This window comes from Wolbachia endosymbiont of Brugia pahangi (assembly GCF_012030695.1).
In the GTDB taxonomy this organism is placed as follows: domain Bacteria; phylum Pseudomonadota; class Alphaproteobacteria; order Rickettsiales; family Anaplasmataceae; genus Wolbachia.
Genome location: NZ_CP050521.1, coordinates 1 through 57671 on the forward strand (window position 1 = coordinate 1; position 57671 = coordinate 57671).

Genomic DNA, 57671 nt, shown 5'->3' on the forward strand with positions numbered 1-57671 from the left:
ATAAGGAGTAGTAAGGCAGTAGTATCAAAAACTATAAAGGAGGGAAAGCAGGGCAGGAAAATACCTATCTGGCTAATGCGGCAGGCTGGCAGGTCTCTTCCTGAATACCGCAGGGCAGTAAAGGACACAAGCAGTTTTATGGAAATATGCTACAACACAGACCTAGTGGTAGAGTTAACATTACAGCCAGTGGCAAGATTTAGCATGGACGCAGCAATAATTTTTTCAGATATTTTGATAGTGGCTGATGTTCTAGGTTGTGATGTAGACTTCGTACGCGGTGTAGGCCCGACGATAAAACCTGTAAAGAATTTCAAAGAATTGAGAAATCCACAGAAAATTGAAACTAAGACCTTACCAATCCTAAATGCTATAAGAAAGGTTAGAGACAAATTGCCAGAAGAAAAGTCTCTTATAGGATTTGCTGGAGGGCCGTGGACGGTAGCTTCATACATAATAGAAGGCAGAAGCAGCAAAACCTTTTCTAAGGTGTTAAACCTACATCCCTCGAGTTTAGAGCAGATAATTGAACAGATAACGGAAGTGACAATTTCCTATCTGGTTAAGCAAATAGAATTTGGAGCAGATGTTATTCAGTTATTTGACAGTAATGCTGGTGTACTCTCAGGAGAACTATTTGAGGAGTGTGTTATCAAGCCAACAAAGAAAATTGTTTCAGCAATAAAAGGCAAGTTTCCTGATTTTCCGATAATAGGTTTCCCGAAATCTGCTGGAAGCCTTTACAAAGATTATTGTGAAAAAACTGGTGTGTCCGCGGTGAGTATAGACTATAACGTTCCAATAGAATGGGCAAAAGAAAACCTAAAAATTCCCTTACAAGGAAATCTTAATCCTAGCCTTTTGGCCTACAATAAAATGGAAGCAATTAAAGAAACGAAGCGCATAATAGATTGCTTTAGAGATTTACCTTTCATATTTAATCTTGGGCATGGAGTGCTTCCTAATACTCCGATTGAGAATATTGCTGCGCTAGTCGACTTAGTGAAGAGTCAGTAACAAAATTCCTAGCTTTTTTGTTGTACGAGGCTTATTATTTGAGTTTAGCTCTAGTAAAATTATGTCAGACCTTGCAAAAAGAATGCTCCTGATAAAGCCATCACCTACAATTGCTGTAACCGATAAGGCAAATAGGTTAAAAGATGAAGGAAAAAAAATCTGTATTTTAGCCGCGGGAGAACCAGATTTTGATACTCCTGACCACATAAAAAAAGTGGCCATTCAAGCGATAGATGAAGGTAAAACCAAGTATACTGCTGTGGATGGAACACGTGAACTTAAAGAGGCAATAATCAGCAAATTAAAAAGGGATAATAATCTTGAGTATGCACTTAGTCAGGTTTGTGTTGGTGCTGGTGCTAAACAGGTATTATTTAACTTGTTTATGGCAACAGTTAACCCTGGAGATGAAGCTATAATTCCTGCTCCTTATTGGGTCTCGTACGTTGATATGGTAAGCCTTTTTGGTGGCTTGCCAGTTGTGATAGAGTGTGGACAAGGCTTAAAACTGACACCGGAATTGTTGAAGAACAAGGTGACCAAAAAAACTAAGTGGTTGATTCTCAACTCACCAAATAATCCAGCAGGGGTTGTATATACGTACGGTGAGTTGGAAGGCATAGCACAAGTATTGCTTGAATATCCACATGTGAATATTATTACAGATGACATTTACGAACATATAATATATGACGAGAAGTTCTTCACCATAGCTCAGGTTGAACCGAAACTTTACAATAGGGTTTTTGTGGTCAATGGAGTGTCAAAGGCTTATGCGATGACAGGCTGGAGAATAGGTTACATTGCAGGTAGAAGTGATGTAGTGAAAGCTATTTCCACATTGCAGTCTCAGAGCACTTCTAACCCAAATTCGATAGCGCAAGCAGCAGCAGTTGAGGCATTGAATGGTGATCATAGCTTTTTGAAGGAAAGAATGGGAATCTTTAAAAGTCGTAGGGATTTTGTAATAGAGAAGCTAAATTCTGCTCCAGGGTTATTAGCGTCCATTCCGCAAGGTGCGTTCTATTTGTTTGTCTCGTGTAAAGACTTGTTGGGCAAAAGCACAAAGAGCGGTAAAGTAATAAATAACGATCTTGATTTTGCTGAATACTTGCTGGAAGATCATCTGGTTGCTGTGATACCGGGAATTGCGTTTGGCCTGAAGAATTTTATTAGAATTTCTTATGCAACCTCTCAGGAACAACTGGAAATTGGGTGTAACAGCATTATTAAAGCGTGTAAAATGCTAAGTTAACTTTTTTACACTTTCATGTGTAATATCCTTACATATCAGTGAAGTGGAGTTAGTGTATAGCTTGAACGTATTTGTTGTTGGCTAGTCTATTTGAAATAGTATGGACTACAGCACTAAAATACAGCAGTAGTTCTACTCGCATTTTACCTGTAATAATAATTTTGGTTTGTACTCCTGTAAGTCTTTACTAGTTATCGGTAGCAATGAAATTCATTCCCTTGACACGTCTTATGCGGGTTGAACTGGCACGGGTTCTATAGGCGCAGCAATAATGGGAATGGCTTTTTTTATGATCCAGTAAATTTTTGGCATTCATTTTCCATTATTTTAGTGGTGATAGGCATTATAGGCTTGAAAGTGTTTACCAAATAAATAATTGAATACCAGATGTAAAAATATATATGCTAAAAATTAAGGTAAAGTAAACAGTTCATAAATGCATACTTTGATAATGTCGAAGATGTTTACCTGAGTTATCTCGGATTCTTTTATTTGTGAAAAAGGCTTTACTGACTAGGCAAGTACCTTTCCAATGTTTAATTCTTCACTTTCCTCGTTTTGTTGAATTAAGTTGATATTATTTATTTTATCTACATAAAGTTTGCCGTATCTATTACCTACATGTGCGGCAAGTATTTGTTCGATATATTTTGTTATATAATTTTACAGCGTGTTACCTACTATGCTTATACTCATAACTTATTTTAACGTTACATTGGATATTTTTCACGCAGAAAGGTTAATATTGAGCTAACTGAAGCGTTTCTGAAGCCAAACTTTACTAAAAATTGTGTTATTTTAGATATAATTTTCATTGTAGAATAAAAACATAAATAAAATGGATCTTGTAACAAAAGTAAAGCCTAAGATTAAAGATAAATAAGGGCAAAATCATAAATGTTTTTATCATCTGTGATGTAATTTTTTAATATATCTTATCCGTGAACTAGTAGCGGAAATGGTAGAAAAATCGTAAATGAGATAAAAAATCTCTATTTAAAATACCTTTTTCCGTTTAAGCAGCTAACACCAAAAATTTAGTTGATGTATAATTACTTATTTGCTATGAATTTAGCTCTGTTAAATTTCGATAAATTAAACTAAGTGTTTATAAAAATATTGTTCTTTGTAAATAAAGTACCTATAATCCTAAGTTTGAGGTGAAGTTGATGCTACAGAGAAATTTTTTAATATGGTTATTAGCATCGCTATTCTACGCATACCAGTATATATTACGCGTAATCCCAAACATAATCGCACCTGAATTAATAACAAAGTTTAACATAAGCATTGCAGATATTGGTCAATTTGGTGGGCTATACTATATAGGCTACACATTTGCTCACATACCTGTTGGTTTTGCCCTTGATAGGTTCGGACCAAAATTTGTTTTGCCTATATGTGTTGTTTTAACGTTTGTTGGAACATTACCGCTCATATACTTTGATGAGTGGTATTACTTAACATTTAGTAGAATAATTGTTGGAGTTGGATCATCTGCTTCAGCAATTGGAATCTTCAAAATTGCAAGCACATATTTTTCGCAGAAAAAATCGGCAAAAATGGCCAGTTTATCTATAATAGTAGGATTGCTGGGAGCTATTTATGGCGGACTACCCCTGAATTTTTTGTTCAATAAGTTTGGTTGGGATTATGTTATATACGTTTTCTCAACGTTTGGTTGTTTACTTGCTCTGCTTCTATTCTTCATAACACCAAACAATAGTACAGAGAAGAATGTAAGTGGCAATGTATTTCAAGATTTAAAAACTGTGCTTTTCAACAAGCATATCATTCTAATCAGCTTTTTTAGTGGCTTAATGGTTGGTCCTTTAGAGGGTTTTGCTGATGGTTGGGCAAAGGCATTCTTATGTGAAGTATATCAAATGACCGGAGATCTAGCGTCCTTGCTTTCTTCTCTCATGTTTATAGGCATGGGAGCTGGGTCGTTCTTTTTAGCTTACTTCCTGGAGAGGCATCCAAATAGGCACTACGAAGCAATTATTGCATGTTCTCTTGCAATGATTGCTAGTTTTCTCTTGCTTTTTGCACAAGCTGGCGGTCTATATGTTGTACTGCCTACACTTCTTATTATTGGCTTTGCATCTGGATACCAAGTGATTGCCATTTATAAAGCAATAAGTTATGTGGACAATAGCTTGGTAGGCCTGACTACAGCTGTGTCAAACATGATAATTATGGTTTTTGGCTATTTTTTTCACACTGGAATCGCAAAAATAGTAGATTTATGTTGGGATAGAACGGTAATACAAGGAAATCCTGTATATGGTTCTGAGCTGCTGATAAAAGCAATATCAATTATTCCTATATGTCTACTTTTGGCTGTTTTTTGGTTCGTTTGGTTAAAGAAAAGGTCTTGAAATTGCTTATGGTATTTTGGTATTATTAGATTGAAGTGGAGTTTTACCTATGACAAATGTTTCAGAGAGAATCTATGACTCTAAGAATAGTTTAAAGTTTCTTGATGACGAGATTTATCAATCTATAGAGAGAGAGATGCAGCGTCAAAGATCGCAATTGCAACTGATTGCATCAGAGAATTTTGCAAGTAAAGCGGTAATGGAAGCACAAGGTTCTTTTCTGACTAATAAGTATGCAGAAGGTTATATAGGCAAAAGGTATTACTGTGGTTGTGAGTATGTGGATGAAGTTGAGAATTTGGCTATAGAAAGACTCTGTAAGCTGTTTGATGTTAGATTTGCAAATGTTCAACCTCACTCTGGCTCTCAAGCGAATCAAGCAGTATTTGCTTCACTACTCACTCCAGGAGATACAATACTTGGGTTATCAATAAGTTGTGGAGGACATTTAACTCATGGTGCGGCGCCGAATCTTTCTGGTAAGTGGTTTAAATCGATTCAATATGCAGTTGACAAAGGTACCTGTCTGCTTGATATGGACGAAGTGGAAAGACTAGCACTCGAACATAAGCCAAAATTGATCATAGCTGGTGCTTCTGCTTACCCAAGAAGAATGGATTTCAAGCGCTTTCGCGAGATTGCAGATAAAGTTAGTGCATATTTACTTGCAGATATTGCTCACTATGCTGGACTTATTGCAGCGGGTGAGTATCCGTCCCCTGCTAAATATGCGCATATTATAACTTCCACGACTCACAAAACTCTGCGTGGTCCTCGCGGTGGAGTGGTAATAACAAATGATGAAGCACTACATAAAAAAGTTCAATCTGCAGTTTTCCCAGGGTTACAAGGTGGGCCGCTTATGCATGTGATAGCTGCAAAAGCTGTTGCATTTAAAGAGGCATTGGCGCCAGAGTTTAAAGCCTATATCAAAAGAGTTGTGGAGAATGCGAAAGTGCTAGCTCAAGCGTTGCAAAAGCATGGGCTGAGCGTTATAACCAGTGGCACTGACTCCCATATAGTGCTAGTTGACTTAAGACCGCAAAAATTGACTGGAAAAGGCGCTGTGGATAGCCTTGAAAGGGCTGGTATTACCTGCAATAAGAACTCTGTACCATTTGACATGGAAAAACCGACTATTACTTCAGGACTACGTTTTGGCACTGCTGCTGAGACGACACGTGGACTTAAGGCAGAGAACTTTAAAGAAATAGCTGACCTAATAAATGAAGTGATTCAAGGATTAATTAACGGAAACAACTCAGATGTTGAGAGAATAGTGAAAAATAAAGTTAAAAAGATTTGTGATGATTTTCCTATTTATTAGTAGTTGCTATAAGCCATGAGAGCTGCAAAAAACCACTTAATAAACCTCGCTAGCCCACTCTATTAATCATGATGCTGAAGGTATTCAGTTATCTTCAATCTGTGCAGATTAAAATGACAAAGTATTACATAGTTGGCGTCTTGTGTTTTATTTTTTGCACTATATGTACCTTATGTCTTCATAGCATTTTTAAGTTTTTACCTATATAAGCTGAAACTCGCTTGTAAAGCGTTTAAGACAGTATAATATGCCAATTTGCAGGATTAGAGGGTAACACTATCTACCACTGAATATCTTTTGCTTTTTTTATTTAGTAAATTTTTTAATATTTATAGCTACCGTCATTTTGCTGCTTGTTAGCAGCTGAGAGATACCGCAGTTCTCACGGTATATGAAATAGGGGCTGCCGATACCTCAGTGTGTGACATTGGCTTCTCATACTGGAAAACCATGGGATGGTAGAAAATATTAAATTTATTTACTATATATGAAAAGTTATTATATTTGTATACTTGCAAGTAAACACAATAGAGCTCTATATATTAGGTGTCATGTCAAATTTAGTTAAACAGGTTTGGGAACATAAGAACAAGGTCACTCCTAGCTTTACATTGAAACATAATGTGCAAAAGTTAGTTTACTTTGAGGAATTTCAAGACGTTAAATTGTCTTTAATAGAGAAAAACTACTAAAAGCTAGAAAAGAGAATGGAAAATTGGTTCTCTTGTGAAGAGAAATCCATATTAAGCTGATTTATATGAGGAAATCATAAAATAAAATTAAAATCCCAGTACCACGCACTGGAATGGTAGGAAAATAAGGTGTCATTCTAGCACATGACCAGGAAAAAATACATAAATCCCAGTGGCATTGGAATGGCAAAGGTTAGTGCCATAAAAGTAGCTGGACTGTATAAGCATTACGATTTGGACCTACCAAAAGGGTAAATCCCAGTGCGTGACACTGGAATTTATAACTAACGAAGGTTTGCTTCTATTATCCTGGAATCTATATCAAACGCGAGGGCAAAATCGACTAGATTCCAGCGTCACACGCTGAAATGACAAAAAAGTACAGGAATAACATGGTGAACGTTATCCAAGTATCTTAAATCCAATCCCAAGAAAGTGGAGCATCATCACTTGTTGGAATCTCAAAAGACGGTTGTGATATTATTTCTCTCACAAAGCCTTGAAATGCTGGGTCTTTAGCGTCAACCTGGATTGTAATATCAGTTTTAAAATCTGTGTCACCTTTCAAATTATCTATCACTGTACCTCGTAACCCTGAGTTACTTGTTACAGCAGCGCGCAAACCTGGGTTCTGTGCAACTTCATCAGTTAAATCTTTTTTGTTATTAGCAAGTAGTTTAGTAACTACTTCTTCAGCTGTTGGTTTCGTTCCTTTTTCACCTGAGAAAACCTTTGCTGTTTGATTGCTATACTCTGTACTAGTGGTATCAAGAAATCTACCAAGTTTTTCCACTAGGATTGATTTTTGGCCGTCTTTTGCATCAAATACTTTTCCTGCTACAGCTGGTGTTCCAAGGTCAGCGGTTTTAACAAACGTCTTAGCTAATTCAGTTTCAACTATCTTTACCTCTTTATTGCTAATGGGTTCTTTTGCATTAAGTATTGCTTCTACTAAAGCTTTTCCTTTGTCTGTTTGAGTTACAATGTTTGAACCATCAGTTTTGACAAGTGAGGCTTTTTCGGCTAAGAAATCCTTAGCTGTTATTTTGGGATTACTGTCGCCGTACACTGCACCAGGTTCACCAAGAAGTCCACCAAGTTTTTCCACTAGGATTGATTTTTGGCCGTCTTTTGCAGGAAGTATTTTCTCTGCAAAAGCTTTTTGATTTACTGCATCTGTCAAATTGGAAGCGTCTTTTTTAACAAACTTGTCTTCTAGTTCAGTTTCAACAATGTTTTTATTCAAATTAACGAGATCTGTTGCTTTAAGTATAGTATCTACAACAGGCTTTTTTGATACTTCTTCTGCAAGGATTGATTCACCATCTACAGCTTTTTGTGTAGCAAGTAATGTACTTATAATATTACCAAGGCCTTTTATTTGGATTGCGTTACTATCTTTTTTCTGATATATAAATTTTACCTTTCCTTCCAGCAGATCGCTTAACTTGATATCATCAATATTAGTTAGAGTAGAAATACCTGAAGCATCTAGGGTATATTTGTTACCTCCACTATCTTCATAAACTATAATTTTAGCTTCATTTAGATTTAATGTCATTTCTGTGATTTTTACTGACCCCTTATAAAGATATAAATTATCTGCCATATCACTCTACGTTGATTATTAAACTTGTAAGATGCATGAAAAAAGTATAATTTCCTTAAATGTCAGATTTTATATAAGATCTTCTTGAAGTTTGTTATTTTAGAATTTTCCTCATTGTCATGCTTGACACTAGAATCCAGTTTTCTTTACAATCCCCTTTGTGAAAGAACAAAAATGCTTATTTGTCACCATAGCAGGTTTACCAAATGCAGGGAAGTCCACACTAATTAACAGCATCACTGGTAAGAAAATTGCAATAGTTACTCCCAAAGTGCAAACAACGAGAACGCAAACAAGGGGTATTGCAATATATAATGAGGCACAAATTATCTTTACTGACTCTCCAGGGATATTTTCGGCGGAAACAAAACTTGAGAAAGCTCTGGTCAAATCTGCGTGGTCGGCAATCAAGGGCGATGATGTCATTTTGTTGCTTATTGATGCGAGCAGTTATTTAAAAAACATAGAAAGAATCAAAACCATATTCACACGGCTGCGGCACACGAAAACGAAGTGCATTTTTGTTATCAATAAAATTGATCTGGTAAAAAAACCTGAGCTAAAGATGACGTATAAACATCTGGATTTGCTTTATAAGTTAAAAAAAATTTTTACAATATCAGCATTAAAGAGTGATGGACTTTCTGATCTGATGGATTACTTATCTGAAGTTGCACCGGTAAGTCCTTGGTTTTATGGAGAAGATCAGGTAACCGATTCCTCGACGAATTTTTTGTCAGCGGAAATCACAAGAGAAAAATTGTTCTTGAATTTGCGTGAAGAATTGCCATATTCTACAGCTGTTATAACTGAACAATTTGAAGAGAAAAAAGATGAAAGTTTGGTCATAAAGCAGGTAATATTTGTGCTGAAAGATAGTCATAAAAAAATAGTGCTAGGGAAGGGTGGGAGTAATATTAAAAAAATTGGCATCGAAGCGCGCATTGAATTAGAAAAGTTATTTGAGCGTAAAGTTCATCTGTTTTTGTTTGTGAAAGTGCGACCTTGGACTGATCGCCCAGAGGAGTATATAGACGATGTTTAATTCTTTGTTGGTATTTGATATTGAGACTATACCAGATGTAAACTCCTGCAGGAATTTGCTCAATATTAGTGATGATAGTAGCTTAAAAGAGAAGAGAAGCGCATTAACAAAATATCATCTTGAAATAACAAACGGACAAAACCCTTTTCTGCGTCAGCCCTTCCACCAAGTTATAGTTATCAGTTTTTTACTTTGTAGTGTAACCTATCAAAGTAATTATGAGGTATTTACCCTTCAGGAAATTAGATCTGAAGGCACACTAGATTCCAGTGAAAAGGAACTGGTAAAAGGATTTTTTAACTACGTATCGGAGAAAAAACCAAGGCTAATTTCTTTTAATGGACGCACTTTTGACATACCGGTGCTAAAATATCGTGCTATGGTCCATGACGTTCAAGCGGAATATTTTCATAAAGCTGGTGATAAGTGGAATAGCTACAATCAAAGATATAGTAGTAATTGGCATTGTGATTTGCTTGAATCTCTCTCTGATTTTGGAGCCTTTGCTAGAGTAAAAATGGATGAAGTTTGTGCAGTGTTTAATCTTCCTGGTAAAATTGGAGTTGACGGGTCACAAGTTGTAGATTTGTATGATAGTGGTAGAATACAGGAAATTCGAGATTATTGTGAAACAGACGTAGTTAACACTTATTTGATTTACTTGAGATTTATGCATCATCAAGGGAGAATCACTACTAGAAGCTACAACAAAAATATAGAAGAGCTGCTTTTGGAATGTGAAAAAAAAGCGCACCTAAGAAAATTTAAAGAGGAGTGGGAAATAACTTGTGGTGGAAGGTTTTGTGTTGAGTTTAAATGAGCGCAAGCATACGAAGCAGTTATTAGATTGCTCCTTAATAATAGCTGTCAACCTATTGTAATAGATAAAGAGTTTTCATGTTGCTTGACTTTTACTTACTCAATCTGAGTTGAGTTATTCTAATGGTTTCATCCTGAAAAACTTTATTATAAAATTCACTAGCCAGTAAGGTCAAAAAACCTTGGGTTACCAAAAGTTGCAACGTGCGGCTATCTTAGTAACAGCCCCTTCCATACTGTAGCCTGTAAGATTAATTTTAAAATCTTTAATTTTTGATCCTTGCTTTTCAGCATGAGATTTTAAAGCGCCATAAAGATTATGGCTATGAACTATAAATGAGTTGTAAAGACCGCGGTGAATTCTTCCATCTTCATGTAGAAGTTCTGGAGTAATAAAAGATCATCATTACAAACTGAAGATTTATAACTTTTTTCGCTTAATTGATCATCGTTATTACCGTAAATTATTTTACAGAAATTACTCATTTCAATAATTTCTCTTTAATTGAACCCTGCAATTTCTACAATACTTTCATCTATTTGGTAAGAAGAAGATAAAGAATATATTTTATTTGAATCACGAAGACTTATAAACTCATCAATAATCTCAAACTCATCATCATCTTCTATTATAGATTCTGTGATCCGATCGTTATTTTTTGAATTTGTACTGCCTGCAGTACTAAATCAATTGTGAGAGAAACTAAAATCCATACATTTAGAACTAAACAATATTACTTAACTATACTATAAATTGATATTGCTGTTAGTAACTATTATTACTATTCTAGTAAATAATAAAATATTTTATTGTCTAATCATAGAAAAATTTTACTTCCATGGAATGAATATTGGGGTTATAACATGGGTGACAAATGAAAAACCTCTATGCTAAATTTTAGTTAACGTACATATTGGAGATATTAAAAAAAGTTGTTTTTGAGGTATTGCATTTTGTTTTTGTTTTAGCTATAAGGTTGCTTTAAGTTGAGTTTTCAACGTTTTTGTACTATTTACGTTTAAGATAATGATTTTGAAATTTTTTGGGGGCACTTCATGAAAAAATTTACTTACACTAGAACTGCTCTAGCTTCTTTATTAACTTTATGTTCTTTCAGCGGTTTTGCTGCTGACTCTTTTAATGAAGGTATGAAGGGAGTAAAAAAGCAAGAGAACATAAAGTCAATCATAACTTCTGAAAAAATGGAAGTTATGAAGACATCAAACAAAAGGCTAAAAGAGAAAATGGACAGGATATGTAATGCTGATCCAAGAAAAAAAGCTGAAGAGCTTAAGAAGAAAGAGGAGCTCAAGTTAGCAGCTGAGAAAAAGAAAGAGGAACTAGCTGAGAAGAAAAGAAAGGAGATGAAGCTAGCAAGTGAAAAGAAAGCGAAACCTTTAAATGCTAAGAACTCTAATGTAGAGAGTTCAAAGACTAGGGGTACAGAAACTCAGAAAGCTAGAGATGTAAAGAAGAATTTTAAGAAAGATGTAAAAATTGTTGGTCAAAATGCAGAAAAAAAAGGTGAAGCAAGCCCTGTTATCTTGGTCGGTGGCGTTGATGTTATTGACACTAACCAAGGAACAAGTGGTTTGAAAATAACTTTTGGTGGTGTTGTTGATGCTCAAGGTTATGGTAAAGCTGGACCAAGTGGTGAAGATTATAAACATTATAATGTTATGTCGGGCAAATCTACAGGTTACTATGAGGATATTTCGGACAAGGTAAAAGGAGCAAATCCAATATTTCCTAGCGGGATAGGAAATATTGGTGATTATAGCGAAGACATAGATATGATTGCAGATGCAATATTACATTTAAGAGCAGAAGATAAAAATGAAGATAAAGGTCTTCTTTATGGTGCTGATGTGCAATTCCAAGTTCCAGTGACAGAAGGCAAAGGGGCTTCACAGGGTGTTCGTGCTACAAGGGGTAGAAGTGCACATGTGTTTTTGAGTTCGAGATATGGTGACTTGAAACTTGGTTATCAGTTTGGTCCTGAGGCCCTGATGAGGCTTGATGCAACAAGGATTGCAACTATTGACGGAGCTGCAGATAGTGACTGGTTCAGAAAAGTGAACTTGGAAGGAAGTGCTGCAAGCTTTCCATTTTATGTAACACCACGTCTTTACACTGAAAGTTTCTCAAGTGAAAGTGAAAAACTTTCTTTCCGTATGGCAGGGAAATATCATAAAAACGTTATGACTACATTACCATTTAGATTTGCTTACTACTCACCAAATTATATGGGGGCAAGATTTGGTGTTAGCTACTCACCTCGCTATGACAGTAATTTGTTTGTTATAAAGGATGGTGATAACATAAAACATGTTGGTCCAGACTATGAGCACATAGTAAGTGCTGGTGCATCATATGAATATGACTTTAGCGAACGTAAGGTAAAAGTTAAAGTTGCTGCAGTTGGTGAATATGGTCAAGCAAAAGAACCAGACGGTACTAAGTATGCTTATAAGGAATATGTGGAGTATAATGATCTGATGGGTGTTAATTTAGGTATAAGTGCTGACTGTAATATTAATGAAGATCAAGGTGTAAAATTTGCTGCCTCCTTTGCATATTTGGGCAAATCTGGTCAACCAAAGGGTATTGAAAAATTGGTTGGTAATGTCTATCAAAAAATTGATGGTAAAGGTGTTACTGATGATGACAAGAGAGTGAAAGAACTCGAAGATCAATTTAAAGGAGATGATAAAAATACTATGTATTGGACTGCAGGAGCTGGTTATCAACATGAGAATTTCTACATAAGCTTGACATACTTTGGTAGTAAGATGAGTGATGGAGATAAGCTTCACGATGTTGCATTTGGTATTCAGTATGATCTCTCTCCTGCTTCCAGTAAGGGCAAGTTTGTTCCTTATGCATCTCTCCATTATTTTAAAACTGATGAGAAGCAAGGTGGTGGGTATAAGATTACAAAAAAAGATAGTTCAGGCATAGCACCTTCTAACCAAGGGGTTCTCTTCCTTACTGGTATGAAATTTTCTTTCTAATTGAATAATACACACCACAGCTGTGGTGTGTATTTTCAGTGTCATCTATTTAGGCTTTCAGGGTTATTTATGTTGAAAAATTTTTCAATATATGTACAATAGGTTAAAATGAAAGTAACGATATCATGGATATAACAGTGGATCTTGATAGAGGGTTTGAGGAAATAGTACAATCTTGTTCCATGCTGCAACAAATCGAGCACTGGGCCAGAGTAATCAATAACCATGAACTAAGCTATAACGTCATTTAGATATTAGGGGTGCTAATTCAAGGAAGTGTAACAGTGTTATCATCTTAACAGCTCTTTTTAGCAGTTGTGAATTGCCATTCTAGTGGTTTTTTTATCAAGGTAGATGATATTGGAATCTGAAAAATAACAATAAGCTCGTTGGCGTAATTTTTTCATATGAAAACAAGAGGTAGCTATGCAACCCACATTAAAAAAACATTTAGCTGGAGGGTTACTTACCATCGCTACATGCTGGAAATTGACGCTTGTTGGTGAAAAAGTAATGAGGTCCACTGGTTATGATGAGGGTTTAAATATCAGTAATATACTCTATAAATCTTCAAGTGGATTCACAACCAGTAGTATAGTATTAAACAGCGACTTAAAGACTGATAACCTGGGAATAAAGGAATGTTAAATGGTGATGATATTAAGGAAGGAGAGTTTTATCAGGAAAGTATGACTTTGCAAATATTGAGATATTTCTTGTAAATTACAAAGATGTGAGTCAAGGGAAATGAATCTACATTCGGAACTTTTGATAAAGTAACATTAGATAGTAGGTAATTTATCGTTGAAATAGAGAATTCTTAGCAAAGCTTAGAGGGAACATAGCAAAGTTATATTCTCCTATGTGCAGAACGCAATTTTGTGATAGTAGCTGTAAAGCTGATGCTAGGAAATTTAGCAGAGTAAGTACGATTACTAAAGTGATAGACGAAAAAAGATTTGAAGACACTAATTTAACTGAGAGCAATGGGTGTTATAAGCATAGAATAGTGAAATTTTTTGGCTCAGTAGCATATACAGCATTTGAAGGTGCGATAAAGAGTATAGAAAAAGTAGTTGTTTGCTTTGCCTACATGCCAAATTTTTGCTGGTGATAAATGTTCGATACTTACAGATTGCGATAAAACATTTTCAACGTGCAAAAGCAGATTTAACAATGCTGTAAGTTTTTCGTGGTAAACCTTATATACCTGGTTTTTACAGTTAAACTTGTTCAGTGGCATAATTTTCACTATTATAAGTAGTGTGGAAAGGTGGCTGAGTGGTCTAAAGCACACGCTTGGAAAGCGTGCACATATGAAACTATGTCGGGGGTTCGAATCCCCCCTTTTCCGTTGACTTTTATCACATAATCTCACATAATATGCATGTGAGAAAAATATGGACTGGAAAAATTTTCATCTTAGTATGCCCCTTGACCTAGGGGCACCTGTAATGAGCAAGTATATGAGTTGATTACTGCAATTGACGGTGTTAAAAATAGCTGGTAAATAACAAAAAACACTACCACACGCTATTGAAAAAGATTAGTCCACTAGGTTATTGTTATATCTTCTGGTGCTTCTAACCGTATTGAAGGGGACAGCCTAACCGATAAAGAAGTTAAGGATCTATATGAAAATTACGTATTAGAAAATTTAAAAATAGGGATGAGCAAAAAGTTGCTGGCTACTTAGAAATGCTTAAACTAATATTTCATGATTATGTGAATATTACAATTAGTAAGTTATTACATATTGCACGTCAACAACCAGATGATACTCTATAGTGATAAGGACCTATACATAGGGGGGGGAAATATAAAACAAGCCCTAATAGAGTTGAGGTAAAAAATCAGAATGAAAATATAGTTGGTATAGTTCTTGGCCCTACACCTCCTTACCTTGTTAAAAAAGAAGTACAGGGGTTTATTAATTAATATCACTGATCCTTAAATAATAGACTTTAAACATCCTCTTATTATTGTTGCTAACTTTTTTTTGAATATTTGGCAATACATCCTTTTCAAGATGGGAATGGTATATAACTAGTAGATTAATAACTAATTTAATGCTATTGCAGTAGGATTATGGTTTTGTATCTACTGTGCACATGAAAAGGTAATTGAAACTAACAAACTTGGTTACTATTTAGCGCTTAATAAAATATAAAGCGTTAAAAAAGTAATAAAAAAGATATTTTCCTATAGTTGATATTTTTTCTCAACATACTTAAAACTCAAGCAAGTGAGGCGCATTGTATTCTTGAGAGAGAAAATACTGAATATTTATTATCACAAAAACAATTGCTCTTCTGGAAATGGGCACTTGGCCTTGTAGATAAGAAATTTAGTAGAAAAATGCCATAGAAGCTCTAGGATTTCCTTCAAGAACAGTAGAGGAAATTATAAAAAAACTACTAGATATGAAATATTTGCAGTGCCTTGGAGAATGCAAAACTACTAGGTTTAGAGTAAAAGTTTTAGCTATTTAAAATTTCTAGTCTATTTATATTACTATGTGAAAAAACTTCACCAATCGACTTTTTTATCTTCGGTTTTAATTTGCAATACATATATTAAGCTAATCAATGCACACATGGTAAGGTAAAAACCTGCTGCAAGCTCTGTTTCAGTTTTTTCTATAAGCCACATACATATGGATGGAGAAATTCCGCCAAAAATTCCTGCAGATATATTATGTGCTAGGCTAAAGCCCGTACACCTAACTTTCGTTGGAAGTAACTCGCAAACAAGAGAATTGTATATTCCAAAAGATGCACCTATCGGTATGCTTATTAATAGAAAAGTGAGTGTTACAATATAGTGATTGTCATATGATAGTAGCGAAAACGCTGGTAATCCAGCGCAGGCTAAAGCTATTAATATAAGAACCATCACATTTTTTCTTCCGACTTTATCAGATAATATTGCGAACAGCACTGCAGATGTCCCAAATGTAATTTCAACTGTAATCCTTACTACATTTTTAATATCAATGCCTGAAAGGATAAGCTCTTTTACAGATATGTTGTAAAACATGATTGCTGAGTAGACAATTGCATTTTGGGCGATACCAAGCCCAATTGCTATCATAAATGCCTTTTTATAGCTCCTGATTAGTTCCAAAAATGGAGAATTAGATAAGCTTTTATTTTGGTCATGAGTCTTGTACGCTAAGCTTTCTTCCATTATGTATCTTGTTAAAAAACCTATTATACCCATAATAGAGCAGAAATAGAAAAGCAACCTCCATCCCCAAATTTCATAATTTTCACCTGTAAATTTTTTAACAATGGCTATCATTAAAAAGCATGTAATGGAACCAAGGGCGCCGCTGAAAGCTTTCATGCTACCTAAAAAACCTAGATCTTTTTTATCACTTGAATGTTCTATTAAAAAAGCTGAGTTAATACTTGTTTCTCCACCAGCTGCTGTTCCTTGTACTATTCTACAAAGCAGAAGCAATATAGGGGAGAGTATTCCTATTTCTTTAAAATCTGGTATGACTGCAATTGCAGTAGATGATATCGAAACTAATATTACAGAAGCTAGCAAAACTTTCCTTCTACCGTACTTATCTCCGATGTAGCCAAAAATAAATGCACCGAGTGGCCTAAATCCAAACCCGACTGCAAAACTGCCAAGAAATTTGATTGTGCTTAAATAATCACTTTCCGAAGGAAAGAAAACATTGCTTATTATGTGTGTTAAGACTCCAAATAGAGTTAATTCATACCATACAATCATATTGCAGATTATACCTGATAGTATTGCTTTTTGAATATTATTCATGATTTTTAATTTGTTATAGTATATTGTTGATTGGTATGCTTCGTTATGGAATTTTCATTCAACAACCTTTAAAGACAACTCACGTAAGTGCTTATTATCCACCTTAGAAGGGGCATCCATTAGAGCATCTTCACCCTGCTGATTCATGGGAAAACAGGTTATCTCACGAATGTTTGGTGCATCGGCAAGCAACATAACTATTCTGTCAATTCCTGGTGCTATTCCACCATGAGGTGGTACTCCAAATCTAAATGCACGCACAAGTGCACCAAATTTCTTATTGACTTCTTCTTTATTATAGCCTGCAGTGGCAAAAGCCTTATACATGATATCCAGTTTGTTATTGCGAATTGCCCCGCTTGATAATTCTATTCCATTGCAAACAAGGTCATATTGGTAAGCAAGGATATCCAGTGGATTTTTTTCCTCTAGATCTTTCAAACCACCATGTGGCATGGAAAATGGGTTATGAAAGAAATCGATTTTTTTACTTTTATCGTCATACACGAAGTATGGAAAATCAACAACCCAACAGAACTTGAAGATATTGTTATCTATGAGGCCTAGTTCTGACCCTAAGAGAGTACGTACTTTTCCTGCAATTGTTGCTGCTTCATTTTCTTTGTCAGAAGCAAAAAACACGCTGTCTCCAGGCTTTATGTTTGTTGCTTCTCTTATGTGATTTAGCCTATTGTCATCAAGAAATTTAGCAATCGGTCCTTTTGCAGTACCATCTTTATTAAATGTTATATATCCAAGACCTTTAGCACCAAATTCTTTTTGTGTGTGTTCTATCTTTTTATCAAAAAAACTACGAGGTTCCTCTGCTGTTTTAGGAGCAGGGATGGCTCTCACTACCATACCACGTTCGATGTTGCTCTTAAAAATATTGAATTCTGAGTCACGAAAGATTTCTGTAACATCGCTAATTAATAGTGGATTACGTAAATCTGGCTTGTCAGAGCCGTATTTAAGCATTGCCTCTTTGTAGGTAATACGTGAAAAACCTTTATCGACAGACTTGCGAGAAAATTTGGCAAACACTTTGTATAAGGTAGATTCAATAACTTGAAATACGTCCTCTTGAGTTACAAAAGACATTTCAAGATCTAGCTGGTAAAACTCTCCTGGGGAACGGTCAGCCCTTGCATCTTCATCGCGAAAACATGGTGCAATTTGAAAGTATTTATCAAACCCTGAGACCATTAATAACTGCTTAAAAATTTGCGGAGCTTGTGGCAATGCATAAAACTTACCAGGATTTAACCTACTTGGCACTAAATAGTCACGTGCTCCTTCAGGAGACGAAGCAGTAAGTATTGGAGTTTGAATTTCCAAAAATCCTTGCTCTATCATGAATTTGCGAAGCTCTGCAATGATTTGTGAGCGCAGAACGATATTGTTGCGGACTTTTTCACGCCTTAAGTCAAGAAACCGATATTTAAATCTCATATTTTCTGGGTATTCCTGATCATCTGCAATGCTTGCTAATATACTCCTTTCTTCTTTTGCTGTTTCTTCATTGTGATGAAACTCAACTTCTGACTCGATTTGTAAGTTGTTGACTGTAACTTCAATTTCTCCTGTCGAAATAGAAATGTTTATCGTATCCTCAGTTCTAGCTTTGACTATTCCTGTAACAGTAATTACACTCTCCGGTTTTAGATCTGATATCTTACAAAAAAAATCTTTGTCGTTATTGAATACCAGCTGAGTAATTCCATAAAAGTCTCTTAAGTCAACAAAAATTAGATTCCCATGGTCGCGTTTGCGGTACATCCACCCAGAAAGGGTAACTTCCTTTTCTACATCGTTCTTCCTTAATTCGTTGCACGTGTGGGTTTTATAGTAGTTCATATCAGTGCGTCCTCCACTACGCAATTCTTAGAAGTATAAAAATAAACCTTATTGTATACAAGTCCATTCGTCGTATATTTAGGCGATTTGCGAGGTAAAGAAATACTGCTTTGTGCTGTCTTTGCTCACACAGAAGTTTGCAGAATTTCTATAATTGTGATATAATGATAAGGGTATTTTAAAATTTAAACACGGAGAATGCTATTTGTACAGATCATAATATATAGCATAACATTGCTTGCTGTAGCTGCGGTGTTTTTCTTTTTTAGAAAAATGTACAGGGATCGAATTAGAAAGATCATGTTTCCTAAGAAAGTTCTTGGAGAAGAATGGGAAGAAGGCAGGAAATTCAATAAATTATATCAAAAAGATAAGCAGAGAAAGCTAATAAAACGTCAGGGAATACTACGTGAGAGTCAAAATGGTATACAGGTTTACAAAGAGGATCCAGAAATAGTTGAAATTGCAAAGCCAATAGGTAAATGGACACAAATGGTTATGCAAGATGGTGGATTGATGCAGCGTTTGGCACAATTAATGAAAAGAGAAAGTGGTAGGAAAGGGTTTTGGGAGCTATTTGTAGAAGCTCAAGCTTCAACTCATGGTAAACATAAAGGGAAAGGCAAATAATTCATGCTCGAATGTGAAAATTTATCCTGTATTTATAATGACAAAGTGTTATTTAAAAATCTTAGTTTTAAAGCTAAGCCAAAGTCAAAGGTCTTAATTACCGGTCCAAATGGTAGTGGTAAAACCAGCTTAATTAGAAGTTTATCTGGACTATTGCCACCGGCATCAGGTAATATAAGATATTGCAAAAAAGATATATATGATGACCTAAAATCCTATATACCTTCTATGGTCTATATAGGGCATAAAAACGCCTGTAAGGATAGCTTAACTGTTGCTCAAAACATAGAATTCTGGGCAGGAATACGAAATACTAAGGAATTGATTATAGCTGCTATTTGTTGTTTGCAGTTACAGCCTGTATTTAATATTAAATATGGTGAACTTTCTGCAGGTTGGAAAAGGAGGGTTGCACTTGCTCGCCTCTTGGTTTCTGATGCAAGTGTTTGGCTAGTAGATGAACCATTTTGTAATCTTGATAGTGCAACGTGTGAATTAGTGCTAAATTTAATTTCAGTACGCTCTGAGCAAAATGGTATAGTAATTATTACAGGACACAGCTCTACAGAGCAATTGTGTAGTTTTACAACAATCGACGTGTGTAATTTCAATAGTTATAGCTGACATCCTCTCGCCATGTATATCAAGTTAATGATAACTACTCAAAGTTGTAAGTTAAAAATAAAATTGAATATTTGTGAGAAATAATTTATTATTGTTAATACTTTTTTAGTTAATTTGTTATAGCTTTTTCTAAATTCCTCGATTCAAAATGAGCATGATTTGAAAAATTTTTATTCTACATTTGTTAAATTGCCAAAATTTCCCAAAACGAAGGAAGACCAACTAGAAAGTATAGTCGAAAAGTGGGTCTACTTTTTCGATTATGCAGAGGAAACCAGTAAAAGGGAGTTGGAAAGAATAATAGGAAGTGATATAATAATCAAGAAAGTATATGAAAAACTAAGTAAATTCAATTAGTCAGAAAAAGAATTCATATTAAAGCAGTGTATCAATTGATATTATATCTCAGACTACAGGCCTTTCTATAGATGAAATTGAAAGTTTTAGTTTTAAGTCCTTCATAGACGCTACAGAACTGAGTAGTAACCCTATACATATTAAGCTTGCAGCGGTTGTACTTCCTCCATAAGATAAGAATGGCAATGGATCTCCTATTACAGGTAAAAGGCCTATTGTCATTCCGATATTTATAAAGAAGTGAACGCCGAAAAAAGCAAAAATTCCAATAGATACTAACTTAGAAAAATAGTTTTTTGACCTGTAAGCAATAGAGAATATTATAGCAAGTAATGTTGTATAGAGTACAATCAAAGTCATGCTACCTAAAAATCCCCATTCCTCGCTAAGCACTGCAAAAGCAAAATCTGTATGCTTTTCTGGCAAAAATCCAAGTTGAGTTTGACTGCCACTAACAAAACTCTTACCAAATAGACCCCCTGAACCAATGGCTATTTGAGATTGCTGTGCATTATAACCTATTCCAAGCTGATCCACTGATGAATCCAGAAATGATAATATCCTTTGCTTGTGGTAAGAACGTAAAGAAGGCCAAATAGCTGGTATTACAAGAATGCTAATTATTCCATAAATTATTAAATGAGCTCTTTTTATTATTGCTGTGAATATAATTGATGCCCCTATGAATAACATTATCACAGCTGTGCCTAAGTTAGGTTGCTTTAATACCAAGAATACGGGTAAGAAAATAAATATCAGTGCTTTAAGCAGCCTTTGGAATTCCATCATTTTATACACACTTTGCTTATTAAAATAACGAGCAAGAGCAAGTATTAAACCAACTTTTGCAAATTCTGATGGTTGCAAACTAATTGGTCCAATTCTTATCCACCTTGTCGCCCCCATTATGTACAAGCCAAAAAAGTTTACTACTAGCAGCGAAATCACTGCTGCTATATAAAAAAAATAAGCGTGCTTCAAATAGAAATCTAGCTCTATGAATGACATAGCTATAGCTAGTAAAAAGAAGAAGGAAAATATGACTAACTGGTGAATTGCAAATGGTGCCCACTTTCCTCCAGCAGAAGAATATTGAACAACTATACCAATGCAAAACAGAGCTATTACATTAATAACTAATAACCAGTGAATTTTCTTTAGTCTATCCACAACAAAAATCTTATGACCTTGAAGTATAGTAAAATATGAAAAAAATGAAGATTAAAAAACCAGCTTTTCAATTACTAGCCGAATTGGATTACTATATACTCCAACTACTAACGTTAAAGTTGCCATAAATAGTGGACAGAAAAGCATAGGAAATGGTACATCGGTTTTGCCCGATGTCATTTCAACGCATGATACTGCATCACTTTCAAAATACATTTTCTCAACTGCCTTCCACATGTATATCAATGCAAGGAAAGAACCGACAACAAAAACTATAAGAGAAATCCGTGCATGAGATTCAATAATTACGTTTATTATATACCACTTGCTTATAAAACCATTTGTTAAAGGTACACCGACTAGTGCTAGGCTGAGTAGAGTAAACGCAAAAGCTATATAAGGCATTGATTTCTTGAGCCCTGATAAATTCTCTATTTTTGTCGTGCCAAATTTATAAGAAATACATCCTGCAACCATAAATAAAGATGTTTTTATTATACTATGATTTATTATGTGGAGAATTGCTGCGGATAAAGCTATTTTTGAGTTTAGGCTCAGTACTAAGATTATATAACCAATTTGGCTAACACTAGAGTGAGCAAATAGTCTTCTTATATCTTTTGCAGTTATTGCAAAAATTGACCCAAATACGATAGCGCAAAGTGCAAGGATAATTATCACATTGCTCAATGGCAATTTGAGCAAGAAGAAGTTTTGATGGAAGACAGTATAAAAGATTCTGATAAAAACATATATCATCACTTTGGTCACTGTACCTGAAAAGAATATGCTAACGAAACTTGGTGCCTCACTGTATGAGTTAACTAACCACCTGCTTAGTGGAAATAGTGCCATCTTGTTTGAGAGACCAACAAAAATAAACAATGTACCAAGCTTTACGATGTTGTTATTATATAACGGCACTATTCTTTCAGCCATGTCAGACATATTGAGCGTTCCTGTCGTGGAATACAAAAGCCCGATACCAAGTAAGTAAAATGTTGCACCTATTGTTCCGCTAATCAGATATTCAAATGCTGCAACCAGGGCTTTTTTATCCTTTCCCATTGAAACTAGCACGTAGGACGAAAGAGATGAAATTTCCAGAAAAACATAGAGATTAAATATGTCGTTTGTTACTAAAATCCCAAGTAGTCCGCTCAAGCACAATAGAAACAAGGAATAAAGACCTGTGATTTTATTTTTGCTAATCTCTTTTTCATTAATATAAAAGCTATAGAGCACACTTATCAGCGCTACAAAATTTACTAGAGTTAAAATTAAGGAATTTAACACGTCGATTCTTAACTCTATTCCGTATGGAGGAGCCCAATTTCCAAGGTGATAAGTTATAGTTTCGCCGTTGTATGTTTTTATGAGTAGCACCGATGAAATAAAAAGGGTGACTATTGTTGTAGTAAAAGAAATAAACCAAGACACTTTGTGTTTTCTAGTAAAAAAACAAAGCATCGATGCAATTATTGGTATAATAACTTGTAAAATTGGTAATTGCATTAAGTTGTTGTTAATAAGCTGTTAAAGTATTAGTATATATAATACTTTTTGTTTTAATACCCTTATGTTATCTAAAATTTGTAATGCAATAAAGCGCCTGTTACAAAAGGAAAGTAGTTTTGTAGGGAAAGATGAAAATGGAAATTCTTACTATGAATCAAGTGAAGGAAAAAGGTGGGTTATGTATAGCAATGTCTCTGAACCCACGACGGTATCACCTGAATGGCATGTATGGCTTCACTACACTGATGATGCAATGCCAGTTAATAGTAAAAAAAGAAAAATAAAGCGTATCCCCAATTTAACGGGTACAAAGGATGCATATTATCCAAACCAAAAAATAAAGAATTATTATGAGAGATGGAATCCTAATAACTGAAGATGCAAAGGTCAAACATACTTGAAATAACTGCCGGATTATTTGTATTGGTCTTTACTATTTTTCTGGCTTTCTTTGCTATAAATAAGCTGTCTGACATAAAAAAAAGCTATAAGGGTTGCTATAAAATATACGGCTTTTTTTCTAACGCCAACGGTATAGAAGTTGGTGACAGTGTCAAGATTTCTGGTGTAAATATTGGAAGTATAACTGGTATATCACTTGATAAGGCTACCTATGTGGCGCGGCTTGATATGTGTATAAGTAAAGACATAAAATTGCCAATTGATAGCTCGGCTCTAATCGCTAGCAGTGGAGTTGTTGGTAGTAAGTTTGTTAATATATCGCCTGGGTCAGGCATAAAACTAATTTCAAATGGTGGTAAGATAGAGTATACCCAATCTGAAGCAAATGTAGGTGGAATAATAGATAAAATCCTTAATATGTTTTCAAAATAAAAATGACTAATTAAAGTTAGTACACTTTGCACATAGGTCCACTGAGGCCTATCTGCGTTGCTTTGGTTAAAAGTCTCTGGGTAACTGCTTGGTGTTGTTTAGCGTTTAGATTGTCAAGATTGCTGTCCAATACGTTGTTCCCATAACAGTTGACTTCCTTTAGAGTGGTGTAAAGCCCTTAATCTATCACCACCCGGCAGTGGTGATAAGCCAAGTGCTTCTCTTTTTTCGTTGAGCATCATGAAGCTTGCGTTTTCTACGTGTTTCCACAACTTTTGTCTTTTTTCTATGAGATCTCTATTACATCTTTGTTGTATGATAAGCGTAAATCCTCGCAAAATTTCAGTATTAGCCAAGAATTTAGGTGATAGACAATATTCTCTTGTGTCGGTAAAACTGTCTATTCCCAGAAGAATAGGCGGCTTCAATCAAATTGCTGTAAGTGTTATCATCTGGTATACTAAGCAGCTATGGTGGAACACCAAAAGCCAAAGCAACATCGCAAGCTGAGCTGTGTTTGGATTCAATAAATCCATATCCCTAGGTGTCAGACTCATCTCCTTCTATTTTTCAAGCCTCCTTCGAGCAATATTGATCTTCCAGCGTTTATGGAACCTGAATAATGATAGTTTATCTGTTCTTTCAGGTGTTGATACTGCTCTTGACTTAAATTTCTACTATGTGTTTTTCTTCTTTGAAAAATATTAAGACTTATGTTTTCCTCCTATTTGTTAAAAAAAATTGAATTTATTGAGAATTTGAAATTGCGGTGGAGTCAATGTAAGGTATTTAGTGTAAAGATATCACTCCAACGCATGACACTGGAATCCAGCCTATGAACATTATTTTGCTATTGCATAGAGTTCACAAGCACTTTAATCCTAAATCCAATGCCAGTGTACTGGAACAATAGGAAACAGTGCAAAAAGTCTACTCTTAATAAAAACTTGATGATGAGTCATCATTACCAAATTTTGGTCTATTATTCCTATTACTGAAGCTAGAACGAGAATGAACAGGCCTCTTGCGGTGCCCAGATTTTCTATTAAATGGACTATTATAATAATCCCTGTCGTTTGAACTATCTTTCTTTTCTTCGTTATAAAGCTCGCCTTCAAAAAAATCACCTGTTTCTTGATCAACGCGGCGTCTTGACAGTTTTGGGCACCCACCTTTTTCAAAATCAATCACCAATGCTTTAAAAGTGTCACCCTGTTTAAGTATGCTCTCAATAGATTCTATGTGCTGATTGGCTACTTCACTTATGTGCATTTTTCCTTTTCTTCCATTGAAAAGCTCAAGTTCTACAATAGACTTATCTATTTTTACAACCTTAACATCAACTATAGCACCTTGCTCTAATTCTGTGATTGAGTCGATCATCATATTTTTTGCAATTTCAGCTTCAGCACTACTCATGGCAAATACAGAAACTTTACCATCATCTCCTATTTCAATTTTTGCATTACTTCTTTCACATACACTGCGTATATTTTTCCCTTTAGCACCAATAGCTGCAGAAATTTTATCTTTATCTATGTAAAATGATACCATTCTTGGCGCGTGACCCTTCACGTCATCACTATGTTCTGAAATCACTGAATTCATTTTTTCTAAGATATGTAATCTTCCAGCTTTTGCTTGTTCTAAAGATTTTTCAACAATTTCGAAACTTATACCGGAAATTTTCATGTCCATTTGTAGTGCCGTGATTCCTTCACTGGTTCCTGCTACTTTAAAATCCATGTCACCAAGATAATCTTCATCACCTAATATGTCGGAAAGTATTACATAATCGTTTTTATCTTTAATGAGGCCCATAGCAATTCCAGCGACAGGAGACTTTATTGGTACGCCTGTATCCATTAACGCGAGGGAAGTTCCACAAACTGTTGCCATAGAAGAAGAGCCGTCTGATTCCATGATTTCAGATACTACTCTTATTGTATAAGGAAATTCAGATTTATCAGGTAAAACAGGATGAATTGCTTTCCAAGCAAGTTTACCATGACCAATTTCTCTTCTTCCTGGTGCGCGTATGGCAGAAGCATCTCCAACGGCAAACGAAGGAAAATTATAATGTAACATAAAATGTTCACGTCTATCCCCTTCAATGTCATCTACAATTTGCTCATCTTGTGTAGTACCAAGAGCAGTAACAACCAATGCCTGAGTACTACCTCTCGTAAATAGTGCAGACCCATGAGTTCTAGATAGAATATCAACTTCAACTTCTATTTGACGTATTTCATCATACTTACGACCATCTATCCTTGTACCTTTCTCTCTAATTATTTTACGCAGTAAAGACCTTTCAAAGTTTTTTACCGCTTGTGTAATTAATTTCTCATCTTTTCCAGCTTCCTTGAGAGGATTCAATATATTATTTCTGATCGTTTCTAAAGTTTGAGCTCGCTCTTGTTTTACTGTTTGTGAATATGCTTCTTCAAAATCTTTACTGTGCTTTTCAAGATCTTGCATTATGTCTGATATGTCGATAGGAGCGAAACTATCGAATTTATTGCCAATTGTGTCAGCAAACTCTTTTATGAGCTTAATAACAGGTTGAAGGTGTTCATGGCCAAATTTTATTGCGTTCAAAATATTTTCTTCAGGGAGCTCTTTCGCCTCTGATTCAACCATCAAAATTGAACGCTCATCACCAGATAAAAACAGATCTAAACTGCTGACTTTCATCTCTTGAACAGAAGGATTGAGTATATAGTTATTATTTCCATCACATCCAACTAAAACTCCAGCTATAATAAAGTGAAAAGGAATACCGGAGATTGCGAGAGCTGCAACAGCACCAATCAATGCTGGCACTTCAGGAGGGTTAACTGTATCATAAGTTAATAAATTGCACACTATACTGATTTCATCATGGAAACCTTCTAAAAATAGTGGTCTTATACTTCTATCTATTACTCTTGAAATCAAGGTTTCTCTATCAGATGGCTTGCCTTCTCTTTTGAAAAAGCCACCAGGAATCCTACCCATAGCATAGCTTTTTGCGATAAATTGCACATTTAAAGGCAAGAAATCAACGATTTCTTCCTTCTTTTTACGTACAACAGTTACTAAAATAGAAGTGTCACCATAATTTACAACAACTGAGCCATCAGCTTGACGTGCTATTTTTCCTGTTTCTAAAGATAAGGTACGACCACCCCATTCTATAGATTTCTTTATAATTTCAAACATACAAAATTCCTCGATTATTTTCTGATGCCTAACTTCTCTATTAATTGCTGGTAGGCCTCGTCACCAAATTTACGCTTTATGTAATTTAAGTGCTTGCGTCTTCTACCTATTAATATAAGTAAACCACGCTTAGAATGATGGTCATGCTTGTGCACCTTAAAGTGCTCAGTTAAGTTACTGATCCTCTCGGTTAAAATTGCGCATTGTACAAAAGATGAACCTGTATCATCTTCTTTAATTGCGTAAGTGTTTATTAAATTCTTTTTCTTTTCGGATGTTATTGACATCTAAACCTCATTTCAAAATATTAAAAACACGAATAGGCTTTACACAACCACAAATAAAGCTGCGGATTACAATGGGTACATTACCCACTATTGTATAATAAATATCATAATTTTTTAAATTACGCAAGTTGTTTAATATGATTTTCTGACCTTTTCTGATTTTCTTTGCCTCTTCTTGCGGAAATTTCAATTTTAAACATTGCTTTTAAAGCTGATTCAATAGGGATGACGAAACTTTTTGTATTACTCACTATCACTCCATTACCTTCTGTCATCCCAGTGGTTGACAATACAATCCATTCTTCTTTTTTTCTGTATTTCAGCGTCACGCGCTGGAATGATGCTAAAAAGCAAAATTTTATTGTGAAATTGTGTACCTTTGAATTGTAGGATAAATATGGTATAGTCTTTGTTGCTTTACCAAGAGTAATTGGCAACACACCAGAAGCTAAAGGGTTAAGTGTTCCTAAATGACCAGCTTTTTTAATTCCAAAAGTCTTTTTAACCTGGGCTATAGCTTGTGCAGAACTAATTCCTGTTGGTTTGTCAAGATTCAGCCAACCGTATGTCATATATCAATTATATACAATTGAACAATTGACGATGTAGGAAGTAGCTAGAGATATAATTATATTAAATTATTATAAATAAAGCTTGACTAGTATGTGTTTTAATATATAATTAAATTTTTGTTAATTTTAATTAGGAGGAAGTTATTATGACTGCAGAACTAAACATATGGAAAAAGGAAGACATAGCACTTATAACAAAAATGAGTATTGAAGGTACAGTTGCACTTGCATCTTTAGCGGCAGCAATAACAACAATATTAATTGCTAATAGTGTGATTGTTGGACCTGCATTTTTAATGTCTGTTGCTAGTCCTGTTGGAATTGCAGCTCTATTCATTGCAGCTATATATTTTGCTGTACAGGCTTATTCTTCATATCAGCAAATGTATAAGAGTGAAGAAGCTGAGGGAGCAGTTAAACAAGCTATAGCTGATGCGAAAATAGTGGACCAAGTTACCCAGGCTGTAAACAATGCTGTAGCTGGTGCTAATATAGCAGATCAAGTTACTCAGGCTGTAAATAAGGCTAATATAGCAAGTCAGGCTGAAATAGCAGCTCAAAAAGTAATTGAAGAAAAAACTAAAGATTTAGCTACTAAAACTGAGCTGGGTAAAAAGGCTGATGCAGCTACACTAGATACAAAAGCTGACAAGGATTACGTTGACGCTGAATTGAATGCAAAACTGAATTCAAGTGATCTTCAAGAAAAAGTTAAAGAAGTGTTACCTACTCTCTTACAAAATCCTGAAGTTATGAGAATATTTGAAAGCAAGTTTCGAGCAAGAACAGGCGCATAAGCTAAATGGAATGGGAGGTGGAGGCATCTCTACCTCTTTCCTTCCACCTCAGCATATAAAATTCATAGTAAATTATTCCAAGTTTCAACTATATCTCCATCTAATGTTCACGCTTAAAGCATTAGATACTTTTTTTAAGATATAAGCTAATTTTATGTTAAAATAACGTTCTTGACTGGATTGCGGAAAGTCTGGACTCCAGCATCACGTGCTGGGTGCAGTTCATTGTACCGCGATTCATTTGTGGTATCTCTAAATTCCGCTAGCAAGCAGCGGGATGACGGTAGCCACAAAATATTTAAGAAATTTACTAAATAAAAAAAGGTAAAAAGAACCCTAGTCACTATCTATTTTCTGTATTGACGTTTTTTGAGTCTTAAACACTTTATAAGTGAGTTTCAACTTATATATATAGGTAAAAACCTAGGGATGTTGTGTGAAGACATAAGATGCATATAGTGCAAAAAATTAAACATAAAGTGCCAACTACGTGATACTTCGTCATTCAATCTGCACAGATTGAAGATAACTGAGTACCTTCTAGTGCTATGGGGCTGACGAGGCTATCAAGTAGTTTTTATGCCAGTCAACTACTTGCGCATATCCAAGATATTCTTTTCGTAAATATTATACCAACAATCCACTATTTTTCTTATGTCTCGTGGCTTGGTTTGCGGACCTATACTAACTCTAATTGAACACTCTGCTTGTTCTCTTGTTGCCCCCATTGCAAGCAAAACATGGGAAGGTTCAACTTTTCCAGAAGAACAGGCAGAGCCATTGCTAACAGCAATGTTATTTAAGTCAAAATTCATGAGCTGCACATCACTTTTCACTCCTGGCATGTAAATAAGGCTCGTATTTGGCAGTCTTTTAGAGTTTTTGCCAAAGATTTTGATGCCACTGGCAAGATTCAATAACTCATACTCCAATTGATCACGTAGCTCCTTTATTTCATCCATTTTTGATAGGAGATTTGAGATACTTTGCAATGCAGCAGAAAGACCTGCAATTGCAACAATATTTTCTGTGCCACCACGCAATCCTTTTTCTTGTCCACCACCTACTATGATAGGTTCTATTACTAGGTCTTTATTAAATATTAAAACTCCGCTGCCCGCTATACCGCCAAATTTGTGGGCAGATAAAGTTAGTAAATCCATTCCTAAATCTTCCATATTAACCTTAATTTTTCCAACACTTTGAGCAGCATCAGTATGATAGATTGTCTCGAATTTATGTGCTATTTCAGCTATTTCTTTAACAGGCTGAACAACTCCAGTCTCGTTATTGGCCATCATAACCGAAACTATTACTCTATTCCCTTTAAGTTCACTTAAAATTCTTTCTAGCGCCAAAAGATCGACAATACCCCCCTGATTGACGGGTATTATATGTGGATTGCACGCAGAATTAAGAATTGAGGGATGTTCTACAGCTGAAATCACATGTTGAAAGCCTGCTATCCCTTTCATAACAAGACTATTTGCTTCAGTTGCACCAGACGTAAAAACTATTTCTTTATTACTTGGAACGCCAATAGCACTACGAATGTTATCCCTTGCATCCTGAAGAATCCTTCTTGCTTCTTGTCCCTTTCTATGTAACGATGAAGGATTCAAAACCTGTTTTGATAGGACTTCAAGTATACTCTCTTTTACACTGTCACTAACTGGAAAAGTTGCATTATAGTCAGCGTATATATAATCACTATTTTCTAAAGAAAATAGATTCAAATGTTCATTTGCCACTTAATTAGCCTACTATTAACTATGTATTAGCTTTAACACGGTAAAAAGCTTGTTGCAAAAACAGTAAAATTAATACATAATTAATATATGCACAATTTATATATCTGTTAACAGGTTTTCATTAGGAGCTGCCGTGGTAGAAGTTTTTTTAAATAATGCAACAAAAAAAATAGAAGGTGAGTACCACCAGAGCAAAGAGACCAACGCACCAGTTGTGTTAATTTTACATCATCACCCTCAATATGGTGGCAGTATGGATAGTAAAATGATACATAGTATATACACATCTTTTATAGATAACAATTTTTCTGCATTGAAAATTAACTTCCGTGGTGTTGGAAAATCCACTGGAACTTTCGATAAGGGTATAGGGGAGTTAACTGACGCCGCAATAGCCATTGATTGGCTTCAAGAACACAACCCTAGTAATGTTCCAATTTGGATCGTTGGTTTTTCCTTTGGAGCATGGGTAGCTATGCAATTGACAATGCGCAGACCTGAGATAGTAGGCTTTATTGCTCTTTCCCTTCCAGCAACAAAGTATGATTTCTCTTTTCTCTCCCCCTGTCCGGTTCCTGGGCTTATCATACAAAGCAGTAATGACACAATTTCAGAAGAAAGTGATGTAACAGAATTAGCAAACAGGCTGATAAACTCAGTAAAAAGCGATCATATGGAGTACCACATTATAGGCGACACTAACCACTTCTTAAGAGATAAAGAAGAGGAGGTGACTCAAATTATAGACAATTATGTAAAATTGCGCTTGAATAGTGCAGCTATCTCTTCTCAAATGGTTAAAAAAGAGATAAGAATAAAAGAGTACGCTTAATCGGAGAAAGGTTTGATTATGTTTAAGAAATTATTGTTATGTGTTTTAGTTACTTTTGCCCTACAAGGGGGTTGTCCTAAGCCACGCAAGTTAAAAAGCCCATGTATAAAAGGCAATGAAAGCACTTCGTGCAAATTATACTCTGTCAATGATCACTGGCTGGGTAAGCACAAGTTAGTAACTAAATAGATTCTACCTATTTATAATTTCACTAACGATCCATCTTTTAATTGTAGAATATAGTCTGCCTTTTCTGCAAGAAGATGGCTATGTGTTACTATAAGCATAGAGCTATTATTTTCCTTTACGTACGAATACAATAGTAAAAACACATTCAAAGAATTTGTTGGATCCAAATTTCCTGTAGGTTCATCCGCAAGTAAAAGTCTTGGAGAATTCACGATGCTTCTTGCAATTGCAACTCTTTGCCTTTCTCCGCCAGAAATCTCAGATATCATACTGCTTGCTTTGTTTTCCAGCCCAAATTTCTCTAACACTGCTTGTGCATTGTTTATTGCTTCAGCTTTGCCTTTTCTTGCAATTAGTTGAGGAAGAATAACATTCTCCAACACCGATAACTCTTGTAACAAATAGTGAAATTGATAGACAAAGCTAAGAAAACTCCTTCTCATGTGGGTTTTGTGCTTATTACTGGCTTGTGTGCAATTTACTCCATCTATTGTAACTATTCCTGAAGTTGGCTTATCTAATAAGCCTGCAATTTGCAATATAGTTGTTTTTCCTGACCCTGAACTGCCAATTAATGCAACTACTTGTCCTTTTGCAACACTTAGATTGATACCTTTTATAATAGCAGAATTTCTTTTGAAGCTCTTACTTATAGAAGTTAGCTCGAGTACTATATTAACACCCATGTTAAAAAAACTTAAGAGGCACTCAAACTCTGGTAATAATTAAACTGAGAAGCTATTACCACATCCACACTGAGACTTAGCAAGAGCATTCTTTACTTGAAAACCAGAACCACTTAAGTTTTCAGTATAATCTATAATTGAGTTATTTAAAAATTTTACCGAACAATTATCAACCATTAATACAGGATTTCCATCTTTATCATTAATTACTATATCTTTGCTTTTTCTACTAAAGCTAGAGCGGCTTCTATAGTCCTCACTTTCATCATCATCATCATCTTCATCATCAAATTCATCATCATCATCATCGTCACTCAAAGATAGGTTTTTATCTATTTGATCCATAAGAAAATTGTACTTGAAGCCAGAACATCCACCACCTGAAACTGCAACTCGCAAAATAGAACTCTTATCTTCTTCCTGCTCTACAAGAGAGTGGATTTTCTTTAATGCACTGTCAGTTAAGTTAATATTGTAATCTGTTGACATAGTCACCACCTTTTATTATTGATAACTTATTATAGTAAAAATTTTACATGTCAAACAACAATTTTCTATTAAGTTACGCGTGCTTTCCAAACAAAACAAGGGGAAGATACTTTAAAGAGCAAGAAGATGAAAACCGCAGCTGTTTTCAGCGTGATAGAGATCGCATTATTCATTCTAATGCATTTAGAAAATTGGAATACAAAACACAAGTTTTCATTAATTATGAGCACGACTACTATCGCACTCGGCTTACCCATAGCCTTGAAGTTGCACAAATTGCAAGATCTATCGCACGTAGGCTTGGCTTAGATGAGGATATTACTGAATGCATAGCGCTCGCACACGATCTCGGTCACCCTCCATTTGGCCATACAGGCGAAAACGCTCTAAAGAGAGCAGTTCAAGATCTGAATCTTGATAACGAGAAATATGAATTTGACCATAATGTTCAGGCTATAAGGATTCTAACTTATCTTGAACAAAAACATGCTGATTTTGATGGCATGAATTTAAGTTGGGAAGTGGTTGAAGGGGTTGCAAAGCATAATGGTCCCTTGCTTGGTCGAAATGCAGTATCTTACACAAATAATCAGCTATTACTAGAATATAATGAAAAATATAATCTAAAACTTGAAGAATTTTCAAGCATTGAAGCACAAGTTGCCTCAATTGCTGATGATATTGCTTACAGTGTTCATGACCTTGATGATGAATTGAGAGCGAATTTAGTAACTATTGAAGATTTGCTTAATATTCCTTTAATTGGAAAAACGTTTAAAGACGTAGAAAGTAGATATTCAGAATTACCTCAGAACAAACTTATACATGAATCATTGAGTAGGACCATAGGAATGATGATAAGTGATGTTGTTTCTCAGACGGAAAAAAATATTGAAGATTACAAAATAAAAAGTGTAGAAGACGTAAGAAGTCTAAATAAAATGCTAGTCACATTTTCACCAGAAGTTGCAAATGCCACGAAAGAAGTGAAGAAATTCAACATGGAAAAAATATATAGAAGTTACAAACTTAACAGAACAATGAACAAAGCAAAACGTATAGTAGAAGAACTTTTTCAATGTTTTTATGAAAATCCAAGGTTATTGCCCATAGAGTGGAACAAGCTCGCTCATAAATTTCAGCGTTCGGTAGTAATATGCGACTATATCTCGGGTATGACAGATAGATTTGCTATACACGAGCACAGAAGAATTTTTGATACCTCATACGAAATGACTTCTTTCTAATGATTGACAACCATTTCATGTCAATTGCATTAAGTCTTGCAGAAAAAACTCTAGGGAATGTTGCGCCAAACCCTGCTGTCGGGTGTATCATTGTAAAAGATGGAGTAGTAGTTGGTGAGGGCCATACAGGAATCGGTGGGCGCCCACATGCAGAAGTAGCCGCTTTGCAAAGCGCTAAAGGTTCAACCCATGGTGCAACTATGTATGTCACTCTTGAGCCATGCTGCCATTATGGGGTTACAGAACCCTGCATTATAGAAATAATAAGATCAGGAATAAAAAAGGTAGTAGTTGCAGCAATTGACCCTGATAAAAGAGTTTCAGGTGGCGGTATTAAAGCTTTAGAAGAAGCAGGAATTACAGTGGAACAAGGGATTATGCAAGAGGAAGCAGAAAAACTGAATATCGGCTTTTTCACTACCAGGAAATTACATAGACCATTTATAGCTTGCAAAATCGCAACAACTCTTGATGGAAAAATCGCAACATTTAAAGGTGATAGCAAATGGATAACAAGTGGAAGCACAAGAAATTGGGTACAAGAGCTCAGAGCAAAATATGATGCAATTATGATTGGCAGTAATACTCTCATTAATGATGATCCACTCTTAACTTGCAGATTACCAGGACTTGAAAGCAGATCACCAATAAGACTAATTATAGACAGCCAGGAAAAATTGAAGGAAAAGCATAATGTTGTAAAGACTGCAGATAAAGTAACAACTTGGGTAATAATAAATAAAAAAATAGAGAAAAAAATAAAAAATATTAACTATCTAATAGTCAACTCAAATGATAAACCTATTCCAGATTCACATACTGGAATGACATCGAATCAAGGAGAATATAGTACAGATAAAGTTTGCCTAAAAGACATGGCGTTAAAACTTGTTTCAGAGATTGGCATAACAAGGTTACTAGTCGAAGGTGGAAGAGTATTAACCACAGAGTTATTAAAGCATGATTTAATCGACAGATTGATAATCTGCCGTAGTGGTAAAATTCTAGGCAATGACGCTATTCCTTTTATAGGAAATTTAGAAATTCAATCCATTAACAACTGCTACCAATTCAAGAAAGCCGAGATAATAGACTTTGATGAGGATATAGTTGAAGTTTGGGACAAATCACAGTAGTTTTTATATTCTTGAATAAAAGAAAGAGATAAAAAATCTACCTCTAGTTAGTGGGTTATTGACTTCCAACTAAAACTATAGGAGACTAGAGCTTATCAACACTCAGGCTATCTAGTTTTGTTTGTATAGTCTCAATCTTCTCATCAACGTAAGTCGTGTCAGCTTTTGTGCCTGGTACATTTGTTAGTTGAGTGTTAGTAACCTAAACCCCTAGTTTTTGTTTCAACTGCTTTTTTAGTTGCTTCAGCTCTTCTAGCTGCGTTTTCACTATTTCTTTAACTTCCTCAGCATTCCTAGATGTCTTGGCTTCACTTATTTCTTCATTTTTATGCATTTGCTGATATGAAAAAATATGTGGCAATGACAGATAGAACTGCAACTTCAACAGGATTGACAATTATGCTAATAAGCACCAAAGGCTTGGTACAACAATTACATTAGTCGCAATTAATACTGTTGTTATTGCTACTGCTAAAGATGTAAGTGCAATCATGTATTCAATACCTGTTTTTATTATATGTACAGTGTTTTTCCCTCTCCATATGCTTAGCTTATTTCCATTACCTGGCATAATAACTTTCCCCTAATAAAGTTAATAATAAATTTGGCGTACACGATCAAGTTATTTTTTTAGGCATAATTTCGAGCTGAAAACCTGCTTTTTAACTGCCAACAACTGTATGCAGCTAGCTAAATTCGATAAACCAACAGCTGACCAGGTAAATTAAATAAAGATTTTTAGAATTATGGCCTTGGCCTACAATTTTATAAACATCGTAATTTAAAAACAGGGAAAGCAGAACTAAAAAACTACTTGACAAACTTTACAGCCCACTTATTATATTATAATAGTGGGATTATTTTATAACTTTCCAATCTGTGCGGATAAAAATGACAAGAAGATCTTGTATTTGGTGTACTATTGTTTAGTTTTATTATGAAGCCAAATGCACAACTTGTAGACCAGGAACCAGATGTTCCTTCCTCATCATCCCTCTGGTAACGACGTTCGTGCACTGGATTTTGTACTTTGAGGCAATTATATCTTGAAAAAATTAAGTTTTAGTGCTACGAAAAACTGTAACTTCTATGCTCAAAACTTTTATACTGATTATGAATATGGAAAATGAGAAAGCACATATTACTAAAGTAAAATTACCGATATTTCTTGATTATCAATCTACTACTAAAGTAGATCCTCGTGTTCTAGAGATGATGATACCTTATTTTAGTGAGTTCAGTAATGCGCACTCTCGTAGCCATTCGTTTGGCTGGGCTGCTGAGGAAGTAGTGGAGAAGGCAAGGAGGCACATTGCTGATCTAGTAAATGCAGATAGCAAGGAAATTATTTTTACCTCAGGTGCGACCGAGTCAAATAACATGGCGATCAAGGGCGTTGCTCACTTTTATAAAAATAAAGGAGATCATATAATAACTGTTTGCACGGAGCATAAGTGCGTTCTGGATTCTTGTCGGCATCTGGAAAATGAAGGCTTTAAGGTTACATATTTGCCTGTTAAGCGAAATGGAATTATAGATTTATCTAAACTTGAGGAGGCAATAACTGATAGAACAATTCTGGTTTCAGTGATGATGGTAAATAATGAAATCGGAGTAATTCAACCTGTAAAAGAAATTGGTGCAATATGCAGGAGACATAACGTATTTTTTCACACAGATGCTGCTCAAAGTTTTGGAAAAGTTCCAGTAGATGTAAATGGAATGAACATTGATCTCATGAGTCTTACTAGCCACAAAGTTTATGGACCTATGGGAATAGGTGCGTTATATGTTCGTAGAAAAAGTCCTCGTGTTAGGCTAACACCATTGATTAGTGGTGGGGGACAGGAAAGGGGTATGCGTTCTGGAACAGTTCCAACTCCTCTTGCAGTTGGTTTTGGTGAAGCAGCACGTATTGCTAAAGAAGAAATGAAAAAGGAGGCAAGCAAATTAAAAGAATTGAGGGATATTTTGTACAATAAGATAAAAGAAGCGTTTCCTGATGTTGTTTTAAATGGTGATTATAATAATAGAATTCCAGGCAATCTAAACTTAAGTTTTCCCTATGTTGAAGGTGAGTCTCTCATCATGGCAATCAAGGATTTGGCAGTAAGTTCTGGTTCTGCATGCACATCTGCATCTCTTGAGCCTTCCTATGTTATACGATCACTAAACAGTGGCTATGACCTTGAGCATTCATCAATTAGATTTGGCCTTGGCCGGTTTACGACTAAAGACGAAATTTTATATGCGGCAGATCTTATTGCTAAAAATGTAAGGCGGCTAAGAGAAATGAGCCCACTTTGGGAAATGGTACAAGAAGGGATAGATTTAAACACTGTAAAATGGGACTCTCATTAAATTTTGTGGTGGGTATCCATTCAGTCAGGTGGACAAGAAAAGGTAAACTATATTGTAATAGTAATCTTTTACATGCATGTAAATAACCTTTCTGAAAAAGTTTTATGAGATTAGCTATTTTTTTAATATTTTCTTATTGAGCACAAATTGTGTTATTGCGAAAGATGAGATATAGCCTGGCTTACAAATATAAAGATAAATATAGGTGTTACCTGTGGAATAACCCAAGTAAAGAGTCTTCTCAAGGTTATTATAGAACTAATCCCATTACACGAAAGCTGTGATCTAGTTACTGGTAGTGATGGGGTATTATATTACCCAGGATGGGAGGATAAAAAACTGGATTTATCTGATAGTTATAAAACAATTGGTAGGATGGGTGCTGCTTGCAGAGGCTATTGTCGTAAAATTTACTTAGCAATAGATAATGTACTATATGCAATAAATGAAACTATGGTTATGTGGAAAAAAGAGTTAAAGTCTTTGGTGAAAGGAAACCCTACAATTTTTAATGATAAACTGGCAATTTCAACTTTAGATGACTGTTTGTACATGCTGGATATGAGAATGATAGTACAATCTGGTCCTATCATAAGCCATGTCATAATGATAGTAACCAAATGACAAGGTCAGATTATGTATTTCCTGTGATTATACACGATAAGCTAATAGTTCCATTTTCAAATTGGAGAGTTAGTAGCTTTTTTGACAAAGATAGGAAAAGTTGTGGTTTTATAAGTTACATTCTACTAATATTTTAGACACTCAACTTACAGATGTTACAACTGCTCCGGTAGTAAAGCTTAACATATTAATAATAACAAGTAACTCTACTGTTGTTGCAGTTGATGTAGAATCAGGAAATCTTTTGTGTTTACAGGTCATGCAAGCGAGAAATATTAGTGATGGGATTATGTGGGGCTACACCGGAGCGGTTATCCTACATGTCATATAAGGATATTAATAGTAACGAATTTTTTATGATAAATACAAAAAATGAGATTATGAAAATCTTATTTACTAGTAGTCAGGTAATTTGGGATACTACTTAGTGGTGAATGATGAACTAAATAATAAACTAAGAAATGCGTATTATGTTAGTCCAGTAATAGAAAATGGAAAATTATTTATTATGAGTAATAAGGAAATCATGTTTCTATTAGGTCAAGGGCCTGGCGTGATAAAGGAAGTAATCAGCCTTCCTAAGGTGTGTACCATCCTTCTGTAACTCGATTCTTGTAGTTGGAGACTACTGCTTTGCAACTGAGAAAAAAAGCTGTGTATAGATGTATTGATTTAAGTATCAGCAGATGAAATATCGCAGGTGATAAGAGGATGTTTTGTCGGTATAGCTAGTATAATCCTACACTGTGTCGCTAACAAATATCATAAGTTACTTTAGTTATGTCTTAACTGTATTGATAACTGACAGCTGCATTTTTGCGCAAGTTATCCAATAGCAAGTTGCTTTGTGTCATGATCTTTTGTTGATATATTTGCTGTTTAGTTGCTTCTGCGTCTACCACATTATTCTTGATATCACACAACATCATTAACCTTGCAGTACTATTTTCTCTGGATTCTATTATTTCATTTACACTTGTTTTGCTAAATAAAGCCTGTAAATCAGGGTTTAAATCCCGCATCTTTATTTCAAATTCTTTTGCGTTTGGCAAATTAAAGTTATCTGCCAATTCATCAAAGTTTAAGCAGTTAACTTTTTGTTCCTTGAGATTGTCTAATAGACTTTCTGAGTCTTTAACCACAATCTGTTTTAATTTTAGAGTGCTTTCCAGCATTGCATGATTAAGTTGTACTTTATCTATTACTTTTACGATAGAGTAATCTTCACTGGAACTGACTGGACCTGCTATGTCGCCGGTTTTTAATCCTTCTAAAATGCTCTTGAGGTTGCCTTTTAGTTGGTTTAAATTAACAGTTACTTTGCGCATCTTTATTGGAGCTTCTGGAATGAAGTCGTTATTATTATTGCGTAATTTTTCTACTAAATCTTCAGCTATACCGTAAACATCTGCACCTTTCTGATTGGGAATTATAAACTCTTGGAATGTGATAAGATAATCCGGCTTTTCTATTTGTCCTTTTGCGTTGTTTACTTCTTTGTCGCTTATGTTAATAAATGGCACAATTCTTACTTCAATAATTTTGTCCCACAAAAGCTGACATTCTATTTGCCTCTTTAAAATGTTAAGGCCTATATTGTGCTCTTTTGCGTATTGATCAACTTCATTGTCCTTAAGTTTAAAGCTTTGAGTTAGGAATAACACGACAGCATTGCTTAACTCTTCATCACTTAATTTTATGTTTAATCTTTGTGCTTCGTTGATAATGATAATTTCGTCTATTAGCTGCTTTAAAATTTGAAGCTTTAGTTCATTTTTATCAATACTCTGAGTGCCAAACAATGAATGTATCAAATTAATGCGTTTTTCAATATCTAGATTTGAGATTGGCTCGCCATTTACATCTGCAATAATTTCAATCTCGACTGCAAGCAACTTGATTGGCAATATTATCAATAATAAAATTAGTATTTTATGCATAAGCAAGGCTATTTAGTTCATAATCAATTCTATAATAAATATTAAGTTAATGCTAGCCAATAGGTGACCTTTAAAGATTTTTGTGGAATAGATATATTTGATTTCCTAATATAGTATTATTATTTTACTATAAATTAACAAAGTGAATAAAAATTTTTAACATTTTCAGATTAGGTATTTTGGTCCCTTAGGTGTAACATTGTTGAGAGATAAACTAGTTTATGTATGATGAACACGGATGAAACTATTTTTGCCTTATCAACCGTATTTGGTAAGTCAGGAGTTGCAGTAATTAGGATTTCAGGTAATCATGCACTTAGAGCTTTAAATCACTTTCATGTTAATAAAGATATGAAACCAAGGTTTGCTACTTTGGTTGATCTGTATGATAGTTCCGATCAGTTGATTGATAATGGAATAGCAATTTATTTTCCTGCTCCAAACAGCTTCACTGGCGAAGATGTTATAGAATTACAAGTGCACGGAGGAAAAGCAGTCATAAAGATCGTTTTGGAGGAATTGTCAAGAATCTTTGTCATGGCTAAGCCTGGGGAATTCTTACTTAGGGCTTTTCTGAATGGCAAGTTTGACTTAACGCAGATAGAAGGGATTGCAGATTTAATCGATGCTGAAACAAAGATGCAAGCTAAACAAGCAATTAAGCAGATGTCAGGAGAATTGGAAAAGCTATACAGTAGTTGGAGGCAGAGATTAATAGCAGTGCAGTCCAAAATTGAAGCATATATAGACTTTCCAGAGGATGTTGCAACAGAAAAAAACGAACTGGAAAAAATCAATGATGAAGTGCAAACTCTTGTGCAGTCAATACAAGAGCATTTGAATGATAATAGGCGGGGCGAAAGATTGCGTGAGGGTTTGCATATTGTAATAACTGGTGAGCCAAATGTTGGTAAATCAACACTATTTAATTTCTTGGCCAGGCGCGATATTGCTATTGTTTCTGAATATGTAGGCACAACAAGGGACATACTTGAAGCTCATATTGACATTGGCGGATACCCAATCATTCTTTCTGATACTGCTGGAATTCGTGAGAGTTCAGATCCGGTGGAATCAGAAGGTATAAGTCGAGCAAAAAAGAGGTCTTGTGAAGCTGATTTGAGAATAGAGCTATTTCCTTTTGAGCAGCGTTATAACATCAATTGCAATGTTATAAGTAGTAACACTATTTACGTGTTGAGCAAAGCTGACGATGTTATCAATGATCACGATATAAAAATTAGCGACATAGATTTTTTACCTGTTTCTATTTTAAAAGGAATAGGCACAGAGAAACTAGTCTCTGTGATTAAAGAAAAAGTAGAGGAAAAATTTGTCTATGATAGAGATGTTCCTGTAATTACCCGGCAAAGGCATAGGAATTGCATGCAGAAAGCTATAGAACATTTACGACGTTTTAATATGAACAATCCAATTGAGTTGGTATCTGAAGACTTAAGGCTTGCCGCGTCTGAACTTGGTGCAGTAACCGGGATTATTAATGTTGAAGAAGTATTGGATGATATATTCAATAACTTCTGTGTAGGCAAATGAAACTTTTATGGATTGCTTGAAGTCGAATATTGTGATAAAAAAGAAGTGGACGGATGGCCGAGCGGTTTAAGGCACCAGTCTTGAAAACTGACGTACGTGATGAGCGTACCATGGGTTCGAATCCCATTCCGTCCGCGTGCCACGTATAGTATGCTTTAAGCAAGTATTGTTAGCCTGTTTTTCCCATTTAAACGTATACGCTTAGTTTTATTGCAATGATTTAAAGATCTTCCGGAATATCCGATCTATTTCATTTATTGGCACAAGTTTAACTTTCGCATGTGAGCCATTCTGCTGACCTATATAAGATTAAATACCCCTTAGCTATTTGGGAAAGTTTGCGGAAATATTGTGCATTTTTAATAAAATTGCTCTAAAACATGAACCCAGCCTTAGTTTTAATAGCATAAATGTTACTATCCCAATCTGCTAATAAATCTACCTTATGTCCAGTTCAGTTACGCCAAAAGTATAGATTAGCAGGCAACCCCTGATTGAGACGCCTCTTAAAAATCTCCAAAACAGTCAAGTTTTCAAACAGAGCTCTTTAAGATAGTGTGTTTCTAATTGACTCTCCTTTTCAAAGTTGAAGAGTGTACAGATAAGGCTGGTGTCATAAAAGTATAATTTTGACATCTTGATTAGGCGATTGCTGAAACTTTGATGGAATGGCTGAAGAAAAAATATTAATTAGCTTCCAAGATATTCAGCCACTGTCATAAGGTTGTATGAGAAATACCACAGTCTTGGGCAAGGGATGATAGATTAAGAATCTGACCTACTCGCCTGCACACAATTTGAGGAAAGTTTGGAGTCTACCAATATTTTCAATATTTTTAAGTTGTCGAACATCTTGCTCAATGTAAATTTGGGTGTAACTGGAATAAAAATCTAATGGATGCATGTTAAAACTATGTAACCTAAGATGCCCCCTTAAAAATAGCTGAGTTAATGTTTATTGGCATACCAAGCTCAGATAAGCTCAAAAGGTAATAGTGTTGTTATGTCTATGCGTCCTGGGAAAAGATCGGGAAACGTGATGACTAGAAGCAAGTTTTTGAGGCCCTGTTAATACATATCGACCTTTTACAGGAAACTTGTCAACTATTTCTGAAGGTACGATAATAGCTCAGGAACATGCTTTACTTTGCCAAAACAGCACCCTGCTATAATTAGCTAAAAACGCCCTAGGATCATTTTGCGCCTAAAAACTGATATCGATATTTTCTAAAGATATGTATGGCAGGTGCTTAAACAATATTTTAGTGATAGTTATTTTACCATACTGTCTTGGTCCTATAATACTTAAAATAGAATGAAACTTGAAAAACCTTTTTGAAACTGAAATTATAGCACGCAAATATATAAATTGAATTTTATAGTTTCAATATGCAAATGTACTATAAAAGGTTAAAAACAGCAAGCACTTGAACGAATATTATGATTTGAAAACAGGGAGTCAGGACTGAAAACTACTTGACAAACTCTCTGCCACCTTGTTACTATAGCACTGAAGCTAATTATTTATTTTCTCTGTACGGATTAAACGGCAAAAAGACTTAATGTATCTATTGTTTCATGTTTAATTTTTTGCGCTATATACACCTCATTACCAACTAATGCTGTAATTCGCGCCTATTAGGTGCTTAAAAAAAAACGCCAACTGATTAAATGATAGTGAATAACTAGCTGTCACGGGGTTTCTTTTGCCTTTTTTCTTTACTTAGTAAATATCTTAATATTTATAACTAAAGATTTACTAACAATCTCTGCCTGTTAACGGTAGCGGTATTACGTAGGAGCTGCACTAGCTATAGTATATAGAATTCCAACATGTCTACATCTCTGGATGAGATCGCTTGGCTTTTTGCCATATAATATTAATATATTATTGTTATTTTTGAGTTGGGGTACATATGGCTAGAAACTACTATGAAATACTAGAAGTAGATAAATATGTTGCTCCAGAAGAAATAAACAAAGCTTATAAAAAATTAGGATTGAAATGTCATCCTGATAAACTTCTACCTAAAAAAAGAAAGATATCAAGAATTGTTAAAAAAGCGATTAATGGTGCTGCTTTATCTAAGCTTGAGTTGGAAGAGATGCAAAGTCTGTAATGTTGTTCCTAGAAGTTCAAGGGGCATATAAGGTGTTATCTAATCTAAAGAAAAAAAAGATATGATAAAATGATTATAAGAGAAAAATATAGTAACACCTGGCGATTTATTTTCAGATTATATAAGGAAACAGCCATACGATTTCTTGTATCAACCAATTCTTGAGAATAATCTAGGATCTGTATGTATGGTAGTAGAAGAATTTAGCATCGATATTAACGTTAAATATGATTATGTATATTAGCATTACTTCAATTGATTATGTGATTAAGAAAAATCATGTGCAAATTATTGATTGTTTGATCAGCAAAGAAACGAAAGTATCTCTTAATTGACACTTTACGCCTTGCTATCAAATTAAATTCTTATGAAACTGCGGGCTTGCTGTTAGAAAGTGTGATGTAAACGATATTAATATGCAAAATAGTGACAGAAATACGATTTTCATTATTTTTTTAATATTTTAATAACCATGGTTCTGGTGGTTTTGTTTTTAAGCAAACGTCGTTTAACTTTGGTGCTTTTAATTTTTTTATCGACCTTCTTCCAAAACATCTTCTTTCAAAAACAGTAGTGACACTAATGTTAAGAAGAAATGCAAGATAGTAACGCCAGTTGTAATACAGGTCCTTTCTATAAGGGTGTGATTAAATTTCTTAATCAGTTTCAGTCCCGAGTAAACTCAGAACAACCTAGAGAAGACTATGTAAAAGAGAGTATAATTATATCCCTTGAGGATGCTATTTCCCCTTTTTACTCACTAGTAGATAAAGGTGTATGTTACACTATTCCAAATAGTGAACGTATAACGCTGCTTGATATATGTGTTAACCAGCTTGTAGATAATCATAGAAAAATAGTTCATGGAGTGATTTCTCCTTTTATCGCGGTTGCGTAGAAACAGAAAAAGCATGCTATTCAATGATAAGTATTTTTGTTGAGAAAGGAATTGTGGAATTAAAGGATGAAAACGGTACTCCTATATCACACAAAATTATAAAACATAATATTTATCCGCACATAGAAAATAAAATAAATGTTAGCTTAATGGAAGAGGATAGCAATGGCAAAAACTTGTTAGTTAAAGGATGTTGTGATATTTCTACTATAGAATCTTTAATTAAAATGGAGTAGAATAAATACTCCTGATTCTCTAGGATAAACTTTGCTGCATCAAGTTATTTTGGAATATTGTGACAGTGTTGAGGGAATAGATTAAGTTTTGAACCTAAAGAGGTAAATGAACGTTTTTATCCCAAGTTAGAGGCATTAATAAAAGGTGGGACAAAAATTAATGCTAAGGACAGTAATGGCAAATCTCCAATAGCTCTATTGGTAGGTGTGAAAGTATGAAGAAAGGTGTTGCTTATTCTGCTAGGAAAAATCAGATGTACTTAAGAATTTATTAGAAGTTTTAGGGGTAAAACAAGAAGAGGAAAATACCTGAAGGTAAATAGGAGCAGCGTGAAATACCAGTTTCAGATCAAGCAAATAATATCCAAAATGGTGATGTATAGCCAAGTGACGTGAAAGAAGAAAAAAATACCTAAAAATAAGCAGGAGCAGTTAGGTCAACCTAAAATACCGGTTTCAAATCAAGTGAGTAACACTCAAAACAATAATCAGCAGCCAAATCTGCAAAGTGAAAATGGGAGCAAGCTGCCTATTGCGGCTGCTTCTATGCTAGCAATAACCGGAATTGCTTTTAGGGGTAGCTATTGCAGTTTACCTAGAAATGTTAGCAGTAGAAATAGCAGTCGGGGTTTATTATCTTGTTGCTACTACAATCCCATATCATTGTAATGGGCCCTCAAAGTCGCTTAGAAATAGCAAGATCCATGAGGTTTCTGGAAACATTCCACAACCCACTTCATAGAATCAAAAGGACTCATTAAAACATTTTTTTACTTTTCATCGTATATTTCTCAACATATTATCTTTAAGTACTAATATAATAATATGGCATTATTGATAGTTGAGTCACCTGCGAAGGCAAGGACGATAAGTAAATATTTAAGTAAAGAGTTTAAAGTTGCTGCATCTTTTGGACATGTGAGAGATCTTCCAGTGAAGAACGGTTCTGTTGATCCGGATAATGATTTTGCTATAAAGTATGAAATTATTGAGAAAGCAGAGAAATATGTAAAAGAGCTAGTAAAGGAAGCAAGTCAAACATCAGATATATATCTTGCAACAGACCCAGATAGAGAAGGGGAAGCAATAGCCTGGAATGTAATAGAGGCACTGAAGGAGAGGAAAGCAATCAATGATAAAAGCAACATTTATAGAGTGGTCTTTAATGAGATAACAAAAAGGGCGGTGCAAGAGGCAGTAAAGAATCCACGTGAAATAAATATGGACTTAGTGCGCGCGCAGCAAGCACGGAGAGCTTTGGATTATCTAGTTGGATTTAGCTTGTCACCACTGCTGTGGACAAAATTGTCTGGAAGCAAATCTGCAGGGCGAGTGCAGTCTGTTGCATTAAAGCTTATATGCGAACGAGAGGATGAAATTAGTAAATTTGTATCACAAGAGTATTGGAGCATAAAGGCAGAAATAAAAGATAGCAAAAGCGAGACGTTTTTTGCTATGCTCAGCCACTATGATAATAAAAAGCTAGAAAAATTTGATATTAAGAACGAAGAAGAAGCAAAAGGCTTAGTTAAGCAAATTGAATCAAGGCGATATGCTGTAAGCACAGTAGAACGCAAGCAAGTTAAGAGAAATCCACTGCCTCCATTCATTACTTCAAGTCTTCAGCAAGATGCAGTAAATAAGCTGTATTTTAATGTGAAAAATGTTATGCGCATAGCGCAAGATTTGTATGAAGGTATTGATATTGGTGGCGAAACTGTAGGGTTGATAACCTACATGCGTACAGATGGGTTTTATATTGCAGATGAAGCTGTAAACTCAATCAGAAGGTCAATTAAGTCATTGTATGGTAATAAATATTTACCGAAGTCTTCTCGTCAGTATGTAAAAAAGGTTAAAAATGCTCAGGAAGCGCATGAAGCGATTCGTCCAACTGATATAGATAGAACGCCAGACAGCATTAAGGATTACTTAACGCCAGAACAATTTAAATTGTATGGTTTGATTTGGAAGAGAACCATTGCAAGTCAGATGGAATCGGCAATCCTTGATCAAGTGGTAGTTGAAATTAGTTCTACTGATCAGAAAGTAATTCTGCGAGCAAGTGGATCGATCATATTCTTTGATGGTTTCTATAAGGTTTATAAAAATAACATGGATGGTGAGGACGAGAGCATGATACCTACTATGAAAGAAGGTGAGGAATGCAAGCTAATTTCTGTTGACCCAGAACAACATTTTACTCAACCTCCATCACGTTATAGTGAAGCAAGTATCGTCAAGAAAATGGAAGAAATTGGTATAGGACGTCCATCGACTTATGCAGCAATTATTTCAGTGTTACAGGATCGTGAGTACGTTAAGTTGGATAATAAAAGATTTATTCCAAGTAGCCGCGGCAAGATTGTTACCATATTTTTAGAAACTTTTTTTCAGCGTTGTGTAGGGTATGATTTCACAGCACAAATGGAAGAAAAGCTCGATTTAATCTCAAACGGGCGTGCAGATTGGAAAAAGGAACTAGGTTATTTTTGGGTGCCATTTTTTAACCATGTAAACTCTGTCAAGCAAATGACGCATGATGAAATTTTTAACGGCATTCGTGATTTAGTAGTTGATTGGTTTTGTTCAGAAGAAGGAAAAAAAGAAGTAAATAAGAAATGTCCAGATTGCCCCGATGGTATATTAAAATTAAACTTTGGAAAAGCTGGGGTATTTCTTGGATGTTCTAACTATCCTACATGTACCCATACAAAAGAAATTACTGGCAGTAATGACAACTCAGAATACCCAAAAAGCTTGGGTATAGATGGTGTAACGGAGCAGGAGGTGGTAATCAAAAAAGGTCCTTTTGGCCTTTACCTGGAGTTTAATAGTGAGTCAGAAAAGAAAAAAACGGTTTCCATACCAAAAGATATAAATGTTAATGATATTGATCTTAGTACCGCTACCAGGCTGCTCTCTTTACCAAAAGTAATTGGGGAACACCCTGAAACCGGAAAAGAGGTAAAAATAGGCCTTGGAAGGTTTGGATACTATATTTTTTATGATAGTAAATACTTTTCTCTTAAAAAAAGTTTCAAAGAGGTATTGGAGATACAATTAGATGAAGCTGTGCAAATTATTGCAAACAGCCCACGCAAGGAGCTAAAGTCCCTTGGTTTTAATGAAAAGGGAAAAGAAGTTTTCATCTGCAATGGTAGGTATGGATTCTATATAAAATGCGGTAAAACAAATGTTGCTTTAGGTAAAAATGCAGATATTGAAAGTGTAGATCTGAGGAGAGCTCTGGAATTGATTAAAAGTAAGAAGTAAAGGCATGCATGATTTAAATTTACTGAGGCTTCATTCAATTCTAACACAGGAACTTTTCTTATATTATGAAGGGTTACAATCAGAACAAACCACTTGGCCACGTGAGACTGATTTCAACTCGTCCGCTGAAACTTGATTTGAGCAAAATATGCATTTTATTTTATTGCTTGGGGCAAGTGAGCTGTTAATGGCAATTCTATCATCAAAAACAAAACACTCACCTTCCCAGTTACCATTTTTGTTGTGAGTTCTTTCAAGGTAAGAAAGAATGCCACCTTTAAGATGGTACACATCGTTAAACCCGAGACTTTTCATATACGCTGTAGATTTTTCGCATCTAATCCCACCCGTGCAATACATGGCCACTTTCAAGTTTTTATTCTTAGAGAAAGACTTTGCCCACTGAGGAAACTCGCGAAAATATTGAGTATATGGGTTGATTGCATTTTTAAACTTGCCTAACTTCACTTCGTATTCATTTCGTGTATCTATTACTAGAACGTCAGGTTGAGAGATAAAATCATCCCAATGATCTGGGTCAATATATTTGCCCCTAAGAGAAGTATCAAGATTGCTTACACCAAGATTCACAATTTCTCTTTTTAACCTCACCTTCATCTTACTAAATGGTTGATATTTTGCTGCACTTTCTTTCCATGTAAGATCTTTCAGCCTATAATCAGAGCATAGAAAATTAAATATTTTATTAATTGCATTTCTTTCACCAGATATAGTTGCATTAATGCCTTCTTCTGCAAGGAGTATGGTGCCCTTTAGCTCAAAGTTGTCACATGCAGCTTTTATTTCATCTTTCATGTCATAATAATTAGAGAGTTTTACAAAATGGTAAAAAGTTGCTATGACAAAACTCATGATTATTAACTTATCAACTTAGAACATAATATACAAAATTATAAAGATATTCAATAGATCAGCTCTGGATATCTTCAGCTTTTATATATAACATTTTAATATTAAATATGGATTTAATTTAATGTTTTTAAAAGTATTTAAAAGTATATTCTTATTTCTAGTAAGTATATTATTTGTCTGCCCTATACTATCATTAGTGTCGATTCTATTTACAGAATCGGCAAATTCTGAGTGGGTAATCAGCACACTTTTTCCTGAATATATACTTAATACGTTAATTTTGATGATAGGGGTTGGAAGTATATCTTTTATATTTGGAGTGATTCCAGCTTGGCTCACTACATTTTTTTCATTCCCTGGGAGTAGAATTTTTGAGGTTGCTTTATTTTTTCCAATATCAATTCCCGGATATATAGTATCGTTTGTTTACGTCAACTCGTTAGAATTTTCAGGTCCAACACAAAGTTTATTAAGAGAAATTTTTCACTGGGGTAAAGGTGATTATTGGTTTCCTGAGATAAAGTCTCTAGGCGGTGGAATATTAGTGATGGGATTCAGTTTATATACATACGTTTACATATTAGTCCGCTCAAATCTAAAGAATGTTAGCAACTCAGTTACTGTTGCATCAACACTTGGGTTCTCTTCTTTACAGAGCTTATTTTCTGTCGTTATTCCCTCTATACGTCCGTCAATTATAGCTGGGATATCCTTGGTGTTAATGGAGGTAATTACAGATTTTGGTACACCACAATTTCTTGCGATTGACACCTTTACCACAGGAATATATCGCACCTGGTTTTTACTGCATGATAAATATTCAGCTGCTGTTTTAGCAGTTGCAGAATTGGTCTTCATTACAGCACTGATAGCTGTCGAGAAAATTCTACAAAAAAAGGAAATATCCTACTCTGCCATTAATACTAATTCAGATTATCATAACAAACGGAGTATAAGTGGTGCTATACCATTAGTTTTTGCTTATGCTATGTGTATATTGCCGATATTAGTAGGTTTTGCTTTGCCGATCATTCCACTCATATATTGGAGCATAGAGAAGGGATTTTTCATATACGGAGCAAGATTCTATAACATAATAGCAAATAGCATTGGCTTATCGTTTATCACTGCAATGATCTCAGTTAGTATTGCAATAATGATAGGATGTACGGCACGTAAGAATAAGGTGATCAACAATATAGCGCGTCTAATTTCTTTAGGCTATGCGATTCCAAATGCAGTTATTGCTATTAGTATAATAATATTTTTAAGCAAGATATCTTCTTTTATTACTCAATACTTTACAGAAATAAGCTTGGTAGGAACTGTTGGTGCTTTGATTTACTCATATTTATTTCGTTTTTTTGCCATATCTTTCAAAGCAATAGAATCAGGGCTTAAAAAAACGCCTAATGAAATTGAGTGGATCGCATATACTATGGGCCATGGACCCATTTCCACGTGTCTGAATATTCATATTCCTCTCATAAAGAAAAGTATATTATCAGGATTTTTGCTTGTATTTATGGATACTATTAAAGAGCTTACAGCAACACTCATTATCAGGCCATTTAATTTTGAAACTATATCAACTAGAATATATGAACTTGTAAGCGATGAACGTTATAGAGAAGCTGCCCCATTTTCGTTAATGATAGTTATAACTGGCTTAATCTCTACAATAATCTTATTTAAGCTTGATGATGAAAATAAAAAATAGATTTATGATGGCAATCAGTTGGTTTAATGTGGCCTAATGTTTGTGTATGGGCTATCTAAAGAAAAAGATGGTATTGTGACCTCGAAAACTTTTGTGTTTTCTTCATTTAGAAATTCGTACTTACCTTGCATTATTCCTGACGGTGCATTCAAGTATGTTCCGCTTGTGTATTTAAATACCTCTCCAGGTTTTATCACAGGCTGCTCTCCAATAACACCAGCCCCAACAATTTCATTTATCTTTCCTTTGTAGTCTATTATTTGCCAATGGCGGCTCAGCAATTGAATAGTTGATAGGCTTTTATTTTTTATCTTGACATTGTACATCCATACATAGCAATTTTCATAAGGAATAGATTGCTCCTCAATATAGACTGGCAAGACTGTAACTTCAACAGAGTTAGTAGTAAGTGTATATTCTAAAGTCATGACAGAGTATTCATGATAGAAAAGTAATACTTTAATTATACACTGTTTTCGTAGATTCTTCAAGCATATTGTAGTATTCTGATTAAGAATTGTTTATCAATTATATGAGCAAATCAGACATACTTTGTAAAAGAGTGATAGGAATAGTGGGTAGTGGACAATTAGGTAAAATGACCGCTATTGCTGCGACAAAGCTTGGGCAAGAAACACATATTTTCGCTAATGCTAAAGATGATCCTGCTTGCTCTGTTGCTAATGATTTAACAATAGCAGATTTTTCTGATAAGAAGGCGCTTGAATCTTTTGCACAGAGTGTGAGTTTAGTTACTATTGAATCTGAAAATATTCCATGTGACGCAATTGATATTATGTCACAATATGTAGATTTTTATCCAGGTAAAAGAGCATTACACATTTCACAAAATAGGCTTAGAGAGAAAGATTTTATTAGAAATTTAGGTATAAGAACCGCTGATTATAAAAGTATACAAGATCATAACGATCTATTAGAAGTCACTAGAGCTTTTGGCTATCCAACAAGGCTAAAAACAACAGAAATGGGTTACGATGGGAAGGGACAATATATGATTGGGAATGATTCTCAAGTAGAGCAATTTGCTTCCTTTGATTGGAATGCACAGTACATTCTCGAGGCAAGTGTTGACTTACTAAAAGAGGTTTCAATTGTTGTTACAAGGGATAAAAATGGTAAAGTAGCTTTTTTTCCTGTGGCAGAAAATCACCATGTCGATGGAATACTTGATACTTCAATAGTGCCAGCTAAAGTAGATAGCAAATTAGTTCAAGAGATACAACAAACCGCGGAGAAAATAGCAGATGCACTTGATGTAGTGGGAGTTCTAGCTATTGAGTTTTTCATTACTAAAAATAGTGAGCTGCTAGTCAATGAACTAGCTCCAAGACCTCACAATTCTTGCCACTGGAGCTTGGATGCATGTAATGTTAGTCAATTCGAGCAACTGATTAGGGTAATATGTAAGTTACCTATGCAAGAAGTGGTGTTGCGCTTTCCTTGTATGACGAAAAACATAATAGGTAATGATGTATATAATACTTACAAGTATTTGAGTGACAAAAGAGCCAATTTGACTATATATGGAAAAAAAGAGGTCAGAGGTAGGCGTAAAATGGGGCATGTTAATATAGATTTAAGTTAGCATGCTATACCTCTCACGATTACACAAACGTTTGTTTTCGAAAACGGTGCATTAAGTTTCATAGCCAGTTTTGCCTTAAACACAAGAATCACTGGCATCCAGAAAAGTTTGCTTATGAGCAAACTGATAATAGCACCATTTATTGGCTTCATAAATTGCAACTAACCTTTATTATAAATATTTAAGAAATTTACCAAAGAGAAAAAAGGCAAAAGAAACCCTATGTTAGATAGTGTTTACTCTCTAATCCTGCAAATTGGCATACTATACTGTCTTTATAAGCACGTTTCAGCTTATATAGGTAGAGCATAGAAATGTTGTGAAGACATAAAGTACACATGGTATAAAGAATTAAACATAAGATGTCAACTACATGATACTTCGTCATTTAATCTGCACAGACTAGGGATAACTGAATACCTTCAGCTCTGTGGTGAGGAGTCTGGCAGAATTTGTCAAGTGTTTTTTTCGTTTCACTTGAATGACACCATTGGTATGCAAATTTTCTTCGAACTACAGCGTACGTGTACTCTATATGCACTTGATTGATAAATGCTCCCTCGTCAAGATCTCCAAAATTTGTACTATATTCAGTGCCGCACCTTTGCGTAGATTATCAGCCACTATCCACATATTTAATCCATGTTCAACAGTATTGTCTTTTCTAATACGTGATACGTATACTGCATTCTCCTGTACGACATCAATTTGGGTTATATATTTGCCGTCTTTTCGCCTATCATACACTAAAATTCCGGTATCTTCAACTTCGCTTAGCATTTCACGAGCTTGTTCTTCAGTTATGTGCTGGTAAAACTCTACATTTACTGCTATAGCATGACCAATAAAAACGGGCACCCTTACACAAGTTGCAGTAACTTTTATATCTGCCTCTAAGATTTTTTTTGTTTCCTCTTGCATTTTCCATTCCTCTTTTGTAGAACCATCTTCCATAAACTCTCCTATATGAGGAATGCAATTGAATGCTATTTGCTTAGGGAATATTTCAGGCTTTTTGGCTTCATTTGTGAAGATTTTTTTTGTCTGATTATAGAGTTCATCCATTGCTGCTTTGCCTGCACCAGAGGTTGATTGATAAGTTGAAGCAACGATTCTCTTTATTTTTGCTTTTTGGTATAATAAATGTAGCACTAACAGCATCTGTATTATAGTACAGTTTGGATTGGATATTATGTTGTGGTTTTTGTATTCCATGATTTTTTCTTTATTAATTTCTGGAATGATTAGTGGTACACCTTCTTTCATCCTAAAATAAGAGCTGTTATCTATTACGATGCATCCAGCTTCAGTTGCAATCGGTACGTACTTTTCCGAAACATGGTACCCAGCACAGAAGATGGCTATATCAATATCAGCAAAGTCATAATTTTCAAGGCATAAAACAGTTAATTCTTCGTTACCAAAACTCACCTTTTTTCCCTTTGATTTTTTTGATGCAAATGTAATAACAGAATCTATCGAAATTTTTCCCTCGTCTTGGAACTCAGCAAGTATGCTTAGTACTTCGTGTCCTACTCTACCGGTTGCTCCAACAACAGCAATTTTTTGTCCCATATAAATAAAATTCTCACTTCAAAATTATATTATATTTTTACTGGCAGAATTTACAATTATTTTAATATTTTTACCTTGCAATTAATTGTAATTTAGTTATTATTATGCAATATTAATAATATTACATAATAAAGTGAGAGATGAGCAAAAAATATGATGAAACTAAGGTGAAACCTGCAATATCTACATCTCAAGAACCTAAGAGAATTAATGGGTCAAAGTTTCAAAGTGTTCTCTCAAAAAGAAGATATGATATAAATTTTGATGATAAAAAGTATGCTGTAAAAACTGTTAAAACACGGTTTCTAGAAACGGAACAACAGTCTTCGAAGCTAAGAGATTTATTGGAATCAATACCGGTGATAGGAAGATTTTTAGCAAAAATTTTCACATCTGAAAAAGAGACATATAAAAAGCTACAATTGCAAATAGATCGCTCCAGTAAGATAAGAAATGAGTCTCGCATAGATGATAAATATACAGAAGAAATAAGCAGCAAGCTTAAGAAGAGTAATATTGAACAAGTGGATGACAAAAAAAGTCGTAGTCCATAAATATCAAATATTTCAAGAGCATCTGGTATAATATTTATTGTGCGGAAGCTCTTCGGTACCAAAATAAATAAAGAGGTATACCACTCGTGGTAAATAAGCTTGCAATTAACAAGGTATTTATAGAAGTTTCAAGTATCACCCAGCAACAAAAGGTTGTTGCTATACTGCCAGTTAAAAGCTTGTGATAATTTCTCTCCTTTATAACAACCTTTAGAAAAGCAAGACTGCATGCAAGGTAGACGAATAAAAATGAAACTACAGAGAAGTCGATAATCGATGTAATCTGCTGAGCAAAATTGTTATTTGAAGTGAGGATTAGTAAAATTGCAGTTCCAGATGAGCTAGTTGTTATTCCCCAAAAAGGGGATCCATGTTCATTCCTTTTAGCAAAGAGTTGTGGCATCAGTCTATCTTTTGCAAGACCAAAAGCAACTTGTCCGCTAGATAAGACCCAGGCGTTTAAACTGCCAACACAGAAAACGAATGCAACTATAGAAATAATCAAATGCCAGTTACCAGAAAACATAATTTTTATCGCATCAACGTATGGTGCTCTTGAGTTTGCTAGGTCATTACCGTTTATTAAACCCATGATTGCAAAGTTGTTGATAAAATATATGATAGCAACACAGATTGTTCCAAGTACTACAGCTCTTGGTATAGTTTTTGCTGGATTGTTGACTGATCCTGCAGGTGCTGTTGCCAATTCAACTCCAACGAAACACCATAAAGTCAGGAGTGTAGAACGAGCGAGGATCTGTGATATTGTAAGGCTTGACATTTCTTTACTTATGATGAAATTGTTTCTATTGAAAAAAAACAATGCCATTACAGGTATTGCAAGCAATACGGCAATTTTTATAACCGTCAATAGAAACTCAACGCGTCCAGCGGTCGCTACTCCTCTTAAGTTTATTAATGTAATAATTGTAAATAATAACAGTTCTAAGAACAAATGTATATTTTTGATCTCCTCATGGAGAAATGGCGTAAGGTAGCCAACACCTACAACTATCAAAGCTGTTGTGCTAACCCATGAGATTACCCAATACGTCCAACCAACAAAGAAGGCTGCAGTAGGGCCAAAAGCATGTTTTACATAAACGTGGGGACCTCCAGTTTCTGGAAACTTTGCACATAGTGTAGCAAAAACTAAAGCAAGAGACACAGCACCAAATCCTGATATCGCCCAGCTTATGAGGCTATAAGTGCTGTATGGTGCAAGGCTAATCGGCAGCATAAAAATCCCAGAGCCAATTTGGCTACTGATTACTAAAGCAAAAACAGCCAAAAAACCTATTTTATTTGACACAATACCTCTTAATTCTATTAGTGTAAGTCAGTAGTATAATCTGATTCCCAAGAATTTTAATAAATAAAAAATTATGTTTTTAAGTTAAGCTTTTAGGAAGGTCACTTTGTAGGCTTGCGGTACCAAAGTAGATAGGTAGGTGTGCCGCTTAAAGGGAATAAGCTTGCAATTAACAAGGTATTCATAGGAGTCTCATATATTATCCAACAGCAAAAAAGTACAGCCACACCCCCAATTAGAAATTTATAGTAGTTTTTTTCCTGTATGATGACCTTGAGGAAAGCAAGACAACATGTTAAGTAGACGAATAAAAATGAAACTACAGAGACATCAATTATTGAAGTTACTTGCTTGGCAAAATTTTTGCTCGATATTAGAACGAGTAAAGCTAATATTCCCAGTGTATTGATTATGATTCCACAAAAGGGGGCACCATACTTGTTTCTTTTAGCAAAAAATTGCGGCATTAATTTATCTTTTGCAAGGCCTAAAGCAACTTGTCCGTCGGCTAAGAACCAAGCGTTTAGACTACTTACAGAAACAATGAAAGCAACAATGGAAATGATTAAGTACCAATTGCCAGGTAAAATTATTTTTATCACATCAGCGTATGGTGCTTTTGAGTTAGCTAAGTGATTGCCATTAATCAATCCCATAATTGCAAGGCTATTAATGAAGTATATGATAGCAACAAAGACCGTACCAAATACTATGGCTCTTGGAATTGTTTTGCTTGGATTTTCAACTGATCCTGCAGATGCTGTTACTATTTCAAGTCCAATAAAGCACCATAAAGTAAGAAGTGTGGAACGGGCAAAAGCTTGAGATATTGTGAGGTTTGATATTTCCTCGCTTACGACAAAGTTATTTCTGTCAAAAAGAAGTAATGCCGCTATGGGTACTGCAAACAGCACGGTAATTTTGACAGTCATCAATAGAAGCTCAACATGTCCGACGGTAGTTATCCCTCTTAAGTTTATTAGCATGATAGCTAAGATTAATGCTATTTCTAAAAACAGGCGTATATTTTGTATATTATTATGAAAGAGCGGAGCTAGGTAGCCAATACTTGCAACTATTACCGCTGTTGAACTAACCCACGAACTCGCCCAATATGTCCAGCCAACAAAAAAAGCTGCTGTAGGACCAAAAGCATGCTTCACATAAACATGAGGACCACCAGTTTCTGGAAATTTCGCACAGAGCAATGCAAAAACTAAAGCAAGAAGTATAGCACCGAGCCCTGATACTGCCCAACTTATAAGGCTGTAAGTACCGTATGGTGCAAGACTAATTGGAAGCATGAAAATTCCAGAGCCGATTTGACTACTAATCACTAAGGCAAAAATAGCCAAGAAACCTATTTTGTTTGACACAATAACTTTTAACTTTTTTATCTAAATATATTAATAATATAACTGAAGCTCAGAAACTTCAATCGATCTTTTATGAAAGCTTGCATTTTTCAATTACTATAATTAGGTACGGCCAAAAAGTTGGGAGGATACCTATAAAGCAGAAATTTAAGGGAGTTAATTACAAGTGATGATATAAGAGAAGCAGTAAATGTTGTGGTAGATAGAATGAATAGGGTTCTTCATGTAGAGGGGTCTATACCTATAGCTAAGTGTGTAGCTCCCTATTTGGGTAGCCTATTATTCGAGGCTGTAACCAATCTTGTAAGTAAGATATACTTTAAACTAAATGCGGTATTTTAAACTGAACATTTTCGGTGACTCCATCTGACATAACTGAAACTTTTGTATTCACGTTTATTTTCAAATGGTTTATTAATTCGTCAACTAATATGTCAGGAGCGGAGGCACCTGCAGTAATTCCTATCTTTTCTATGCCCTGCAACCAACTTTTGTCCATATAGCTGTAATTATC

At 34.9% G+C, this 57671-nt stretch carries 54 protein-coding genes, 2 tRNA genes and 2 pseudogenes (1 of these 58 running past the window's edge); 36 read left to right on the forward strand and 22 right to left on the reverse strand.

The genetic code is table 11. The features are described 5' to 3' along the window. The first annotated feature begins 75 nt into the window (after nucleotides 1–75). From hemE to WBP_RS00035, 6 genes are all read left to right on the forward strand, one after another. A complete protein-coding gene (hemE, locus tag WBP_RS00005) occupies nucleotides 76–1017 on the forward strand; it encodes a uroporphyrinogen decarboxylase (RefSeq protein WP_369799992.1) in 942 nt (313 codons plus the stop codon). Between the two features lie 61 nt (nucleotides 1018–1078). Beyond that, a complete protein-coding gene (locus WBP_RS00010) occupies nucleotides 1079–2272 on the forward strand; it encodes a pyridoxal phosphate-dependent aminotransferase (protein ID WP_011256204.1) in 1194 nt (397 codons plus the stop codon). Nucleotides 2273–2349: 77 nt separating this feature from the next. Beyond that, the gene (locus tag WBP_RS05280; protein WP_225416123.1) at nucleotides 2350–2463 is read left to right on the forward strand and encodes an SMR family transporter; all 114 of its coding nucleotides are present in this window, start codon (nucleotides 2350–2352) and stop codon (nucleotides 2461–2463) included. Between the two features lie 978 nt (nucleotides 2464–3441). Continuing rightward, a complete protein-coding gene (locus WBP_RS00025; RefSeq protein ID WP_167895694.1) occupies nucleotides 3442–4653 on the forward strand; it encodes an MFS transporter in 1212 nt (403 codons plus the stop codon). 49 nt (nucleotides 4654–4702) lie between these two features. After that, nucleotides 4703–5980 carry a serine hydroxymethyltransferase gene (gene glyA, locus WBP_RS00030; protein WP_167895695.1) on the forward strand — a complete coding sequence of 426 codons (1278 nt, stop codon included), beginning with the start codon at nucleotides 4703–4705 and terminating at the stop codon, nucleotides 5978–5980. A gap of 551 nt (nucleotides 5981–6531) precedes the next feature. Then, nucleotides 6532–6672: a GIY-YIG nuclease family protein gene (locus tag WBP_RS00035; RefSeq protein WP_167895696.1), complete on the forward strand. Its 141-nt coding sequence runs from the start codon at nucleotides 6532–6534 to the stop codon at nucleotides 6670–6672. Nucleotides 6673–7087: 415 nt separating this feature from the next. Here WBP_RS00035 and WBP_RS00040 read toward each other — a convergent pair whose 3' ends face one another. Then, nucleotides 7088–8281, reverse strand: coding sequence for a hypothetical protein (locus WBP_RS00040; RefSeq protein ID WP_167895697.1), 1194 nt, complete (start codon nucleotides 8279–8281; stop codon nucleotides 7088–7090). Nucleotides 8282–8441: 160 nt separating this feature from the next. Between WBP_RS00040 and era the strand changes: the two genes are divergently transcribed. From era to WBP_RS00065, 7 genes are all read left to right on the forward strand, one after another. Beyond that, the gene (era, locus tag WBP_RS00045) at nucleotides 8442–9326 is read left to right on the forward strand and encodes a GTPase Era (protein WP_167895698.1); all 885 of its coding nucleotides are present in this window, start codon (nucleotides 8442–8444) and stop codon (nucleotides 9324–9326) included. Beyond that, nucleotides 9319–10146, forward strand: a complete 828-nt coding sequence (locus WBP_RS00050) for a 3'-5' exonuclease (RefSeq protein WP_167895699.1) — start codon at nucleotides 9319–9321, stop codon at nucleotides 10144–10146. Before era ends, WBP_RS00050 begins: the two co-directional genes overlap by 8 nt. A 1055-nt stretch (nucleotides 10147–11201) precedes the next feature. After that, the gene (locus WBP_RS00055) at nucleotides 11202–13160 is read left to right on the forward strand and encodes a WD0745 family porin (protein ID WP_167895700.1); all 1959 of its coding nucleotides are present in this window, start codon (nucleotides 11202–11204) and stop codon (nucleotides 13158–13160) included. A gap of 426 nt (nucleotides 13161–13586) precedes the next feature. Then, nucleotides 13587–13808 carry a baseplate hub domain-containing protein gene (locus WBP_RS05285; RefSeq protein WP_246165972.1) on the forward strand — a complete coding sequence of 74 codons (222 nt, stop codon included), beginning with the start codon at nucleotides 13587–13589 and terminating at the stop codon, nucleotides 13806–13808. Nucleotides 13809–14022: 214 nt separating this feature from the next. Next, entirely contained in the window at nucleotides 14023–14274 is a 252-nt protein-coding gene (locus WBP_RS05290; RefSeq protein ID WP_246166150.1) for a hypothetical protein, read from the forward strand. Further along, nucleotides 14246–14359 carry a phage BR0599 family protein gene (locus tag WBP_RS05295; RefSeq protein ID WP_246166130.1) on the forward strand — a complete coding sequence of 38 codons (114 nt, stop codon included), beginning with the start codon at nucleotides 14246–14248 and terminating at the stop codon, nucleotides 14357–14359. The genes WBP_RS05290 and WBP_RS05295 overlap by 29 nt, the downstream gene beginning before the upstream one ends. Before the next feature lie 68 nt (nucleotides 14360–14427). Next, nucleotides 14428–14514: transfer RNA gene (locus WBP_RS00065), tRNA-Ser, on the forward strand. Between the two features lie 1175 nt (nucleotides 14515–15689). Here WBP_RS00065 and WBP_RS00075 read toward each other — a convergent pair. Both WBP_RS00075 and aspS read right to left on the reverse strand, forming a co-directional pair. Further along, nucleotides 15690–16952 carry an MFS transporter gene (locus WBP_RS00075; RefSeq protein WP_167895701.1) on the reverse strand — a complete coding sequence of 421 codons (1263 nt, stop codon included), beginning with the start codon at nucleotides 16950–16952 and terminating at the stop codon, nucleotides 15690–15692. A gap of 54 nt (nucleotides 16953–17006) precedes the next feature. Next, the gene (aspS, locus tag WBP_RS00080) at nucleotides 17007–18809 is read right to left on the reverse strand and encodes an aspartate--tRNA ligase (RefSeq protein WP_167895702.1); all 1803 of its coding nucleotides are present in this window, start codon (nucleotides 18807–18809) and stop codon (nucleotides 17007–17009) included. Nucleotides 18810–19007: 198 nt separating this feature from the next. Between aspS and WBP_RS00085 the strand changes: the two genes are divergently transcribed. The 3 genes and pseudogenes from WBP_RS00085 to WBP_RS00095 form a co-directional block, all read left to right on the forward strand. Next, complete coding sequence (locus WBP_RS00085) at nucleotides 19008–19439, forward strand: hypothetical protein (protein WP_167895703.1); 432 nt, start codon at nucleotides 19008–19010, stop codon at nucleotides 19437–19439. 3 nt (nucleotides 19440–19442) lie between these two features. Beyond that, nucleotides 19443–20063 carry a heme ABC exporter ATP-binding protein CcmA gene (gene ccmA / locus WBP_RS00090; RefSeq protein WP_167895704.1) on the forward strand — a complete coding sequence of 207 codons (621 nt, stop codon included), beginning with the start codon at nucleotides 19443–19445 and terminating at the stop codon, nucleotides 20061–20063. Between the two features lie 147 nt (nucleotides 20064–20210). After that, a pseudogene (locus tag WBP_RS00095) lies at nucleotides 20211–20417 on the forward strand (Rpn family recombination-promoting nuclease/putative transposase); the annotation flags it as partial. Nucleotides 20418–20468: 51 nt separating this feature from the next. Here the strand turns inward: WBP_RS00095 and rodA are convergent. Further along, nucleotides 20469–21590: a rod shape-determining protein RodA gene (gene rodA, locus WBP_RS00100; RefSeq protein WP_167895705.1), complete on the reverse strand. Its 1122-nt coding sequence runs from the start codon at nucleotides 21588–21590 to the stop codon at nucleotides 20469–20471. A 51-nt stretch (nucleotides 21591–21641) separates the two neighbouring features. Continuing rightward, on the reverse strand, nucleotides 21642–23105 hold the full coding sequence (locus WBP_RS00105) for a proton-conducting transporter transmembrane domain-containing protein (protein WP_167895706.1): 1464 nt from the start codon (nucleotides 23103–23105) through the stop codon (nucleotides 21642–21644). 64 nt (nucleotides 23106–23169) lie between these two features. On the opposite strand from WBP_RS00105, the gene WBP_RS00110 reads away from it, so the two are divergent. Continuing rightward, the gene (locus WBP_RS00110; RefSeq protein WP_167895707.1) at nucleotides 23170–23484 is read left to right on the forward strand and encodes an NADH-ubiquinone oxidoreductase subunit NDUFA12 family protein; all 315 of its coding nucleotides are present in this window, start codon (nucleotides 23170–23172) and stop codon (nucleotides 23482–23484) included. Nucleotides 23485–23486: 2 nt separating this feature from the next. Then, complete coding sequence (gene mlaD / locus WBP_RS00115; protein WP_167895708.1) at nucleotides 23487–23942, forward strand: outer membrane lipid asymmetry maintenance protein MlaD; 456 nt, start codon at nucleotides 23487–23489, stop codon at nucleotides 23940–23942. Nucleotides 23943–24121: 179 nt separating this feature from the next. Here mlaD and WBP_RS00120 read toward each other — a convergent pair. The 4 genes and pseudogenes from WBP_RS00120 to WBP_RS00135 all read right to left on the reverse strand — a co-directional run. Beyond that, nucleotides 24122–24615: pseudogene (locus WBP_RS00120) on the reverse strand (phage portal protein); the annotation flags it as partial. A 263-nt stretch (nucleotides 24616–24878) separates the two neighbouring features. Further along, nucleotides 24879–27146, reverse strand: coding sequence for a polyribonucleotide nucleotidyltransferase (gene pnp / locus WBP_RS00125; protein WP_179958977.1), 2268 nt, complete (start codon nucleotides 27144–27146; stop codon nucleotides 24879–24881). 14 nt (nucleotides 27147–27160) lie between these two features. After that, nucleotides 27161–27433: a 30S ribosomal protein S15 gene (rpsO, locus tag WBP_RS00130; RefSeq protein WP_011256222.1), complete on the reverse strand. Its 273-nt coding sequence runs from the start codon at nucleotides 27431–27433 to the stop codon at nucleotides 27161–27163. A 119-nt stretch (nucleotides 27434–27552) separates the two neighbouring features. Next, the gene (locus tag WBP_RS00135) at nucleotides 27553–28005 is read right to left on the reverse strand and encodes a pseudouridine synthase family protein (RefSeq protein ID WP_246165973.1); all 453 of its coding nucleotides are present in this window, start codon (nucleotides 28003–28005) and stop codon (nucleotides 27553–27555) included. Nucleotides 28006–28151: 146 nt separating this feature from the next. Between WBP_RS00135 and WBP_RS00140 the strand changes: the two genes are divergently transcribed. Beyond that, nucleotides 28152–28802, forward strand: a complete 651-nt coding sequence (locus WBP_RS00140) for a hypothetical protein (RefSeq protein WP_167895709.1) — start codon at nucleotides 28152–28154, stop codon at nucleotides 28800–28802. A 590-nt stretch (nucleotides 28803–29392) separates the two neighbouring features. On the opposite strand, the gene WBP_RS00145 is transcribed toward WBP_RS00140, so the two are convergent. Beyond that, a complete protein-coding gene (locus WBP_RS00145) occupies nucleotides 29393–30553 on the reverse strand; it encodes a cysteine desulfurase family protein (RefSeq protein ID WP_011256223.1) in 1161 nt (386 codons plus the stop codon). A gap of 133 nt (nucleotides 30554–30686) precedes the next feature. Here WBP_RS00145 and WBP_RS00150 point away from each other — a divergent pair, with 133 nt between their 5' ends. Then, the gene (locus WBP_RS00150) at nucleotides 30687–31385 is read left to right on the forward strand and encodes an alpha/beta hydrolase (protein ID WP_011256224.1); all 699 of its coding nucleotides are present in this window, start codon (nucleotides 30687–30689) and stop codon (nucleotides 31383–31385) included. A 200-nt stretch (nucleotides 31386–31585) separates the two neighbouring features. Here WBP_RS00150 and WBP_RS00160 read toward each other — a convergent pair whose 3' ends face one another. Both WBP_RS00160 and WBP_RS00165 read right to left on the reverse strand, forming a co-directional pair. Continuing rightward, entirely contained in the window at nucleotides 31586–32260 is a 675-nt protein-coding gene (locus WBP_RS00160; RefSeq protein ID WP_167895711.1) for an ABC transporter ATP-binding protein, read from the reverse strand. A 39-nt stretch (nucleotides 32261–32299) separates the two neighbouring features. Beyond that, nucleotides 32300–32749 carry a HesB/IscA family protein gene (locus WBP_RS00165; RefSeq protein ID WP_011256226.1) on the reverse strand — a complete coding sequence of 150 codons (450 nt, stop codon included), beginning with the start codon at nucleotides 32747–32749 and terminating at the stop codon, nucleotides 32300–32302. A 47-nt stretch (nucleotides 32750–32796) separates the two neighbouring features. On the opposite strand from WBP_RS00165, the gene WBP_RS00170 reads away from it, so the two are divergent. Together WBP_RS00170 and ribD are read left to right on the forward strand one after the other, a co-directional pair. Further along, nucleotides 32797–33996, forward strand: a complete 1200-nt coding sequence (locus tag WBP_RS00170; RefSeq protein ID WP_011256227.1) for a deoxyguanosinetriphosphate triphosphohydrolase — start codon at nucleotides 32797–32799, stop codon at nucleotides 33994–33996. Continuing rightward, entirely contained in the window at nucleotides 33996–35132 is a 1137-nt protein-coding gene (gene ribD, locus WBP_RS00175) for a bifunctional diaminohydroxyphosphoribosylaminopyrimidine deaminase/5-amino-6-(5-phosphoribosylamino)uracil reductase RibD (RefSeq protein ID WP_167895712.1), read from the forward strand. Before WBP_RS00170 ends, ribD begins: the two co-directional genes overlap by 1 nt. A gap of 202 nt (nucleotides 35133–35334) precedes the next feature. Here the strand turns inward: ribD and WBP_RS05970 are convergent, their stop codons facing one another. Further along, nucleotides 35335–35466, reverse strand: a complete 132-nt coding sequence (locus WBP_RS05970) for a hypothetical protein (RefSeq protein ID WP_256366191.1) — start codon at nucleotides 35464–35466, stop codon at nucleotides 35335–35337. A 63-nt stretch (nucleotides 35467–35529) separates the two neighbouring features. Next, nucleotides 35530–35703 (reverse strand): hypothetical protein, encoded by a 174-nt coding sequence (locus WBP_RS00180; RefSeq protein ID WP_167895713.1) that lies wholly within the window; start codon nucleotides 35701–35703, stop codon nucleotides 35530–35532. A gap of 548 nt (nucleotides 35704–36251) precedes the next feature. Between WBP_RS00180 and WBP_RS00185 the strand changes: the two genes are divergently transcribed. From WBP_RS00185 to WBP_RS00200, 4 genes are all read left to right on the forward strand, one after another. Continuing rightward, nucleotides 36252–37493 carry an IscS subfamily cysteine desulfurase gene (locus WBP_RS00185; RefSeq protein ID WP_179958986.1) on the forward strand — a complete coding sequence of 414 codons (1242 nt, stop codon included), beginning with the start codon at nucleotides 36252–36254 and terminating at the stop codon, nucleotides 37491–37493. A 375-nt stretch (nucleotides 37494–37868) separates the two neighbouring features. Beyond that, nucleotides 37869–38117, forward strand: a complete 249-nt coding sequence (locus WBP_RS00190) for a hypothetical protein (RefSeq protein WP_167895714.1) — start codon at nucleotides 37869–37871, stop codon at nucleotides 38115–38117. Nucleotides 38118–38217: 100 nt separating this feature from the next. Further along, nucleotides 38218–38448: a hypothetical protein gene (locus tag WBP_RS00195; RefSeq protein ID WP_167895715.1), complete on the forward strand. Its 231-nt coding sequence runs from the start codon at nucleotides 38218–38220 to the stop codon at nucleotides 38446–38448. Nucleotides 38449–38529: 81 nt separating this feature from the next. Next, nucleotides 38530–38721, forward strand: a complete 192-nt coding sequence (locus WBP_RS00200) for a hypothetical protein (RefSeq protein WP_167895716.1) — start codon at nucleotides 38530–38532, stop codon at nucleotides 38719–38721. Nucleotides 38722–38902: 181 nt separating this feature from the next. Here the strand turns inward: WBP_RS00200 and WBP_RS00205 are convergent, their stop codons facing one another. After that, nucleotides 38903–40057: a SurA N-terminal domain-containing protein gene (locus tag WBP_RS00205; protein ID WP_167895717.1), complete on the reverse strand. Its 1155-nt coding sequence runs from the start codon at nucleotides 40055–40057 to the stop codon at nucleotides 38903–38905. A gap of 225 nt (nucleotides 40058–40282) precedes the next feature. Between WBP_RS00205 and mnmE the strand changes: the two genes are divergently transcribed. Both mnmE and WBP_RS00215 read left to right on the forward strand, forming a co-directional pair. Beyond that, the gene (gene mnmE / locus WBP_RS00210; RefSeq protein ID WP_167895718.1) at nucleotides 40283–41611 is read left to right on the forward strand and encodes a tRNA uridine-5-carboxymethylaminomethyl(34) synthesis GTPase MnmE; all 1329 of its coding nucleotides are present in this window, start codon (nucleotides 40283–40285) and stop codon (nucleotides 41609–41611) included. A gap of 47 nt (nucleotides 41612–41658) precedes the next feature. Beyond that, nucleotides 41659–41746: transfer RNA gene (locus WBP_RS00215), tRNA-Ser, on the forward strand. A gap of 390 nt (nucleotides 41747–42136) precedes the next feature. On the opposite strand, the gene WBP_RS05300 is transcribed toward WBP_RS00215, so the two are convergent. Then, nucleotides 42137–42247 (reverse strand): DUF4143 domain-containing protein, encoded by a 111-nt coding sequence (locus WBP_RS05300; RefSeq protein ID WP_246165977.1) that lies wholly within the window; start codon nucleotides 42245–42247, stop codon nucleotides 42137–42139. A gap of 1280 nt (nucleotides 42248–43527) precedes the next feature. Between WBP_RS05300 and WBP_RS00225 the strand changes: the two genes are divergently transcribed. From WBP_RS00225 to topA, 5 genes are all read left to right on the forward strand, one after another. Continuing rightward, on the forward strand, nucleotides 43528–43731 hold the full coding sequence (locus WBP_RS00225) for a DnaJ domain-containing protein (protein ID WP_167895719.1): 204 nt from the start codon (nucleotides 43528–43530) through the stop codon (nucleotides 43729–43731). 595 nt (nucleotides 43732–44326) lie between these two features. Further along, complete coding sequence (locus WBP_RS00230; protein ID WP_167895720.1) at nucleotides 44327–44629, forward strand: hypothetical protein; 303 nt, start codon at nucleotides 44327–44329, stop codon at nucleotides 44627–44629. A gap of 23 nt (nucleotides 44630–44652) precedes the next feature. Continuing rightward, nucleotides 44653–44865 (forward strand): hypothetical protein, encoded by a 213-nt coding sequence (locus WBP_RS00235; protein ID WP_011256237.1) that lies wholly within the window; start codon nucleotides 44653–44655, stop codon nucleotides 44863–44865. Between the two features lie 601 nt (nucleotides 44866–45466). Next, on the forward strand, nucleotides 45467–45607 hold the full coding sequence (locus WBP_RS06390; RefSeq protein WP_458694672.1) for a TomO hydrophobic C-terminal domain-containing protein: 141 nt from the start codon (nucleotides 45467–45469) through the stop codon (nucleotides 45605–45607). 83 nt (nucleotides 45608–45690) lie between these two features. Then, nucleotides 45691–48141 (forward strand): type I DNA topoisomerase, encoded by a 2451-nt coding sequence (gene topA / locus WBP_RS00240; RefSeq protein WP_167895721.1) that lies wholly within the window; start codon nucleotides 45691–45693, stop codon nucleotides 48139–48141. A 63-nt stretch (nucleotides 48142–48204) separates the two neighbouring features. Here the strand turns inward: topA and trhO are convergent, their stop codons facing one another. Continuing rightward, nucleotides 48205–49014: an oxygen-dependent tRNA uridine(34) hydroxylase TrhO gene (gene trhO, locus WBP_RS00245; RefSeq protein ID WP_167895722.1), complete on the reverse strand. Its 810-nt coding sequence runs from the start codon at nucleotides 49012–49014 to the stop codon at nucleotides 48205–48207. A gap of 121 nt (nucleotides 49015–49135) precedes the next feature. Between trhO and WBP_RS00250 the strand changes: the two genes are divergently transcribed. Beyond that, nucleotides 49136–50734 carry an ABC transporter permease gene (locus WBP_RS00250; protein ID WP_167895723.1) on the forward strand — a complete coding sequence of 533 codons (1599 nt, stop codon included), beginning with the start codon at nucleotides 49136–49138 and terminating at the stop codon, nucleotides 50732–50734. Between the two features lie 23 nt (nucleotides 50735–50757). Here the strand turns inward: WBP_RS00250 and apaG are convergent, their stop codons facing one another. Beyond that, a complete protein-coding gene (gene apaG / locus WBP_RS00255) occupies nucleotides 50758–51162 on the reverse strand; it encodes a Co2+/Mg2+ efflux protein ApaG (RefSeq protein ID WP_011256242.1) in 405 nt (134 codons plus the stop codon). 104 nt (nucleotides 51163–51266) lie between these two features. On the opposite strand from apaG, the gene WBP_RS00260 reads away from it, so the two are divergent. Continuing rightward, nucleotides 51267–52340 carry a 5-(carboxyamino)imidazole ribonucleotide synthase gene (locus WBP_RS00260; protein WP_167895724.1) on the forward strand — a complete coding sequence of 358 codons (1074 nt, stop codon included), beginning with the start codon at nucleotides 51267–51269 and terminating at the stop codon, nucleotides 52338–52340. Nucleotides 52341–52871: 531 nt separating this feature from the next. On the opposite strand, the gene WBP_RS00265 is transcribed toward WBP_RS00260, so the two are convergent. Then, entirely contained in the window at nucleotides 52872–53915 is a 1044-nt protein-coding gene (locus WBP_RS00265; protein ID WP_011256244.1) for an aspartate-semialdehyde dehydrogenase, read from the reverse strand. A 140-nt stretch (nucleotides 53916–54055) separates the two neighbouring features. Here WBP_RS00265 and WBP_RS00270 point away from each other — a divergent pair, with 140 nt between their 5' ends. Next, nucleotides 54056–54469: a hypothetical protein gene (locus WBP_RS00270; RefSeq protein WP_011256245.1), complete on the forward strand. Its 414-nt coding sequence runs from the start codon at nucleotides 54056–54058 to the stop codon at nucleotides 54467–54469. A gap of 34 nt (nucleotides 54470–54503) precedes the next feature. On the opposite strand, the gene WBP_RS00275 is transcribed toward WBP_RS00270, so the two are convergent. The 3 genes from WBP_RS00275 to ispH all read right to left on the reverse strand — a co-directional run. Then, nucleotides 54504–55781 carry an APC family permease gene (locus tag WBP_RS00275; RefSeq protein WP_011256246.1) on the reverse strand — a complete coding sequence of 426 codons (1278 nt, stop codon included), beginning with the start codon at nucleotides 55779–55781 and terminating at the stop codon, nucleotides 54504–54506. Between the two features lie 101 nt (nucleotides 55782–55882). Continuing rightward, a complete protein-coding gene (locus tag WBP_RS00280) occupies nucleotides 55883–57157 on the reverse strand; it encodes an APC family permease (protein WP_167895725.1) in 1275 nt (424 codons plus the stop codon). Nucleotides 57158–57476: 319 nt separating this feature from the next. Next, a protein-coding gene (ispH, locus tag WBP_RS00285) for a 4-hydroxy-3-methylbut-2-enyl diphosphate reductase (protein ID WP_011256248.1) crosses the window boundary here: on the reverse strand, nucleotides 57477–57671 show its 3' portion. 735 nt of this gene lie beyond the right edge of the window; 195 of the gene's 930 nt are visible here — the last part of the coding sequence; the start codon falls outside the window, past its right edge; its stop codon occupies nucleotides 57477–57479.

Coding starts and splice junctions, on each gene's coding strand:
- hemE (WP_369799992.1), top strand. CDS start 76: ATGCGGCAGGCTGGCAGGTCTCTTCCTGAATACCGCAGGGCAGTAAAG.
- WBP_RS00010 (WP_011256204.1), top strand. CDS start 1,079: ATGTCAGACCTTGCAAAAAGAATGCTCCTGATAAAGCCATCACCTACA.
- WBP_RS00025 (WP_167895694.1), top strand. CDS start 3,442: ATGCTACAGAGAAATTTTTTAATATGGTTATTAGCATCGCTATTCTAC.
- glyA (WP_167895695.1), top strand. CDS start 4,703: ATGACAAATGTTTCAGAGAGAATCTATGACTCTAAGAATAGTTTAAAG.
- WBP_RS00035 (WP_167895696.1), top strand. CDS start 6,532: ATGTCAAATTTAGTTAAACAGGTTTGGGAACATAAGAACAAGGTCACT.
- WBP_RS00040 (WP_167895697.1), bottom strand. CDS start 8,281: ATGGCAGATAATTTATATCTTTATAAGGGGTCAGTAAAAATCACAGAA.
- WBP_RS00050 (WP_167895699.1), top strand. CDS start 9,319: ATGTTTAATTCTTTGTTGGTATTTGATATTGAGACTATACCAGATGTA.
- WBP_RS00055 (WP_167895700.1), top strand. CDS start 11,202: ATGAAAAAATTTACTTACACTAGAACTGCTCTAGCTTCTTTATTAACT.
- WBP_RS05285 (WP_246165972.1), top strand. CDS start 13,587: ATGCAACCCACATTAAAAAAACATTTAGCTGGAGGGTTACTTACCATC.
- WBP_RS05290 (WP_246166150.1), top strand. CDS start 14,023: ATGTGCAGAACGCAATTTTGTGATAGTAGCTGTAAAGCTGATGCTAGG.
- WBP_RS00075 (WP_167895701.1), bottom strand. CDS start 16,952: ATGAATAATATTCAAAAAGCAATACTATCAGGTATAATCTGCAATATG.
- aspS (WP_167895702.1), bottom strand. CDS start 18,809: ATGAACTACTATAAAACCCACACGTGCAACGAATTAAGGAAGAACGAT.
- WBP_RS00085 (WP_167895703.1), top strand. CDS start 19,008: ATGCTATTTGTACAGATCATAATATATAGCATAACATTGCTTGCTGTA.
- ccmA (WP_167895704.1), top strand. CDS start 19,443: ATGCTCGAATGTGAAAATTTATCCTGTATTTATAATGACAAAGTGTTA.
- WBP_RS00105 (WP_167895706.1), bottom strand. CDS start 23,105: ATGCAATTACCAATTTTACAAGTTATTATACCAATAATTGCATCGATG.
- WBP_RS00110 (WP_167895707.1), top strand. CDS start 23,170: ATGTTATCTAAAATTTGTAATGCAATAAAGCGCCTGTTACAAAAGGAA.
- mlaD (WP_167895708.1), top strand. CDS start 23,487: ATGCAAAGGTCAAACATACTTGAAATAACTGCCGGATTATTTGTATTG.
- pnp (WP_179958977.1), bottom strand. CDS start 27,146: ATGTTTGAAATTATAAAGAAATCTATAGAATGGGGTGGTCGTACCTTA.
- rpsO (WP_011256222.1), bottom strand. CDS start 27,433: ATGTCAATAACATCCGAAAAGAAAAAGAATTTAATAAACACTTACGCA.
- WBP_RS00135 (WP_246165973.1), bottom strand. CDS start 28,005: ATGACATACGGTTGGCTGAATCTTGACAAACCAACAGGAATTAGTTCT.
- WBP_RS00140 (WP_167895709.1), top strand. CDS start 28,152: ATGACTGCAGAACTAAACATATGGAAAAAGGAAGACATAGCACTTATA.
- WBP_RS00160 (WP_167895711.1), bottom strand. CDS start 32,260: ATGGGTGTTAATATAGTACTCGAGCTAACTTCTATAAGTAAGAGCTTC.
- WBP_RS00165 (WP_011256226.1), bottom strand. CDS start 32,749: ATGTCAACAGATTACAATATTAACTTAACTGACAGTGCATTAAAGAAA.
- WBP_RS00170 (WP_011256227.1), top strand. CDS start 32,797: ATGTCAAACAACAATTTTCTATTAAGTTACGCGTGCTTTCCAAACAAA.
- ribD (WP_167895712.1), top strand. CDS start 33,996: ATGATTGACAACCATTTCATGTCAATTGCATTAAGTCTTGCAGAAAAA.
- WBP_RS05970 (WP_256366191.1), bottom strand. CDS start 35,466: ATGCATAAAAATGAAGAAATAAGTGAAGCCAAGACATCTAGGAATGCT.
- WBP_RS00180 (WP_167895713.1), bottom strand. CDS start 35,703: ATGCCAGGTAATGGAAATAAGCTAAGCATATGGAGAGGGAAAAACACT.
- WBP_RS00185 (WP_179958986.1), top strand. CDS start 36,252: ATGGAAAATGAGAAAGCACATATTACTAAAGTAAAATTACCGATATTT.
- WBP_RS00190 (WP_167895714.1), top strand. CDS start 37,869: ATGGGTGCTGCTTGCAGAGGCTATTGTCGTAAAATTTACTTAGCAATA.
- WBP_RS00205 (WP_167895717.1), bottom strand. CDS start 40,057: ATGCATAAAATACTAATTTTATTATTGATAATATTGCCAATCAAGTTG.
- mnmE (WP_167895718.1), top strand. CDS start 40,283: ATGATGAACACGGATGAAACTATTTTTGCCTTATCAACCGTATTTGGT.
- WBP_RS05300 (WP_246165977.1), bottom strand. CDS start 42,247: ATGTCAAAATTATACTTTTATGACACCAGCCTTATCTGTACACTCTTC.
- WBP_RS00225 (WP_167895719.1), top strand. CDS start 43,528: ATGGCTAGAAACTACTATGAAATACTAGAAGTAGATAAATATGTTGCT.
- WBP_RS00230 (WP_167895720.1), top strand. CDS start 44,327: ATGCAAGATAGTAACGCCAGTTGTAATACAGGTCCTTTCTATAAGGGT.
- WBP_RS00235 (WP_011256237.1), top strand. CDS start 44,653: ATGATAAGTATTTTTGTTGAGAAAGGAATTGTGGAATTAAAGGATGAA.
- WBP_RS06390 (WP_458694672.1), top strand. CDS start 45,467: ATGTTAGCAGTAGAAATAGCAGTCGGGGTTTATTATCTTGTTGCTACT.
- topA (WP_167895721.1), top strand. CDS start 45,691: ATGGCATTATTGATAGTTGAGTCACCTGCGAAGGCAAGGACGATAAGT.
- trhO (WP_167895722.1), bottom strand. CDS start 49,014: ATGAGTTTTGTCATAGCAACTTTTTACCATTTTGTAAAACTCTCTAAT.
- WBP_RS00250 (WP_167895723.1), top strand. CDS start 49,136: ATGTTTTTAAAAGTATTTAAAAGTATATTCTTATTTCTAGTAAGTATA.
- apaG (WP_011256242.1), bottom strand. CDS start 51,162: ATGACTTTAGAATATACACTTACTACTAACTCTGTTGAAGTTACAGTC.
- WBP_RS00260 (WP_167895724.1), top strand. CDS start 51,267: ATGAGCAAATCAGACATACTTTGTAAAAGAGTGATAGGAATAGTGGGT.
- WBP_RS00265 (WP_011256244.1), bottom strand. CDS start 53,915: ATGGGACAAAAAATTGCTGTTGTTGGAGCAACCGGTAGAGTAGGACAC.
- WBP_RS00270 (WP_011256245.1), top strand. CDS start 54,056: ATGAGCAAAAAATATGATGAAACTAAGGTGAAACCTGCAATATCTACA.